This is a genomic window from Paenibacillus helianthi (genome assembly GCF_001909055.1).
Lineage (GTDB): Bacteria > Bacillota > Bacilli > Paenibacillales > Paenibacillaceae > Paenibacillus_AQ > Paenibacillus_AQ helianthi.
Window position 1 is genome coordinate 1 of the sequence record NZ_LVWI01000060.1, and the last position, 50,098, is coordinate 50,098.

At 54.1% G+C, this 50,098-nt stretch carries 46 protein-coding genes and 1 riboswitch; of the genes, 13 read left to right on the forward strand and 33 right to left on the reverse strand.

What is annotated here, in order from left to right:
- The coding region (locus tag A3844_RS22675; protein ID WP_074106910.1) for a transposase at positions 1-229 on the reverse strand (229 nt) is incomplete at its 3' end.
- Between the two features lie 477 nt (positions 230-706).
- Here A3844_RS22675 and A3844_RS22680 point away from each other — a divergent pair.
- Genes A3844_RS22680 through nagA form a run of 3 tightly spaced genes read left to right on the forward strand, consistent with a single transcriptional unit; the run spans position 707 to position 3,497 of the window.
- The gene (locus A3844_RS22680) at positions 707-1,585 is read left to right on the forward strand and encodes a MurR/RpiR family transcriptional regulator (RefSeq protein WP_074084114.1); all 879 of its coding nucleotides are present in this window, start codon (positions 707-709) and stop codon (positions 1,583-1,585) included.
- The gene (gene nagB / locus A3844_RS22685) at positions 1,585-2,313 is read left to right on the forward strand and encodes a glucosamine-6-phosphate deaminase (protein ID WP_074108563.1); all 729 of its coding nucleotides are present in this window, start codon (positions 1,585-1,587) and stop codon (positions 2,311-2,313) included. The genes A3844_RS22680 and nagB overlap by 1 nt, the downstream gene beginning before the upstream one ends.
- Positions 2,301-3,497, forward strand: a complete 1,197-nt coding sequence (nagA, locus tag A3844_RS22690) for an N-acetylglucosamine-6-phosphate deacetylase (RefSeq protein ID WP_074084112.1) — start codon at positions 2,301-2,303, stop codon at positions 3,495-3,497. The genes nagB and nagA overlap by 13 nt, the downstream gene beginning before the upstream one ends.
- Before the next feature lie 137 nt (positions 3,498-3,634).
- On the opposite strand, the gene A3844_RS22695 is transcribed toward nagA, so the two are convergent.
- On the reverse strand, positions 3,635-4,618 hold the full coding sequence (locus A3844_RS22695) for a YhcN/YlaJ family sporulation lipoprotein (protein ID WP_074108547.1): 984 nt from the start codon (positions 4,616-4,618) through the stop codon (positions 3,635-3,637).
- Between the two features lie 201 nt (positions 4,619-4,819).
- Between A3844_RS22695 and A3844_RS22700 the strand changes: the two genes are divergently transcribed.
- The gene (locus tag A3844_RS22700) at positions 4,820-5,896 is read left to right on the forward strand and encodes a glycosyltransferase family 4 protein (protein ID WP_074102986.1); all 1,077 of its coding nucleotides are present in this window, start codon (positions 4,820-4,822) and stop codon (positions 5,894-5,896) included.
- Positions 5,897-5,966: 70 nt separating this feature from the next.
- Here the strand turns inward: A3844_RS22700 and A3844_RS22705 are convergent, their stop codons facing one another.
- Genes A3844_RS22705 through wecB form a run of 8 tightly spaced genes read right to left on the reverse strand, consistent with a single transcriptional unit; the run spans position 5,967 to position 12,973 of the window.
- The gene (locus A3844_RS22705) at positions 5,967-7,004 is read right to left on the reverse strand and encodes a glycosyltransferase family 4 protein (RefSeq protein ID WP_074108548.1); all 1,038 of its coding nucleotides are present in this window, start codon (positions 7,002-7,004) and stop codon (positions 5,967-5,969) included.
- Complete coding sequence (locus tag A3844_RS22710; protein ID WP_074102988.1) at positions 7,001-7,723, reverse strand: glycosyltransferase family 2 protein; 723 nt, start codon at positions 7,721-7,723, stop codon at positions 7,001-7,003. The genes A3844_RS22705 and A3844_RS22710 overlap by 4 nt, the downstream gene beginning before the upstream one ends.
- 26 nt (positions 7,724-7,749) lie before the next feature.
- Positions 7,750-8,325, reverse strand: coding sequence for a class I SAM-dependent methyltransferase (locus tag A3844_RS22715; RefSeq protein WP_074102989.1), 576 nt, complete (start codon positions 8,323-8,325; stop codon positions 7,750-7,752).
- A gap of 33 nt (positions 8,326-8,358) precedes the next feature.
- Complete coding sequence (locus A3844_RS22720; RefSeq protein WP_074108549.1) at positions 8,359-9,075, reverse strand: glycosyltransferase; 717 nt, start codon at positions 9,073-9,075, stop codon at positions 8,359-8,361.
- Complete coding sequence (locus A3844_RS22725) at positions 9,072-10,097, reverse strand: SDR family oxidoreductase (RefSeq protein ID WP_074108550.1); 1,026 nt, start codon at positions 10,095-10,097, stop codon at positions 9,072-9,074. Before A3844_RS22725 ends, A3844_RS22720 begins: the two co-directional genes overlap by 4 nt.
- Complete coding sequence (locus tag A3844_RS22730) at positions 10,067-10,906, reverse strand: dTDP-4-dehydrorhamnose reductase family protein (protein ID WP_074108551.1); 840 nt, start codon at positions 10,904-10,906, stop codon at positions 10,067-10,069. Before A3844_RS22730 ends, A3844_RS22725 begins: the two co-directional genes overlap by 31 nt.
- Positions 10,903-11,889 carry a polysaccharide biosynthesis protein gene (locus A3844_RS22735; RefSeq protein WP_074084103.1) on the reverse strand — a complete coding sequence of 329 codons (987 nt, stop codon included), beginning with the start codon at positions 11,887-11,889 and terminating at the stop codon, positions 10,903-10,905. The genes A3844_RS22730 and A3844_RS22735 overlap by 4 nt, the downstream gene beginning before the upstream one ends.
- A complete protein-coding gene (gene wecB / locus A3844_RS22740) occupies positions 11,879-12,973 on the reverse strand; it encodes a non-hydrolyzing UDP-N-acetylglucosamine 2-epimerase (protein ID WP_074102993.1) in 1,095 nt (364 codons plus the stop codon). Before wecB ends, A3844_RS22735 begins: the two co-directional genes overlap by 11 nt.
- On the opposite strand from wecB, the gene A3844_RS32420 reads away from it, so the two are divergent.
- Positions 12,918-13,193: a hypothetical protein gene (locus A3844_RS32420; RefSeq protein WP_167374724.1), complete on the forward strand. Its 276-nt coding sequence runs from the start codon at positions 12,918-12,920 to the stop codon at positions 13,191-13,193. The two genes, wecB and A3844_RS32420, sit on opposite strands and share 56 nt — an antisense overlap.
- Positions 13,194-13,847: 654 nt before the next feature.
- On the opposite strand, the gene A3844_RS22745 is transcribed toward A3844_RS32420, so the two are convergent.
- From A3844_RS22745 to A3844_RS22755, 3 genes are all read right to left on the reverse strand, one after another.
- On the reverse strand, positions 13,848-15,371 hold the full coding sequence (locus tag A3844_RS22745; RefSeq protein WP_074108552.1) for a glycosyltransferase family 4 protein: 1,524 nt from the start codon (positions 15,369-15,371) through the stop codon (positions 13,848-13,850).
- A 400-nt stretch (positions 15,372-15,771) separates the two neighbouring features.
- Entirely contained in the window at positions 15,772-16,905 is a 1,134-nt protein-coding gene (locus A3844_RS22750) for a CgeB family protein (RefSeq protein WP_083606976.1), read from the reverse strand.
- Between the two features lie 30 nt (positions 16,906-16,935).
- Complete coding sequence (locus A3844_RS22755) at positions 16,936-18,027, reverse strand: CgeB family protein (RefSeq protein ID WP_371916020.1); 1,092 nt, start codon at positions 18,025-18,027, stop codon at positions 16,936-16,938.
- A 203-nt stretch (positions 18,028-18,230) separates the two neighbouring features.
- Between A3844_RS22755 and A3844_RS22760 the strand changes: the two genes are divergently transcribed.
- On the forward strand, positions 18,231-19,007 hold the full coding sequence (locus tag A3844_RS22760) for an AAA family ATPase (RefSeq protein WP_083606977.1): 777 nt from the start codon (positions 18,231-18,233) through the stop codon (positions 19,005-19,007).
- Between the two features lie 77 nt (positions 19,008-19,084).
- Here A3844_RS22760 and A3844_RS22765 read toward each other — a convergent pair whose 3' ends face one another.
- The 11 genes from A3844_RS22765 to A3844_RS22815 form a co-directional block, all read right to left on the reverse strand.
- Positions 19,085-19,270, reverse strand: coding sequence for an aspartyl-phosphate phosphatase Spo0E family protein (locus A3844_RS22765; protein WP_074084098.1), 186 nt, complete (start codon positions 19,268-19,270; stop codon positions 19,085-19,087).
- Positions 19,260-20,705 (reverse strand): glycan biosynthesis hexose transferase WsfD, encoded by a 1,446-nt coding sequence (wsfD, locus tag A3844_RS22770; protein WP_074108553.1) that lies wholly within the window; start codon positions 20,703-20,705, stop codon positions 19,260-19,262. Before wsfD ends, A3844_RS22765 begins: the two co-directional genes overlap by 11 nt.
- 10 nt (positions 20,706-20,715) lie before the next feature.
- The gene (locus A3844_RS22775) at positions 20,716-22,614 is read right to left on the reverse strand and encodes an LTA synthase family protein (RefSeq protein ID WP_074108554.1); all 1,899 of its coding nucleotides are present in this window, start codon (positions 22,612-22,614) and stop codon (positions 20,716-20,718) included.
- 209 nt (positions 22,615-22,823) lie between these two features.
- Entirely contained in the window at positions 22,824-24,017 is a 1,194-nt protein-coding gene (locus A3844_RS22780; RefSeq protein WP_074108555.1) for a hypothetical protein, read from the reverse strand.
- Complete coding sequence (locus A3844_RS22785) at positions 24,014-24,607, reverse strand: RNA polymerase sigma factor (protein ID WP_341864901.1); 594 nt, start codon at positions 24,605-24,607, stop codon at positions 24,014-24,016. Before A3844_RS22785 ends, A3844_RS22780 begins: the two co-directional genes overlap by 4 nt.
- A 117-nt stretch (positions 24,608-24,724) precedes the next feature.
- Positions 24,725-26,062 (reverse strand): 5'-deoxyadenosine deaminase, encoded by a 1,338-nt coding sequence (locus A3844_RS22790; RefSeq protein ID WP_074084094.1) that lies wholly within the window; start codon positions 26,060-26,062, stop codon positions 24,725-24,727.
- A 63-nt stretch (positions 26,063-26,125) separates the two neighbouring features.
- Positions 26,126-26,224: riboswitch (purine riboswitch) on the reverse strand.
- A gap of 208 nt (positions 26,225-26,432) precedes the next feature.
- Positions 26,433-26,957 (reverse strand): GNAT family N-acetyltransferase, encoded by a 525-nt coding sequence (locus A3844_RS22795; RefSeq protein WP_074108565.1) that lies wholly within the window; start codon positions 26,955-26,957, stop codon positions 26,433-26,435.
- A 168-nt stretch (positions 26,958-27,125) separates the two neighbouring features.
- Complete coding sequence (locus A3844_RS22800) at positions 27,126-27,533, reverse strand: hypothetical protein (RefSeq protein WP_074084092.1); 408 nt, start codon at positions 27,531-27,533, stop codon at positions 27,126-27,128.
- On the reverse strand, positions 27,530-27,841 hold the full coding sequence (locus A3844_RS22805; RefSeq protein ID WP_074084091.1) for a hypothetical protein: 312 nt from the start codon (positions 27,839-27,841) through the stop codon (positions 27,530-27,532). The genes A3844_RS22800 and A3844_RS22805 overlap by 4 nt, the downstream gene beginning before the upstream one ends.
- Positions 27,838-28,176 (reverse strand): alpha-helical endospore appendage domain-containing protein, encoded by a 339-nt coding sequence (locus A3844_RS22810; RefSeq protein ID WP_074084090.1) that lies wholly within the window; start codon positions 28,174-28,176, stop codon positions 27,838-27,840. Before A3844_RS22810 ends, A3844_RS22805 begins: the two co-directional genes overlap by 4 nt.
- A gap of 24 nt (positions 28,177-28,200) precedes the next feature.
- Positions 28,201-28,494, reverse strand: coding sequence for a nucleoside-diphosphate sugar epimerase (locus A3844_RS22815; protein ID WP_083606978.1), 294 nt, complete (start codon positions 28,492-28,494; stop codon positions 28,201-28,203).
- Positions 28,495-28,710: 216 nt separating this feature from the next.
- On the opposite strand from A3844_RS22815, the gene A3844_RS22820 reads away from it, so the two are divergent.
- Positions 28,711-29,247, forward strand: coding sequence for a GNAT family N-acetyltransferase (locus A3844_RS22820; protein ID WP_167374725.1), 537 nt, complete (start codon positions 28,711-28,713; stop codon positions 29,245-29,247).
- 198 nt (positions 29,248-29,445) lie between these two features.
- Here A3844_RS22820 and A3844_RS22825 read toward each other — a convergent pair whose 3' ends face one another.
- The 5 genes from A3844_RS22825 to A3844_RS22845 all read right to left on the reverse strand — a co-directional run bounded on the left by A3844_RS22825 (position 29,446) and on the right by A3844_RS22845 (position 39,804).
- Positions 29,446-30,177, reverse strand: coding sequence for a sugar phosphate nucleotidyltransferase (locus tag A3844_RS22825; RefSeq protein ID WP_074084089.1), 732 nt, complete (start codon positions 30,175-30,177; stop codon positions 29,446-29,448).
- A gap of 47 nt (positions 30,178-30,224) precedes the next feature.
- The gene (locus tag A3844_RS22830) at positions 30,225-30,962 is read right to left on the reverse strand and encodes a glycosyltransferase family 2 protein (protein WP_074108556.1); all 738 of its coding nucleotides are present in this window, start codon (positions 30,960-30,962) and stop codon (positions 30,225-30,227) included.
- A complete protein-coding gene (locus A3844_RS22835) occupies positions 30,959-32,122 on the reverse strand; it encodes a glycosyltransferase family 2 protein (protein WP_074108557.1) in 1,164 nt (387 codons plus the stop codon). The genes A3844_RS22830 and A3844_RS22835 overlap by 4 nt, the downstream gene beginning before the upstream one ends.
- A complete protein-coding gene (locus A3844_RS22840; RefSeq protein ID WP_074084086.1) occupies positions 32,119-32,967 on the reverse strand; it encodes a glycosyltransferase family 2 protein in 849 nt (282 codons plus the stop codon). The genes A3844_RS22835 and A3844_RS22840 overlap by 4 nt, the downstream gene beginning before the upstream one ends.
- 342 nt (positions 32,968-33,309) lie before the next feature.
- Positions 33,310-39,804, reverse strand: coding sequence for a WIAG-tail domain (locus tag A3844_RS22845; RefSeq protein ID WP_074108558.1), 6,495 nt, complete (start codon positions 39,802-39,804; stop codon positions 33,310-33,312).
- Between the two features lie 217 nt (positions 39,805-40,021).
- Between A3844_RS22845 and A3844_RS22850 the strand changes: the two genes are divergently transcribed.
- Both A3844_RS22850 and asd read left to right on the forward strand, forming a co-directional pair.
- A complete protein-coding gene (locus tag A3844_RS22850; protein ID WP_074108559.1) occupies positions 40,022-41,116 on the forward strand; it encodes a YheC/YheD family endospore coat-associated protein in 1,095 nt (364 codons plus the stop codon).
- 89 nt (positions 41,117-41,205) lie between these two features.
- Positions 41,206-41,997, forward strand: coding sequence for an archaetidylserine decarboxylase (gene asd / locus A3844_RS22855; protein WP_074108560.1), 792 nt, complete (start codon positions 41,206-41,208; stop codon positions 41,995-41,997).
- Between the two features lie 173 nt (positions 41,998-42,170).
- Here asd and gpmA read toward each other — a convergent pair whose 3' ends face one another.
- The 3 genes from gpmA to A3844_RS22870 form a co-directional block, all read right to left on the reverse strand.
- Positions 42,171-42,920: a 2,3-diphosphoglycerate-dependent phosphoglycerate mutase gene (gene gpmA, locus A3844_RS22860; protein ID WP_074103007.1), complete on the reverse strand. Its 750-nt coding sequence runs from the start codon at positions 42,918-42,920 to the stop codon at positions 42,171-42,173.
- A gap of 928 nt (positions 42,921-43,848) precedes the next feature.
- Complete coding sequence (locus A3844_RS22865) at positions 43,849-44,634, reverse strand: helix-turn-helix domain-containing protein (protein WP_074084081.1); 786 nt, start codon at positions 44,632-44,634, stop codon at positions 43,849-43,851.
- Positions 44,635-44,804: 170 nt separating this feature from the next.
- Positions 44,805-46,379 carry an aminotransferase-like domain-containing protein gene (locus A3844_RS22870; RefSeq protein ID WP_074108561.1) on the reverse strand — a complete coding sequence of 525 codons (1,575 nt, stop codon included), beginning with the start codon at positions 46,377-46,379 and terminating at the stop codon, positions 44,805-44,807.
- Positions 46,380-46,522: 143 nt separating this feature from the next.
- Between A3844_RS22870 and A3844_RS22875 the strand changes: the two genes are divergently transcribed.
- The 4 genes from A3844_RS22875 to A3844_RS33165 all read left to right on the forward strand — a co-directional run bounded on the left by A3844_RS22875 (position 46,523) and on the right by A3844_RS33165 (position 49,395).
- A complete protein-coding gene (locus A3844_RS22875) occupies positions 46,523-47,137 on the forward strand; it encodes a pyridoxamine 5'-phosphate oxidase family protein (RefSeq protein ID WP_074103009.1) in 615 nt (204 codons plus the stop codon).
- Positions 47,138-47,195: 58 nt separating this feature from the next.
- The gene (locus A3844_RS22880; protein ID WP_074103010.1) at positions 47,196-47,720 is read left to right on the forward strand and encodes a hypothetical protein; all 525 of its coding nucleotides are present in this window, start codon (positions 47,196-47,198) and stop codon (positions 47,718-47,720) included.
- Positions 47,721-47,827: 107 nt separating this feature from the next.
- Positions 47,828-49,129, forward strand: coding sequence for an aminotransferase class I/II-fold pyridoxal phosphate-dependent enzyme (locus A3844_RS22885; protein ID WP_074108562.1), 1,302 nt, complete (start codon positions 47,828-47,830; stop codon positions 49,127-49,129).
- A gap of 155 nt (positions 49,130-49,284) precedes the next feature.
- Complete coding sequence (locus A3844_RS33165) at positions 49,285-49,395, forward strand: YjcZ family sporulation protein (protein ID WP_208619449.1); 111 nt, start codon at positions 49,285-49,287, stop codon at positions 49,393-49,395.
- 458 nt (positions 49,396-49,853) lie between these two features.
- Here A3844_RS33165 and A3844_RS22890 read toward each other — a convergent pair.
- Positions 49,854-50,098: integrase core domain-containing protein (locus A3844_RS22890; protein WP_143192135.1), on the reverse strand; the 245-nt coding region annotated here is incomplete at its 5' end.

Sequence of the window (50,098 nt, forward strand, 5' to 3'; positions counted from 1 at the left end):
GTAATTCTTTTTCTTGTTCCAGCAGTCGCTGCTCGAGTTCACGAACCTTTTCCGCACTGTTTACAGGTTCATTGCCGAACTCCCGATACTTCGCCAGCCAGTTGTGCAGCACGCCAGGGGAGATGCCCAGCTCCTCACCAATCTCTACCACCGTCTTCGTCTGTTCCTGGATATACTTGACGGTTTCTTTCTTAAACTTTTCATTGTACCGTTGCCGTTGTTCACCCATGTGAACACCTCCTCGTTAAGTTCATTATTCATGCTCTCTTAACGGGTGTCCACTTTTTATTCTACTTGCATTTATCCACCTAATTCATAAAAAATCGGTGAAATCTACAGATTAGTTTTCCTTTTTCCACTTTCTCCAGCGATACTTGCCTTCTCCCCTGTTTTTTCAGCTTCATCCTTAGTAAGCGCTTGCCCAACCTACGCCCGCTACCGGTGAGCGTCGATATCCCCTTTTAGAGAGGGCACACTACTTTAACTTCTTTTTAAATAACTTCTCAGTAACTCCTAAGTAACCACTCTAACTAATCGCCATCGCCACCTACTGGGCACCTACTCGCCACCACCTTGGAGGCCCGATAAAACTCCCTCTTGCATCCTTACTGGTAATGCTTTATTCTATGTATGAAAATAATTTTCTTAAATAGTATTATATTATTAAAAATAATTTCATTACATCTGAAGAAAAGAAGGTGGAGGGATGTCTCCCATCCTGCATGCTCTGGAGCATGAGAAATCCAAGCTGTCACAGATGGAGCGCAAGCTGGCGGAGCGAATTCTAGCCTCTCCGGGAGAAATTGTCCATATGGGGATTACGGAGCTGGCAGAGCAATGCGGCATCAGCCCGGCTACAATTACACGATTCTGCAAGGTTCTGCATTTTAAGGGGTTTCCGGATTTCAAGGTTAAGCTGGCGGCGGAAATTGCCCACAGCGATAACTCGCCTCAGGATGGCGGGTCCTCTTATCAGGATATTGTAGCAGGCAATCCGCTTTCGGTGATTGTCGAAGCCATGCAGGCCAATCATTTGGCCTCCATCCGGGATACTACATCACTGCTTAATCTGGAGCGGCTGCAGAGTGCAATTGATCTGTTATGCCAGGCCCGGCGGGTAGATCTGTACGGGATGGCCACCTCTTCAATTGTGGCCCAGGATTTCTACCAGAAGCTGATTCGCATCGGCGTGAATTGCACTGCCTTTTCCGATTCCCATATGCAGATTACATCCGCTTCTTCGCTCAAGGAAGGCGATGTGGCATTCGCCATCTCTTATTCCGGGGAAACCCCGGAGACGATTGACGCCTTAAGCTGTGCCTCAGCCAGCGGTGCAGCCACGATCTCGCTGACCTCCTACGGCAGTAGTTCACTGGCTACTTTGGCCGATATCCCGTTGTTCTCTTCCTCACTGGAGCAAGGCATGCGGCGGGGAGATATGGCTTCGCGGATCGCACAGCTGCATATTATCGATATTTTGTTCACCGGAATGGTTAGCACACGCTTTGGAGATTTTATTCCCAAGCTGGAGCAGTCTTACCTGAATGTCCAACATTACCGTCATAAACGGGGAGGTCAATCCTAATGAATATTTTGAAATTTAAAACTGATGAAGACTTTGCACAGACCGGAGCCAACCTGATTGTCAGCCTGCTGCAGAGCAACCCCAAAGCCGTGCTGGGCCTCGCTACCGGAAGTTCACCGGTCGGAGTATACGCCAAGCTCGTTGAAATGCATACAAAAGGAATCGTCAGCTTTGCCAAAGCTTCGTCTTATAATCTGGATGAATACGTAGGTTTGCCTGGGGATCATCCGCAGAGCTACCGCAGCTTCATGAACGGACATCTGTTCAGTCATATTGATATCGACCTGGCCAAAACACATGTGCCGAATGGCAACGCCCCTGACCTGGATGCGGAATGCCTCGCTTATGATAAGCTGCTTGAGGATGGCGGTCCGGTGGACCTGCAGATTCTGGGTATCGGAAGCAATGGCCATATCGGCTTCAATGAACCGGATGCCAGTCTCACCAGCGGCACACATGTTGTTGATCTGCTGCCTGAGACCCTGGAAGCCAATGCCCGCTTCTTTGACAGCCGGGAAGATGTTCCACGGCAGGCGGTTACGATGGGTATCGGCGGCATTCTTAAGGCACGGCAAATTGTACTTTTGGTACGCGGCGAAGAGAAAGCAGAAGCTGTGAAGAATGCGCTGGAGGGTCCGATTACCACACAGTGCCCGGCTTCCCTGCTCCAGAGCCATCCCAATGTCGTTGTACTGCTGGATGAAGGTGCAGCAAAATGGCTGAAATAACATCCACCACAGGCCAGTTGCTCTTCGGAAAAGTTCTGACACCTGCAGGAATCATCCAGGAGGGTGTGATCGCTGTATCAGAGGAAGCCATTCATTATGTCGGCGAAGCGGCTTGGCTGCCGGAGGCTTATGCCGGGTGGCCCGCCGGAAACGCGGAAACCCGTGGCGGCCTGCTGATTCCCGGATTTGTAGATGTGCATGTTCACGGGGGAGCCGGCTTTGACTTCATGTATGCCGATGCTGAATCCCTGGAGACCATTACACGGTTTCACGCTTCGCAGGGAACCACCACCATGCTGGCGACAACGATGACCGCAGACAAAAAGGATATTGACCGGGCGCTCTCGGAAGTACACGCATTCCGCTCTGCCCCGATGCCCTTTGCCCAATTGGCCGGGGTCCATCTGGAAGGCCCGTTTATTAGTCCCAAGTGGTCTGGTGCGCAGAATCCGGACCACATCGTTCCCGCCAATATTGAATGGATGGAGCAGTGGGAAGCCTTATATCCGGGATTAATCCGGCAGGTGACACTCGCACCTGAAGGAGAAGGTGCACTTGCGGCAATTACATGGCTGCGCAAACATGGGATAATTGCCGCACTGGGCCATACGAATGCCTCCTATGAAGAGGTGATCGCTGCCGCCGATGCAGGACTAAATCAGGCGGTGCATATGTTCAATGCGATGACCCCGCTTCACCACCGCAAGCCGGGTGCAGCAGGCGCCATTATGTTTGACGCGCGGATTCGCGCAGAGATTATTGCCGATGGCATTCACGTGCATCCAGCAGCAATCGCTGTGCTGTCCCGTCTTAAGAATGCTGGTAATCTGCTGCTGATTACAGATTCCATGTCGGCGACCGGACTAAGCGATGGTGAATACACTATTGGGGATCTTCCCGTTCTGGTCCGTGACGGCGTTGCCAGATTGAAGGAGAATCCGGAGGCCCTAGCTGGCAGCACGTTAACAATGATCCGAGGGTTCCGCTATCTGGTGGAGGAGGTTGGTCTGACTCTGGAAGAAGCCTCCAGAGCAGCAAGTCTTACACCAGCAGAGGCCATCGGCATGCAGCGGACCATCGGTACGCTTGAGGCTGGTAAACGCGGCGATATCCTGCTGCTGGATGAAGCGCTGAACCTGCGCGGAGTCTGGATAAAGGGCCGTAAAATGAACGATATATCCTGAATTCAGAAACGCAGCCCAACCCGGAATTAAGCTGAACCGGAGGGGGCTGCGTTTTTTTTGAGCATATGGGATAACGACTGGAATAATACAACCTTCCCTAGGAATACTAAGGAAAATCCGTTTAGGCTTTGCTTAAGTTAATAACCGCTGCGCGTCGGGAAGATTCGTCCAACCATTGTACTGAATTCGTGGGCAAATCCCCTCAGCGGATGTCCTGCACGGAATTCTTGAGCGTAGAAGTTTGTCCGTTCCACAAAGTCAGGGTTTGCAGATACGTAGACGTTGTCGATATTTTTATCATAATGTCTGACCTCGGCGGCTATTTTATCCTTCAGTTCCCGGGTCATAGTATCGTTAGCAAGGGTGCCGGTGTTATGGGTTCCATTGGTGCTGTAAGGAGTAATCGTACGGGTGCCCGCTGCAGTACCCATGCTTCTGTCGATATCATTTCTTAGGACCCGGCCATCGGTCATGTTGCTCCGGGACATTACGCCGTTACCCCCATTCCCTGCATAACCCCCTGGGTTGGCTGTTCCTGTCCCCCCCACAGTTCCTGTGCCGGTAGACAGAGTTCCCGACATGCCATTGATTGAACCGCCTACCCCTGTCATTCCAGGTACACCGGTTCTAGAACCTCTCATGCCGGGGGTGCCATTCATGCCAGCGGTGCCGCTCAACCCGTTGTTACCGGTCATGCCGTTTGCACCGTTCATACCGGTGGTACCCGTAGTTGTGCGGCCTGAAGTTCTTCCGCTGCCGGCAATCATTCCCGTTGGCCCCCCGATCCCCGCAGTATTTCCGTAGCTTTTGGCATGAACGCCACCTGAGGCTTCATCCAGAGTTACTGCAACATATGCGCTTTTTCCTGCCACAACTACATTGGCGGAACGGACCTCAGGCATGGCCGCAATACGGTCTGCCAGTTCTCTGCTCATCTCCATTTTATCGAAGGCATTCACCTTCATGGAGTTGACACCCAGCCGTCCGTCATGGATTCCGCGTACACTTTTGGTTTGCACATTCTTGTCACTTGCGGTGTTATTGGTACCACAGCCTGTGATGCTTACCACGCCCAGCAGCAGCGCAGCGGAAACCGACATGCTGATCTTCGATCGCAACATGAATTCATCCTCCATCTCTTGTTATATATGCAGCGTAACAATCATTAGGATAGCCCTCATCAGGTCAGGCTATCCTGAAAGGATTTGGCATGGCGCCCTTTGATCGTCACCTGTAAGGGAAGTCCGGCGTATCTTATAAACAGCAGGCCCTGCTTTTGCGAAGGGCGCCGGTGTTTCTCCGCAAGGTAAAGTCAGGGAGGGATGAGCTTGAAGGTTTTATTTACATTTTATGTCCCCAGCGGGGGTGTCGAGACTCTGAACAGGCTGCGGTGCGAGAGTCTTCAGCGCAGCGGCATTGAGTGTCATGTGCTGTACCTGATGCCGGGGTCAAGCAGTCAGAGCACGGCTGACTTTCCTGTATTTATCGCTTCAACGGATACAGATATTAAGGGTGTGCTCGACACCCATAACTATGACGCAATTATTGTAACTTCGGATTATCTGCTGCTGGAGCGTCTGCGCCGTCTGGGGTACAGCCGTATTCTGATTTACGAATCCCAAGGCCTGGGAACTAAAACCGAAGCAAAACTCATGGTCACGGAGGCTGTTCCTTTTTTACGTAATTATTGTAATGCTGTATTGATTCCGCCCACTGACCATCTGCTGGAGCTGTTCATTTCGATCTGTCCCTGGCTGCAGCGTTACGTCATTCCCAATATTGTGGATGTCCAGTCCTTCCGGCACATTCCCGGTGAAGCGCCTTGTGATCCGGTGATTGCCTGGGTCGGGCGTCTGGAGACCAACAAGAACTGGAGTGAATACCTGAAGGTTGCCCATGTTATCCGCCGCAGCAAACCCAATCTGCATCTCTGGATGTTCCATGATCCGGACCTTGCGACCGCAGAGCAGAAGCATCTGTTCCAGACGGAACTTCATGCCCTGGAACTCAATGACCGCCTGAATGTATTCACCAATATCCCCAATCATCTGATGCCAGTATATTACTCCTCCATAGCCGCTTCCGGCGGGTTTCTGTTATCCTCTTCCATCACTGAGGGCTTTGGATACGCTGTTGCCGAGGCCGTCTGCTGTACCTGTCCGGTGCTAAGCACGGATTCTGACGGGGTGCGGTCCTTTATCATCCATAATGTAACGGGGAAATTTTATCCGCTTGGCAATGTGGAAGCTGCCGTTAACGAAGGACTGGAGCTCATGGATAATCTGCCCCTTCGCAGCTTCATCCGCGAGCAGGGACGCCTCCATATGATCTCCCGTTTCGGTTCCGAGAAATACGCCCAGTCCTTTCGCGAGATGATGAATTCCTTCGCCATTTTTTAGCACATAAAGAACCCTCAATCCCACATAACCACGTGGAGTTGAAGGTTCTTTGTATATATATAAACCCGGTTCACCCATGCCTGGATAAAAGTTCAAATAGCTCTGACTGGAAAATTTGCATGCTTCTCTCCCAGGTGAACCGCAATGAACCTGTCTCTCCTTTTTTGGCCAGACGTTCACGCTGTTCCTTATCCCGGATGAGTGTGACAACATCTTCAGCCAGCCGGTTCTCATACCGGTAGGACATCATACAGTTGGATCTATGAACGCAGTATTCAAGGTTGCCTCCGGAATACACTGTCACGAGTGCCGCCCCGCAGCGCATAGCTTCAAGACCAGGAAGTGAGCCGCTGTCATAGGTGCTGGAGCTGACGAAAATATTACTTTCATTATAGTGGTAACGCAGCTCTTCATCATTCGAAGGCGTACGCAGACGGTAGTGACCATCTGCAAACAGAGACTGCAGCCATGAAGATTCCGCATATTCACCAGGTGGTGTGATCAGATCGATCTCAACCTCCGGATGCTGCCCTTTGATCAAATCCAGCTGCTGCAGCAGATAACCCTGGTCCCGGTGCCCCGAGAAGCCTCCCTCCGGCTTGCGTACAATGGCAGTCACCACAAGCTTGCTGCTCGCTTCACGGATATGCATATTATAAAAGTCGGAGCTGAGGCCAATCGGTACAATCCGCCCTTTAATCCCATGATTCATATGGACAATCCCCTGTTGCCAGCGTGAGAGCACCAGCAGATTCGGAGAAAGGTGATACGAGGCAAAGGATTCGTTGTTATCCGGAAGAAACGTCGGCTCATAGCAGAGCGCCAAACGGATGTGCACCCCTTTTCCCAGTTCACTCGCCCGCTGTGCAACGGATACCGTCTTGTAGTAATTGGAGACAATCACATCGCCTGCGGGAAAATCATCCTCTGAAATCAAGTCGGCTCCCGCAAAGAGAATCGGACATTTCATCTGATACTCCACAATCCCGCTGGACGGCATCACAATAGTCACTTCATGTCCTATTTCAGCAAGACGGTTGGCCAGCTCCACGAGCATCCGCTGTGCGCCTCCCCTGGACAGCGTCAGAATGGGGAAGGTAATTCTCATCTCCTTCTCTCCTTTCTGAGCAGCCTTGACAGATTACTGTAGTGCATTTCCTGTACCTGCTTAATCTCCCGATTCTGCGCCTCGCTGTGGATGACGGAGCCCATTTCCTGGTGCACCCGGTAATCCAGCAGAGGTTCTGTGATATAAGACCATTCATAATGGGGCAGAATCCGGAGCCAGAGATCATAGTCCTGGGTATACAGCAGCTTCTCATTAAAAAGCCCAACCTTTTTGAAAATGTTCATATTCATCATGACGGAGCTGCCATTAACCGGACAGCCCTTCATTAGGGTTGTGACAAGCTCGGCCCTGCTATAAAAAGGTACACTTATAATACCGGAAAAGCGCTCTCCGAGTTCATTGATGTAATAATAAGCCGTATGGTTAAAGGAGGTGTGTGAATTACGCATAACCTCCATCTGCCGGCTGATTTTATCGGGATGAAAGCAGTCATCAGCACTTAACCAGGCAAAATATGCCCCGCTGGCAGCCCGGATCCCCAAATTAAGAGCTGAAGCCGTGCCGCCGTTAGGTTTATGGAGCACCTTCATCCGGTCTCCGTAAGGAATTAGCTTCTCCGTATGGAGGGTTGACCCGTCATCCACAACGATCAGCTCAATATCCGGATAGCTCTGGGCAAGCACGCTTTCTATGGCAATATGGATATATGGACAATTGTAAAATGGGATAACCACTGAAACCTTGGTTCCATGATTCATGCGCTCACCCCCTTTCCGGACGATATTTATACGGTTTTGCAGGCCAGCAGAGCGTCCAGTGGCGTATGATTCTGTCCGAAAGCTTCCCGGAATGAAGGATTCTCTGCATGATGGTAGCCTTTAAGCACTGTCACATCATATCCCCGTTCCAGGAAATCCTCCGGTTCCCAGCCACTCCGGTGTTTTTGAAACTGCTCCCCCTGCAAGTGGTAATGATCTGTTCCTTCCTGGGGAAAGAAACCGCGTGGGGTAAATACGACCACGCGGTTTGCGGCAATGATCTCTGCCTTTCGCAAAAGTTCTTTGCCCTCGCTCATGGTGAAATGCTCCAGGGAGTCGATGAGCGTCACCGCCGTGAAGGTGCATGGAAGAAACAGTTGATCGATATGTCCGGCATCGGCGTGCACCGGTATGATATGGGGCGCTGTATATTTGCGGTGCAACAGGTAAGGCCTGTGAATATCAAGGCCGACTACCACCGTAGCCTGGTAGCGTTCAAGGAGTGTACCGGTCCCGCTCCCCACATCCAGGATACTCTCCGCAAATTTCAGATGCTCCAGAAGAACCGGAAGAAAATCCTTCACTTCTATTTCCCGGTACATAGATCACACCTCCTATAGCGATCGGATCGCTGTTCAGCCGCCCATCGAGGCAATTAATCCGCGGAGCAGAGGGCTATAACGGGCATTGGTAGCAGCAGCCTCAGCCATGATGACATCATAATGCTTAATCGTCCCCATCCCATCATGCCGCCGGTAGGCGGTCAAGGACTGATTCAGCATCACAGGCGGATATCCGTTCAGAATCGAGCGGAACCACAGGTCATAGTCATGGGTGTAGGGCAGCGACTCATCGAACAGCCCGATGGCACCGAACAGCTCGCGTTTGAACATCACCGTGCAGCCGTTAATCGGGTTACCCTGCAAAAAACAACGTAAATAGTCGAGGTGGCTCGGGAATACCGCAGCCGCGTTAAGCCCAGTCAATTGTGAGTGTTCGTTGATATAATTAAAGTTGGTGTAGGTAATTAGCAGGCGGTTCTGGTCCATGAACAGCACCTGGTTGTTGATTTTGTCGCGGTAGAACATATCATCTGAGCTAAGCCAGACCACATAGTCGCCCGAGGCATGACGGATTCCGTGATTCAGGGCAGACGCAGTCCCCCCGTTGGCCTTGCCCAAATAGTGAATGTGCGGGAGGTAAGGCGTAATCCGGTCTGCGTGCATGGTAGAGCCATCGTCGACAACGATGATCTCATAGGGCTGCCAGGATTGGTTCAAAGCGCTTTGCAGCGCCTGTTCGATATAAGGGCAATTGAAAAAGGGAATCACCACGGATACCTTCGGTTTCATGAAGCGCCTCCTTCTCTGCTTGCCCGGTGATAGTCCACAATATCCGCAAGTGAGCGGGACAACTCAATCTGCGGACTCCAGCCGAGACTTACAGCATCGTCTCCGGAAGATGAGGATAATCCTTCTTGAATAGCTAATGTTTCGGATCCTGAAGATGGAACGGCAGCTGCCGCAGGAGCAGCAGCCTGTTCCGTTCCGGTGTTCTCCGGCCCCCAATCCATGCCTACCGGAACCCTCGCATGAGCCAGCAGCTGCTCTGCAACCGCTCCAAGCTCCCGCTGAATGCCGGAGTCAATCTTATAGATCTTTCCCGGCTCTCCGCTGCGCAAGATCCAGTCATAGGCTTTGACCGCATCCCGTACATCCAGGAAGTCACGGAGAGCATACCGTGAGGATAGCTTGAACGGCGGGGGTATTTCAGAAGTGCTTTCAGCAGCCTCACTCCGTACCATATGCTGCGCCAGCAAGGAACAAAATCCAGTTGATGGGCCAGGACCGATCAGGTTACAGGGCTCCGCAAGCAGCACAGGCTGCTGGAACAGGGTACACCAGGCAAGAGACACCAGCTCCTCCAGGGTTTTGCTCAGACTGTAGGGGTGTGGCGGACCTTCCGCATTGCCCGGTTTGAACTTAAGCCGGGAGCCGGCCACCAGAATACGGCGGGCCGGCCGGGTACGCAATCCCTCAAGCAAATACAGTGTAGACATCACGTTCATTTCCATATAGAGCAGCGGGTCCCGCCAGGACTCCGGCACCGAGTTTTTGCCGGCGAGGTGCAGCACTTCATCCGGCTGGACCTCATCAATCATCGTCTTGACAGCCCTGCGGTCGCTTAAATCGCAGACCTGCTGCTTCACACCCGCCGGGAAGATACCGGCAGCTGCGGAGCTCCGTACCACAGCTGTCACTTCAGCACCCGCTGCATGAAAGTAAGCCACCGCATGCCTTCCGGTAAATCCGGATGCTCCGGTAATCAGCAGCCTCCGCTCCTTCATGTCATCATCGCCGGCTGCTTCATCCATGCCGCCAGCTCTGCCAGCATTTCAGGATACGAAGGCAGCTTCACCTGAACATCCGCTCTCGTGCTGATTAAGGTCCGGTCCTGAATATGTGCAGACTCGGGGATAATCTCGGCATCCTCCTTGCTGAATGCTGCCTGCATATGCCGCAGCAGCTCATATTTGCTGACCGGCTGCGGGTGGGCCAGATGGATCAGGCCTGAAACCTCAGAGTCCAGCAATGAATCTACAGCTTTAGCCAGCTCCAGGGTGGTGACCCCATTCCACATTACCCGCTGGTAGCCGGATACGGGACCCTTCTGGGCCAGGAACCATTCCATCAGTCCGATGCCCGAAGAGCGGATTTCCGGACCAATGATGGAGGTTCGGATGGTCAGGTGTCCGGGCTCCCGCACTTCTCCAAGACTTTTGGTGATCGCATATACGGATGTGCCGTCAGGCTTATCGTCCTCTGTGTAACCGCCGCGTGTTCCTTCGAACACGCAGTCGGTACTGATATGAATGAGCCGGGCATGAATGCTGTCCGCAGCACGGCGCAGCCGGTGGGGCAGAAACCCGTTCACATGGTAGGCGCCGATGGGATCCCGTTCGGCAAATTGATTGAGCACGCCCAGCGCATTGATTATGCAATGGGGAGAGACAATTTCGACCAGCTTTTCAACTCCGGCGATATCATCTGCATCTATATACAGCCCGCCAAGATCACTCTTGTCCCGGGTTGTATGGAAGACGTGATGCTTGCCCTGGCGGCGGAAATAATCCGCCAGCATATGACCCGCCATACCGTTTCCGCCGAGAATAAGCAGCTTCACTCTAGGAACCCTCCCCGGATCAGGATTTCCTTGATCTCCTCCTGATTCATAAGGTTGTTCTCGGAACTGAAGCTGTTGAAGGAAACATGCGGATATTTGCTGTAATAAGCCTTCAGTTCAGGCATATCCAGTGTAGGCAGAATGACCAGATACTGCTCATCGTAGACAACTGTTGTCTGGCTCTCGAAATCGCTCATCAGAATTTCGTGGATCTTCTCTCCCGGCCGGATACCCGCTTCGATAATGCTCACATCCGGTTTGCCGGATGCTTCAATCAGTACTTCGGCCAGATCTACGATCCGGCAGGTCGGCATGGTCATGACAAAGATTTCCCCGCCGAGGCTAACCTCGGAGGCCTTAAACAGCAAGGTGATGGCGTCGCGCAGGGTGAAGAAGAAGCGGGTCATTTTCATATCGGTAATCCGTACCTGCCCCTTATCCTTGATCTGCTTCATGAACAGATGGACCACACTGCCGTTGGTACCCAGCACATTGCCGCCGCGCACCGTTACGAACCGGGTATTTGAGCCCAGCAGGTTGGCATAGACAAACAGCTTCTCTCCAATGGCTTTGGTCATACCGTAGAAGTTGGAGGGATTGGCAGCCTTGTCGGTAGAGATGTAAATGGCTTTTTCCACATTGCATGCAACAGCCGCTTCAATCACATTCTGGGTGCCGACCACATTGGTCTTGAGCGCTTCATACGGCTGGTCTTCGCAGACTGGAACATGCTTGAGCGCCGCCAGATGAAAGACATAATCCACACCGCGGCAAGCCGCTATCAAAGCCTCCTTGTCACGGATATCCCCGATAATGAAGCTGAGGCGGGGATCTTCATATTCGCGGCTCATTGCCACTTGCGCAGACTCGCTGCGGGAGAAAATAACGATCTCTTTCGGGTTCTGCGGCAAAAGCTGCCGGATGAGTTCATGCCCCCAGGAACCGGTTCCGCCTGTCACCAAAATCCTTTTATTATTGAACATGCAGGTTCCCTCCAAGCAAAAATTTGACTACCTTAACCGAGACATCCGGGGTCAAATAACCTTCCGGCGCCTCCCATTCAGGGCTCAGTGACGTCATCAGCCGGGTACAGCGCAATATACTGTCCTGCTCCACTCCTGACACAACGTTGCTGCCGCAATCCACCGTCTCAGGACGTTCGGTGGTCCGGCGGATGGTTACGGTTGGCACTCCCATCAGGCAGCATTCCTCCTGTACGGTTCCGCTGTCGGTGATCGCACACAAGGCGTACCGTTCCAGATGGACAAAATCAAAAAATCCGAAAGGCTCGTGGAATTCCACCAGCGGGTTCATCTCAAGCTTGAACTGCTCCGTAAGCTTGGAGCGGGTACGGGGGTGGATACTGCAGATCAGGCGGATGCCAAAATGCTCTGCCACCAGGTTCAGTCCGGACATGATCTGCAGGAGGGATTCGGGATCATCCACATTTTCTGCCCGGTGCGCAGTAACCAGAAAGTAATGGCCTGCTGTCAGGTTCAGCCGGGCTAGAATATCGCTGGCCCCGATCTGCTGCTCATAACGGGTAATCACTTCGTGAATCGGATTTCCGGTTAATACAATGCGCTGGCCGGGGAAGCCTTCGCTGAGTAGATGCCGCTTGCTCTGCTGGGTATAGGGCATGTTTATGGTAGAAACAGCATCTATGAGACGGCGGTTTTTCTCCTCCGGCACTTTCAGGTCGTAGCAGCGGTTGCCCGCTTCCATATGCACTACAGGAATCCCCATCCGCTCGGCAAGGATGGCGCACAGCGCGCTGTTCGTGTCCCCCAGGAGCAGAATCCGGTCCGGCTGCTCCTGCAGCAGGATGCTTTCCAGGCTCCCGAACATGGCGGCAAGCTGCCCGCCAAGTCCCGCCTGTTTATCCTGCAGCACATAATCCGGTGCCCGCAGCCCCAGCTCAGCAAAGAAAATGCCGCTGAGGCTCGCAGTGAAGTTCTGTCCTGTATGCACCAGCACATGCTGCTCCGCATGCTCATCAAGCAGCGGAATAATGACACTTAGGCGGATGATCTCGGGCCGTGTGCCCAAAATCGTCATGATCTTCATGGGTTCACTCCCCTTTGAGGTTAGCCTGCCGCAGGAACGCGGCGGACTGGTGTTGAGTGGCGGCGCTTATGGCGTCAGGGTGGCTGAGAATAATGATGTTTTTGCCGTTGTTAGGCGCATTTGGTGCACCGGTGGCGAATGTACCGTTATTGGATGCGTGTCGCGTGCGGGCGGTAGTAACGGCATTGTTGCTGTTGGTGCAGCGCGCGGGCGGCGGTAGTAACAGCATTGTTGCTGTTGGTGCAGCGCGCGGGCGGCGGTAGTAACAGCATTGTTGCTGTTGTTGGTGCGTGTGGCGCGCGGGTGGCGATAGTAACGGCATTGTTGCTCTTGGTGGGTGCGTGTGGCGCGCAGGTGCGGTAGTAAGAAGTTTGTGTAAACCGTTACGTATCTCCTTGGAGCACCGGCGAATGATTAAGTGGAAAAAGTATAACTAAGTTGCTCGAATGTCATGCGCTCCGCAATCAAAGTGGAAAAAGTATAACTAATTCAATCCTTTTGTTTATTTTCTAGGTCATACCACCAAATTAAGTTTAATTTTTCCACTTAAATCCTATAATTGGTGGTTTCAGCGAGAAATAAGTTCACTTTTTCCACTTATTTACCTGTGGGCGCCGAATTAACGGCATTTTTGCCGTTGTTGGGTAAGTGTGGCGCGTGAGCGGCGGTAGTAACCGCATTTTTGCTGTTGTGGGTGTGTATAGCGCCCGATTGGTGGAAATAACGGCATTTCTGCCGTTGTTGGGTAAGTGTGGCGCGCGGTGGCGGATGTAACGGCATTTTTGCCGTTACTGCGTGCACGGGCGCGGCTGCAGGCTGCTGCGCACATGCGGCGCGCAGCGGCTTCAGGCGCACGCCTTCTTCGGCGGCGTGCCTAGGCCGCTTTGCGCCGCCGCTTCGCCCGGCGGCGTGCATGGCCCGCGCGGCGGTGCTTGCCGCCGCTGCCCCGCCGGCGCGCGCTTGCAGCCGTGCGCCGCTTCCGGCCCGGGCGCTTGCGGCTGCGCGCCCGGGTTTTGGCGCGGCGGAGCCTGCCGCGCCGGAGCTTGCCGCGCCGCAGCCGTGCAGCGCGGCTCCCGGGGCCCCGCCGCCGCGGTTCCGGCTGCGGCGGTTCCGGCGGCGGCTGCGGCTGCGGCGGCGGCGGGGCGGGTTCGCCGCTGTCCGAAGCTTCGGCAGCGGGGGGCTCCGGTGCGCTAGCAGGATCTGGCAGCGCGGAGCAGTAGCGGAGGTGCCACCTCTCCGCGAGGCCCAGCAGCCGGGCGCGGTACGCCGCCGGTCCGTAGACCGCGTCAACACGCTCCCGGGCCTGGCTGCCGATCACAGCAGCCAGACCTGGCTCCGCCAGCAGGAGGTTCACCCGCTGTGCGAGTACGTCAATGTCCCCCACCGGCGCCAGCAGTCCTTCACATCCGGCAGCATGGAGAATTTCATACAAGCCGCCGGAGGCATAGGCCACCACCGGTTTGCCGAAGGCCATTCCTTCCAGGGCAGTCATCCCGAAACCCTCGCGGATCAGGCTGGGGACGACCAGTATATCCATAGCACAATAGATGTCGGGAAGACTCTCTTCGTAACCGATGAATTTGAATTTGGAAGTGAGGCCTTCCAGCTTGACTTTGCGTACACAACGCTCATAGTAGCTTTTATCTCCGGGTGTGCCGACCACGATGAATTTCGCTTCAGGATGCTGTCCCGATACAAGAACAGCCATTTTGATGAAATGCTCCAGTCCCTTTTCTTTATTAATGAAGGAAGAAATATAGCCGAGCAGCGGCTCCGCTGGCGCAATTCGCAGTTCACGGCGGCGCTCGCCCCGCAGCTTGCTCCAGGCTTCAAACATCATTTCTGCTTCATTCCAGGACGGAGGAAGCTGTGTCACCTTCCCCTCGCGGATATCCTCAGGAAAACAGGCCACAGCCGTGTGAGAGATGGCCAGAATTTCATCACTATTCATGTGAATCAACCCCGTGCTGATGGGAGTAAACTCATTGTCCGTGATCGTCTCTGTAATCTTCCACACCACCGGAATACCCAGTGATTTCGCCGCCATCGCCGGCAAAGCATGAACACAGGTGCTGGAAATAATCAAAGCCGGACGCAGCCCGGTAAGCCAGTCTAGCAGCTCGCCGTATTCACGACTTTCCTGAAATTTACGGATATCTGCCTCCAGGCCGGCATAAGGAGTGTATATCCCGTAGACCAGCGGAATCGGCAGCAGCTGCACATTCAGTCCATTCTTACGCGCCTGCCGGGTCAGCTTACCCTCCTGGGGTGCCACAAGAATGCAGTTGAAATACGGTAACAGCTCCCGGCTGAAGAACAGCAGCAGCTTCTCCGCGCCGGTAATGCTGCGTGTATTGGATACATGGGAAAAAAGCACGATTGTCGCTTTGTCGGCCATGGTGTGTCGGCGCTCCTTGCAAGGCTGTAGAGCCGCCATTCACCTCCTAAAAGTTTTACGGAGCATTACTTACAGTTCATACCTCCGCAGTAAAACTCGCTTCGGAAGCATCCGCTTAGTTTTACGGAGCATTACTTACAGTTCATACCTTCGCAGGAAAACTCGCCTCGGAAGCATCCGCTTAGTTTTACGGAGCCAATGCTACATGGTACTTCTTCGCAGGTAAACTCGCTTCGGAGCATCCGCTTCATCGTATGCGGAAGGGCCCGCTTCGCCTGCCGCAGAGTACTGCGAAAGAGCGCCAAAGCCCGGTACTCCAGTAGTATATTGAGGAGGAACAAATGCCGGCACGACACCTGTCCCCGGTTATACGCACATTTCCTCCTGTACTCTGTACAGCCTATCCGTAAATCACAGTCAACAGCTGATTCAGCCGTTTGGTATACGTGTGATCCTTAAGCGTCCGTTCAAACGCGCGCAGAGCCATGGCGCGGCGCTCCTCTTCATGAGTCAGGTAAAAGCGGATTTTCTCCATCATTTCCTGCGGGCTTGAGAACGTGTCGATCTCTTCCCCTACTTTATAAAAAGAGCCCATATCATCTCTCGCATCACTGAGCTGCAGCGTTCCGCTGGCTGCAATTTCAAAGGTGCGCGGGTTAGGTGAAGCGGCAGTGATCGATAATGTGTTGTTATTCACAGCTTCATCGATATGGGAACGGTGGAGGTTAATGACGATTTTGGAGCCGCTGTAGGTGACCGCCGTCTCCTGCGGTGTCATCCATTTGCCGATCTCAATGCGTTCCCCATACAGGGGTGCCTCCGGCAGACGGTCCCACCAAATACCGTTGATAATGGTGTTGTAGCTCATCAGCTCCGGCATAATCTCACGGAAGAAATGAACTCTGTTCCAGTACGCCGAGCCAATGAAGCTGATATCCCGGCTGACCGATGACCGGCCTGTCGTTGGACGGTAATGTTCCCGGTGGGCGGCAAAGGGCAGATAATGCACCTCAGCGCATCCCAGACCGCGGTAGAATTCCACACAATTCTGCTCCAAGGTGAACACATAATCGTAGTGGGCTACGATTTTTATAGTGAAATCTGTATAATACGGATCATCTGTAAGCCAGATCGCTGTCTTGATGCCTTTGCTGCGCAGAATTGCAACCTGATCAAGCGGCAGATCCATTCCATCCAGAACAAGCACAAGATCGGGGCGTTCCGTATCCGCAAGCTCCACCAGATTCTGACGCACATCGCTAATCGTGACCTTAGCCGTCAATTTTTGCAGGGCATAGAGTACTGCATCGTCAAGCGGCGAATAAGGATATCCTTTTCCCGAAGCCACGTACATTACATGGATGTTACGGACCGGAAGCGGCTCCTCCGGGCGTCCATCCAGGATCGTAAGTCTCCCCCGCAGATAGCCTTCATCAAATCCAACCTTGAAGCCGGTCAGACGGCCACGCAGCTTCTCTTCTTCCGCTGGCGTCCGTGGCAGCGGCGGTGCCGGCATGATAAAATTATTGTTCATGGTATTCGCTCCTTATATTGGATTTCAGACTTATGAGGTAAGGACATTCAGCAGATAGGGCAGACGCGCAAGGAAAGTATGATGGCGAAGCGTGGTCTGCAGCCCCTGCAGAGCGAACTGCCGGCGCTCCTTCTCGTGCTCCAGATAGTATTCGATTTTGTGCTTCAGTTCGTCGGCACCTGCAAAGGTCTCCAGATCCTTGCCCGGACGGTAATGACTGCCCAGATCCTCTCGGACATCGGTTAGCTGCATCGTCCCGCAGGCATTAATCTCATAGGTCCGGGGATTTATTGAACGGGAGGATAGCTGGAAGGTGTTCCGGTTATCCTGCCCGCCTTCCCATGGGCGGTGAATATTAATGACCAGCTTCGCACCACTGTAATAATTGGCTGTTTCCTCCGGAGGGATAAAACCGTCTTTAATAAAAGGCGACAACTCCTCAAAGGTATTCAGGCGCTCCCAGAAGCCTCCCGCAATCAGCACTTTCTTGCCCCGGAGAAACGGAGCCAGCTCGTCGAACAGCTCCGTCCGGTTGCGGAAGGCATTGCCGATGAACACAATATCGTACTGATACTGCGGACCTGTGCGGCGGGGATAGAACATCTGCGGATTGACGCAGAGCGGCAGATAATGTACAGAGCCTACCCCCAGATCATGGTAGAACTCCACACATCCCAGTTCATGTGTAAAAACATGGTCATAATGCTGGCAAATGACCGATGTATCCTGCGTAAAATAAGGATCATCCACAAACCAGATTGCCGTAGGAATACCCAGTTTACGTATCTCCGTGATCTGTTCCAGATGATTCTCAGGAAACACATGCAGACCATTCATGACCAGCACGGCTCCGGGCGACTCGCGGGCGGCTATCTCCAGCATCGTTTCCGGTGAGCTGATGATCAGTTCACTAACGAGCTGTCCCAGTGCTTCCGTTACCCCCGTATCAATCGCTTGAAATCCCTGGGGAACATACATCAGCTTGAACGGCCGGCACGCTCCTGCCTCTGGAGAATTCAGGCGCTTCACGGCTTCACACAGGCCGAGACGGTAGCCTTCCTGATAACCGTCGCGGTAATCCCGTGGAGGCACTCTTCTCTTTTTTGATTTCACGGCTTTCACCCTGCCCCGTCATATTCTCAAGACAGTATAACTATATGCGGAGTCAGCATCCGCCTCATGGACATCTGTCTGTATCCGGCCGAAATTGGCATATGCCCCCTGTCTTTCGCCCGGGATGCCCGAACCTTTGCAGAATGGTTCCACTCGGGCTACAATTATGGAAGCAAGTGAGAGACTGATAATAAGGTTGGGAGAGTGGGACAATGGTTGCGATGGATAATGCCATGCTCTATATCCGCCATGCGGAGCTGCTGCGTGAACGGGTCCCTTCCTTTCAGGCCTACCCGTTTGATCTGCCGGTGATCCGCAGCTTCAGCAAACTTGCCTTTCAGAAACAGGTTACTTTTCTTGTCGGGGAGAACGGAACGGGGAAATCCACGCTGCTGGAGGGTATTGCTGCAGCCTGGGGGTTTAATCCGGAAGGGGGAACTCTCAATTTCTCGTTCAACACCCGCTCCTCGCACTCCAGCCTGTACGAGTACCTGCGGCTTGCCAAAGGGGGGAGACGCCCGCGGGACGGCTTCTTTCTGCGCGCGGAGAGCTACTACAATGTAGCCTCCTATATTGACGACTTGGACGGTGGTCCTGAGGTGCCGGGGGTACGAAGCAACAAGATCTCCAATTCCTACGGCGGTAAGTCGCTGCATGAGCAGTCGCATGGAGAATCATTTTTTGCGGCTTTTGTCCACCGCTTTGGGGGACAAGGCCTCTATATTCTCGATGAGCCGGAAGCGGCTCTCTCGCCGCTGCGGCAAATGTCGCTGCTGGTGCGCATGCACGAGCTAGTGGGACGGCATTCGCAGTTTATCATCGCAACCCACTCTCCTATTCTGATGTCCTATCCCGGTTCCGAGATTTATCTGCTGGAGGGAGAGGGTATCCGTCAGGTAGCCCTGGAAGACACAGAGCACTATACCGTAACCAAGGCGTTCATGAACGACCGCGGGAAGATGCTGCGCGAACTGCTGGCAGACGACTGAGTTGGAGAACACAAAAAGACACCTGCACAGATAGAACATACCTGTACAAGTGTCTTTCCTATTTTCCGTATTGTAATCTATGAATCTCTCTCCAGGAGTCTCTCGTCATCAGCAGTCCGACAATCAATATATTCATTGATCAGGGCATCCAGCTTCACCGATTGGCTTAGCACCCGGGGGTGCCGGATCCCATGCTCCAAGGCCAAGGTGTGCATTTCTTTTCTCGCTTGTTCAATCCGTGCCTGATGTTGTTTATCGCCCATAGCGGCGGTCTTTCCCGAGCATGGATTGCACCAGTTGAACAAGCTTGTGGACCAGCCAGCCGAACATCGCCACAGCCATCATATCGAAGCAGACGTTGAACAGAAACAAGTGCTTCCCGATATCGGCCCGGCCATCACCCAGAATCGGAACCAGGAACGAAAATAGTCCAATCAGACCCAGCAGCATCAGCAGTTCACCCGCGATCCGTCCACGCAACTCCCGGCTGCGGAAATACTCAAAGAGAACTCCGGCGTAATAGAGCAGATAGAATATAGCCAAAAAGCCTAACGAATGCGGCAGAACCTCTCTTTTGAACTGGCTCCAGGTGCTGTAAGTATAGGATAGGGCCTTCTCTGGCAGACCCTCCGACTTCTCATAGTTTCCCAGATAATAAGGTCGCAGATCCATACTGTTCCGGGCAGCAAATTTCATACCGTCCACCAGCCGTGAGGGATGTTCAATATAGAAGAAAAGCACATCCTTATGGGACACCCGGTCATAGAAATCCGCCTGCAGCGAAGGATCATCCTGCTTGATAGCCGTACCAGCCTCAAAATAATTGGTTCCCGCCAGCACTTCCAGCTTCTCTGGTAAGCCCAGCTCACGCAAATCCCCCTTCACATCCGGGGACTGGTTCAAAATCCCGAAAAATACAGTCTGATAGAGGTTGATATGCTTCAGCTCTTTGGGTGCGGCCACATATATCATCACAGAGACAAGACACACCGCCACCGCGAACCGTCTAGCCAGCTTCCGCCAGTTCCCCGTCCCGTTCAGTGTCATAAACCGCAGAAAGATCAGGGAGAAGGCGATGCCGACCGGCGCATTCTGGATTTTGGAGCAGATCAGAAACAGGACAGCGATGAAAAACAGCGTCAGGCCTTTGGTTGTCGGCCGCTCCTGCAGGGCCAGCCTGAGTCCCAGTGCAAAGGTAAGCAGCATGAATACCATCGACACCGGCTCACCAAACAATGAATTGAAGTAGGCCAGATACCCGATATCGTAAAATACAACAAGCATTCCTGCACCGAGCAGCAGACCTGTAATATAAGAGCTGCGCGCCCCTAACTTCACGGTCAGCCAGGTGGCTGCCAGCAGCAATAGTGCATACACCGCCGCCAGCAGGCGGATATCAAAATAACTGCCGTGCACAAGCCCGGCCAGCAGCCTTGGCACCAGCACCAGCACAATCTGCGAGGAAGGATAGAAGCCCTGGAACAAATTTTCATAGGAAAATCTGGAATGGCTGAAGCTGAAAAAGCGGTCGGCATAGCTTTCCGCAGCATGATAATAATCCAGTCCTATGGTATTCATCATCCGCTTGAAATCGCCATTGTCGGCAACCCCCACGAACGGCTGCACAAACAGCAAATAAATAATCAGACCACAACCCGCCAGGACAATGAGATGTTCTGCTTTGAATAATCGTTTCATCTTTTCTCCCTTACCGCTGCGGAAGCAGCTTCACATATTCGTCCGATAAGCCCATCAGCTTCAGAATATAATCATAATCACTCTGGTATTTACTGTAATCCGCCACAGGCTGAAGCGTATCCAGCGATACTGCCTCGCCATCTTCGAAGCCCTTGCCCGGCACGAACATAATCTTATCATTGAAAAAAGTTCCTGTCGGCGAATAATAGCGCATCCCCACCACGTTGCGGTCAATATTAAGCAGGTCATGCCCGAAGGCCGTGAATCCCTCCTGCTTCAGCGATACTCCCAGCAGATTCGCAAGGGTAGGCAAAATATCCAGCTGCCCTCCGGTGCGCTCTACAACCTTCCCCTCTGACATTCCCGGCGCATGGATAATGAGCGGGATATTGAAGCGGCTGATCCGCGAATCGTAAGGAATTCCGAGGGCCTCCTCCACCTGCTCCGGAGGAACATCCTGCGGCTGCAGCCCAAAATGGTCACCGTACAGCACCAGCACGGTGTTGTCCCAGAGCCCATTTTGCTTCAGTCCTTCGATAAATGTTCCTACAGCAAAATCCGTATAGTTGATGGCGGTCAGATAGTCACCCAGCATAGTATTTTGCAATTTGTCCGGCAGGGTGATTTTTTTGAAGGCATCCGGGATTTTGAAGGGATGATGACTGGAAGCCGTCACAAGCTGGGCATAGAATGGCGTTCCCTTGGACTGCAATGCTGCCAGCTTCTCAACGGCCGTTATATAGAGCTGCTCGTCGGAAGCGCCGAAGGCATTGAAATGGTCATTTTTGAAGGCTCTCTTGTCATAATAGCCATTGAAGCCCAGCGCCGGATACAGCTCGTTGCGGTTCCAGAAGCCGACCTTGTTCACATGAAACGTATACGCCTCATAACCTTTATCCCGCAAAAGACGCGGCAGGCTCGGCAGCACCCGGTCTCCGAAGCCTGTGGACATTGCCAGCGAAGCAATCGGATAAATAGAGGTATTGCTCATAAACTCGGCATCCGAGGTGTTGCCCGCCCCAATCTGCTGGTAGACATGCGGAAAATAAAAGCCTTCCCCGGCCAAACCGTTCAGCACCGGCGTCAGCTCCTGACCGTTCAGCGACTGATGCAGCGGAAAATTCTGAAAGGCTTCCATCTGAATAACAATTACATTCTTCCCTTTTTGCGAACCGAAATCATCGGGAACCGTTCCCGCAGGTTTGCTGCTGTAGGGATAAGAAGCCTCGAGTGCGTCCACCTTGGCAATGGTTTCGTGGATATCCCCAGTACCGATGAGGCCGTTGTCCTCCTGGGATTTTATTGCTGCGAACACCTCATAATTCAGGAAGCCCGCGCTCTCCGCCTGCACCAGCTCGTTGGTAATTCCGCGAGCTGCGTGAATGGAGTAGGCTGACAACGATCCGCCGCCGATAATCGCAACCAGTATCACGATCCACTGTGCTCTCCGTGCGCCAGGCGAGACATAGCGGCGCCGCGAAAAGGCCGACCCTCTTTTCCATCTGCGGAATAGCCTATAGACCACTACGACCACAAGATCCGCAAAAAACAGATAATCCACAACCTGGATCGTAGACTCTACACTCTCTTTTACCTGAAAGACCTGATTCAGCTCATACAGGGCCAGGTACGTTGGAACCGAGCCAAAATGATTGAAATAGACACTGGCCGCAAACAGCAGCAGCGATAACAGGCCGTTGATTACCCAGTAGGCACCCGTCTTCAGCCGGGCCGGAAGGACCAGGGTCAGGAGCCCCATCAACAGCAGCACCGGTGCCACATCCGCGGCAATCCATTCCCAGGCAATCCGGTCAAAAAACAGCCACCGCAGCAGCAGCAGCTTCAGCCAGATCAGCCCCGCCACGATATAGAAATGTGCCCCTACCCTCACAGGCTTACTCTCGTTCATAACTTCCCCTCTTAGCTTCTAGATGTTTTGTAAACCCAATTCTCTTTTTCTGTAAAATATCACATTTCTCTAGTATAGCAAATCAATCCTGAATCACAAGTTGGAACAGCTTTATATAGGGGAATATCTTAATCCCCGTATTAACAAAAAAAGATGCAGGCCCGTAAAGGCTCGCATCCTCATATAACTATCTCTTATACGCATTTCGATTAGCTTGCCTCGGCTTCTTGTACATTATAGACCGCCCCGTCAAGATTATAAGAAACCTTAATTGCATGTTTTTTGCCTACGCTTCTGAACATAACAATCCCCGGCGTCTTCATGTTTTTCTCAAGCTTGTATTCCTGAAGACGAATACCAAAGACCCCATTAACGACAGCTGCCGCCGTATCCTGCAGCTTAGCATCATCCATATTCAGCAGCTTCTGATCCTGCTCAGCAAGCTGTCCGGAATCCTGTGACTTAGGAATGAACAACGACATATCAGACATTCCTTTTACCGCATGTGTGTAGTAATCCATAGTAACGCTACCCATAGTAAAGAAAGAGGAGGACAGGTCCCCCTGTCTATAATCTAGTACGAGCTCATCCTTGCCTCCGCCAATGTTCCGGCTCACTCTAATCAGTCTATCAGTTCCTTTGGTTCTTAGATGCTGAAGTGCCTTAAGGCCGATCTGATTCACTTCTTCAGTGAATAGATCCAGGCTTACATTAAAGACAGCACGGTCGAACTTTCTATTCAAAAAATCAATCTGCCCCTCATTGCCGATAAAACTGTCCTGTACTTGTACCTGAATCCCAGATTCAACCTTTAATCCAGACTGTATGAAGCGCTGTACCCTACTAATCTTAAATTCCCTCGGATAGCCTATTTCCTGTATAGTCTTTTTGGCTGTCCGTAAGAGATTTGCATCCGCTTCTCCGGGGAGAAACGAAGCATTCATGTACATCCGCAGCACCTGCCCCGTTTCCGAGCTGATCCATACCGTAGCCGCATCCTCACCTGCCCTGAAAATAATAGCGGCTTGCTTCGCTTCATCCATCCGCTCCAGCCCCACAAAAGACAGCTTCTTCCCAAGCTGCTCCTGCATTACACGCTCGGCTGTCTTGCGGAATCCGGCATCGGTGAGGTCGGGGGTCTTCACCTCCTGGTAGAACAAGCCTGCCTGTCTGCCTTCCCCCAGTAGTCCTTTCTGCTGCAGGATCGCTCCGGCTACGGCCAGCAGCAGAATGACCGCAGCCGCTATGAAGCTTCGCCGCAGCTTTTGGCCTGCCCGTTCCGGTCCCGGCACACCGCTTCGCACACGCATAATGACCTTATCGGCTGCCGCATCCGTGAACCTTGATTCCCGGAATGGACCGTTCCGCGCTTCTTCATACCACTTCGGCTCCCGCTCCTTCATGATTCCATCCCCCTTAATTTCTCCTGGACTTTATGCCTCGCGCGGTGCAGCCTGGATTTGACGGTTCCCGTTGAGAGCCCGGTCAATCCGGCGATTTCCTGAATGGTCAGCTCCGCTTTCAGATCCAGCACCAGCACCTCACGGAACTTGTCGGGAAGCTGCAGGATCACACTCCAGATCTCATCCATCCGGCTGTTGCCGAGGTACTCCATCTCCGCAGAACGGACCGTTCCCAGCAGTTCATCAGGGAAGCTGTTCTTGGCGGGTTCCGCTTTTGTGATGGTCTGTACACCGCCCCAGAGCCCCGAACGGAAGAACCGCGATTTGCGGTGGGAGAATACGGTGTTCCTTGCGATGGTGAACAACCACGCCTTCAAGGAAGAGGACCCCCGGTAGGTTCCGATCCGGTAATAACATTTAATAAATACCTCCTGTGCCAGATCGTCCGCCATATCGGCGCTTTTGGTGAGGTAATAAATATAATTCCATATATCATCGCCGTAAAAACCCATAATCCTCCTCAGCTGCTCTTCGCTCATGACTGCTATATGCGCCAGCTGCTGCTGTTCCAATTCCCATCCCAGTTCCAACGTCTTCACCTCTCTTGATATGACCTCAATTCTAATGGAAAGGTTCCCGAAATCACTAAAAAAGTCAAAAAAAAGCAGAGGGCCTCTCCCCCTGCTTCTTATATTGTTGGCGAATCGCTAGACCAGTGATGTGTGCGCCAGCAGTCTTTTAATGGAACGGTTGGCTTCATGCAGCACCGTGTCCTTGTCTACAGTTTTCAGCAGACCTTTATCCATAAGGATTTCACCGTCGATGATCGTTGTTTCCACATCGGCCCGGGTTGCGGAGTAGACAATACGGGAGATCGGATCTACATCGAAGGAAGGGAAGGTGTGGAAGTTATAGAGGTTCAGGATCGCCAGATCCGCTTTTTTGCCGACTTCAATGCTGCCGATCTGATCCTCCATACCCACGGCCCGGGCTCCGCCAATCGTAGCCATCCGGAAAACACTTCTCGCATCCATCGTCGTCGGCCCATGCTGCGGCTTCTGGATCATGGCCGCCAGCCGCATTTCATTGAACATGTCCAGGTTGTTGTTGCATGGAGCACCATCTGCGCCAAGGCTGAGATGAATGTGATCATGCAGCATGCCCGGTGTATCAGCGATGCCCGAAGCCAGCTTCAGGTTGGAGCCGGGACAATGGCTGACATGAACGCCTCTGTCGCGCAAGATTCGCCGCTCCTCCTCATCCACCCAGACGCAGTGCGCCAGAATCAGCCGTTCATTGGCCAGCCCCAGATGATCCAGATAAACGATATTGCGCATCCCGGTCATGGCCTGAACGATCTCGATTTCCCCCAAATTCTCGGAGGCATGTGTATGCACCTTAACCCCATATCGCTGAGATAGGTCACGCACCTCCCGCAGCAGCGGCTCGGTACAGGAGATCACAAAACGCGGCGAGAATGCATACTGAATCCGTCCATTCCCGTACCCGTTCCATTTTTCCAGCAGATCCACACTCTCTTGCAGCGAAGCCGCCGTCTCCTCTTGCAGCGCTGCGGGCGCATCCGCATTCTTCTGATCCATCATCACCTTGCCCGACAAGGCCCGGATACCGCTCTTCGCAATGGCCTGAAAGGCAAAATCCGTATGATTCACCGTCTCCATATCCACAATGGTCGTCGTACCGCTGGAGATTAGCTCCCCAATCCCCAGCATGGCGGAATAGTAGAGCGATTCCTCATCATGCGCCGCTTCGAGTGGCCAGATCCGCTTGCGCAGCCAGTCCATCAGCTCCAGATCATCCCCTTTGCCCCGGAACAGCGTCTGGCAGAGATGAATATGGGTCTGTACGAAACCCGGAATGACCGTGCGGTTCGTGGCATCAATCACCCGTTCATCCCCCTGTACTGCAAGCCCGCTACCGATCTCTGTAATCAGGTTATTCTGGATGCGGAGATCTCCGTAAATGATTGCTTCCTGTTTGTTCATGGTGATCATCTCTGCGTTTTTGATCAGGATGTTTGCCATCTTCGCCGTCCCCCTTGTCTTCTGCAATCCTTAGCCGCCGCTAACACAAAAAGGCCACAAAAATATGCCAAGGCATATTTTCGTAGCCAGAAATTTACGGTTCCCGGTAGAGACCCTTAAACCAATTATTAAGGATATACGAAAAAAAGGATTATTCAATTGCTTGCTGAATAACCCTATCATAAGTTAGAGACATGTTTGTTGTCAACATGAGTTAGATAAAATAACACAAGATGATTTCTATGCTCAAAAAGGCACGTATTTGATTTCAACACTGTATTTGCGTTATGTTTCCTCCCATTAAATATCTAACCAATGCTTTTTGGTTATCTCTGAAATGCCCCCCGGTCGCCCTCTACAGGCTTGTCCATTATTCCACACCGGATGTCAGCACCTTCTCGAACACAGGAAAGTTCGCTGTACGCCCGGGAAAATCCACTTCCCCTCTGCGTTCATAGCCTAGAGAAGGATACAGTACCAGAGTCTTATTATTCATAGCATAGGTATCCAGCCGTATACTGGTGTAACCGCTGCTGCGGGCATACTCCTCGGCGTAAGCAATCAGCTTGCGGGCAATCCCTTTGCCCTGAACCTCAGGATGAACGGCCAGCCGGTGCATAATCAGATTCGGCCCCTTCACCTCTAACCAGTCAATCGCTTCATACTGCTCCGCCTGGTTGTTGTCCAGCACAATGATGCCGGCGATGGCAGCCTGATCCACACAGACATATAAGGTGCCGTCCGCAATGTCCTTCCCAATAACCTCACGGTTCGGGTAAGTATCATTCCATTGGTCACTTCCGCCGTCCTGCATGACCTGTACACATTTGGAAATCAGTTCCATGATCTCTCCGAGCTCATCTTTTCGTGCAATACGTATCTCATTCCCACTCATGTACATCCCTGCTTTCCTATCGACTTTTGAACCTGGTAGAGATTCTGTTAAGAAGTCTATCATATCCGTGAACGCGATCGATAGTGCAGAGAAATCCGCAAAGCTCTATAGAGGCGGCATGCATCCTCCGGCCTCTACAGAGCAGCTCATTCTGTGACTCCACGCGGTTTAGCCAAGCTCCAGCTTATGCCCGTCCTCGAAGCCCTTGGCGAAACCCGCATCGAACCCCACGTTGTATGCTTCGGTGTAGCCCTGCTGAAAGGCGTCTCCCGGGGGCGTTTCCGGCGGGACGCCCAAATCCGGGGGGAGCGGCACCACCTGCGGCACGGGCGGAACCTCAATAGCGGCTACTACCTGTACCGGCGGCTGAATGACTTGGACTTTCCGGACGATCCGGCGGCGGAGTCTTCTTTTTTTGCGCTGCAAGAGACTTCTCTTGGTCTTGCCTGTCCGGCGGATCAGTCCTCTCCGCGCTTTGCGTAAAGGCCCCTTGCGGACTCTGGCTTTGCGCGACAGCAGTATGCGTCTGCGGGTTCTGCCGCCCGAACGCAGCTTTCCAAGTTTCTTTATCTTCATCCTTCTACTCCTCCTGTACTCCATGTACTTCTAGAGGTACCGCCTGCGCAAGCCGTACTCAGCCATGGCGCAGCAGGAATTCCCCGTTTGGGCCGGTGCAGCGAAATACCGGACATCATCCGGCACATCGCGCTTTGATATTGGCTTAGTATCCGGATATTGTCGCTCAGCTTGCGGGCTGTCAGCTCCGATTGCCCTGTAACCTCGGCTATACTCTCCAGAATGGCCGCAAGTGCAGCCTGACTGCGGGCAATGGAGCGGATCATCTCGAGCTTGACGGCATGTTCAGAGTGCAGCCCGCCGCTCATTTGCTATCTTCTCCGAATTCAATGCCGTCACCGGTCATGCCGCCGAATCCCTCGCCGCCTTCTTCACCGCTGCCCAGCACCGCTTTTAGATTGCTGTACAATCCGTTTTCCAGCTTGGTCAGCCCCTCTACCATTTCCACAATCACCTCGTGAATGGAGATGGATTCCTTCAACTGTTCTTCATGGGAGTCGAACGCTCTAGCGTGGATATGATGCTGTGTCCACTGCTTCACTTTTTCCGCTTCCACCGCTTTGGCCTCAAGGATCATTGCGATGTTCCACTGGATAGTAGCGGACGACTCCAGCATTTGCAGAAAAGCCTTTTCTCTGCTCATCTTCCACCTCCTGCTCCTTAAGCGCTACTCTTCTTCCTGGCCGCCCAGCTCCTTGATGACCCTTCCTACTCCTTCAGCCATCGCCTCTTCCAGATCAGCAATCGCATTCAGGTAAGCAATAATATTTTTGTTGACCTGACCCGTGCTCTCCACCAGTCCGCTGAATCCGCCAAAGTCAGGTTCTACATCCGGCAGATCATGGACTATTTGCGACATACGGACGGCGACGTGGCGTTCGGCGTCGAGAATCCGCGCCATCTGTTCGTGCGTATGGGCCATGTGCTGCAGGACCTTCGTTATTTTACTCTGCACCTTCATGTCTCCTTTGCTCAAACGCCCTGCTACAGCATATGCGGCAGAAGCCCGTGCGGTGCGTGGCTTTACTGTAAGTTAATGGGGAGTAGCGGGTGAAGTGAAGTTTGCGGGAATGGTAAGTATTGACAAATGTTAAACGGCGAGATTATGCTGGGGGTGGATTTGAACTTTTTACATAAGAATCTCAGGAAAGGCAACACCGGAACGGAGGTATTTCTATTGAAAATTGCAAGCGGCCGCGTGGATATACGGCCTTTAACACTGGCTGAGCTATCCCTGGCGGGAGCTCATTATGCCGGACTGGAGCAGGCGCTGGGCCTGAACCCCAGCGGAACTGAACTGGATGATGAAATGCTGTATGCCATGCAGATCAGACACTCCAAGGTAATGCAGGACCCGCTCAACTATCCATGGCTGACGAACTGGGCGGTGATTCAGCGGGAAGAGCAGCGCCTGATCGGCTTCATTATCCTCAAAGGGTGTCCAAATGATCAGGGTGAAGTCATTGTGGGTTATGTCATTCATGAGAGCCACCGCAGACAAGGCTACGCAACAGAGGCAGTGCAGTGTATCTGCGACTGGATCTTCAGCGATCCCCGGGCGCTCTGGGTCATCGCTGATACCGAAAAAGACAATGCCGCCTCGCACAAAGTGCTTCAGCACCTGGGCGCGCAAAAGCACCGGGAGGCTGATGAGCTGATCTGGTGGCGGATCGCACGGCCTGCCGCCCAGACTCCGGCAGGGAGCCTGGCCTGACGAGGACACTGTCGCTGGTTGTGATGCTGCGGGAGAAGTGAAGGCGGCTTGCAAACCGTGCGCCGGTACCGCTGGCCGGGTCCGGCGGCAACAACGGCATTTCTGCTGCTTTGCGTACCGCTGGCCGGCTTCGGCGGCAACAACGGCATTTCTGCCGCTGTTGGCGTGCCACTGGCCCGACGCAAAAAAACACGCGCCTCACGGCAGCGTGTTTTTCAGCTTTTCTCCGGCTTCGTACAGAGACTGGAATGTTCCAGCGTCACTCCACCATTCCTTGAGCACATCGTAACTGAGCCTGCGGTCTGCGGCGTAAATATTGTTCACGTCGGTGATCTCAAGCTCCCCTCTTTGGGAAGGTGACACGCGCCGGATAATATCAAATACAGCCTCATCGTACATGTAAATGCCGGTTACGCAATACTTTGTCTTCGGATGCTCCGGCTTCTCTTCGATGTAAGCAATTAAGCCGGTATTCTGACTGTCGAACACCGGGACGCCGTATCTCCGTGCATCCTCCACCGGTTTCAGCAAGACCTTGGCCGTCCCCTGAGGCTGCTGCAGATACTGCTTCAGATAAGGTGTCAGATCATCCATGAACAGATTGTCACCAAGCAGCACAACAAACCGCTCACCTGGGAGAATGAATCCTTTTGCCAGCTCCAGTGCCTCCGCAATGCCTCCGGCAGCCTCCTGAATTTTGTAAGTCAGAGAGACGCCAAACTCTGCGCCGCTGCCTAAAAAATCCGTATATTGCCCCGCGGACTGCTTGCTGATGACCAGGAGAATATCGGTTATGCCCCCCTGGCGCAATCGGTCTATACCGTAACACACCATGGGATATTTGCCGACCGGAAGCAAATGTTTGTTCATAAGCCGGGTCAGCGGATATAGCCTTGATCCTGTTCCGCCCGCCAGTATGACTCCTTTCACTTACTTTCCTCCTTTTTATCTGTGGCTTTAGCCTTTGGGTCAACCTTTTAGATGAACTGCGCAGGATCTATATTCCATTTGTCCATGAACATCCTGCGGCCCCGTTCGACCAGCTCCTGGAGCCCGGAGGAGTAGACCTCCTTGAAGCTGGCGCTTCCCTCATGATGCACAAGGCAATTCCCGGCTATCAACAGCCTGTAGCCCCGCAGCCGGGCACGGTAGCAGTAATCATCGTCCTCATAATGTCCGGGAGAGTACCGCTCATCCAGGAGTCCAATGGTTTCCATCAGCTCTCTTTTCAATAAAAAGCATAAACCGATCAGCCGTCGTGTTTCACTCCACCCGTGGGACCCTTGAAGACTCACCCGCTCAGCCTCGGCGTGGAATTCAGCAATATCCATATATGTTGTACTTACCTGCTGCCGCCCGCTGGCGTAATTCGTTACTGGCCCCACGATGCCAATGTCCGGAGCACTGTACAAGGCATGTTTTAAGCGCTCAAGCCAGCCCCTCGGCACAATAACGTCATTATTCAGCAGCAGCAGTTCATCGCCTGAGGCCAGCTGCAGTCCCAGGTTACAGGCCACCGGAAACCCCTGGTTTGCCGGAAGTGAAATAAAGGTCAGTTTATTCTCGCGGCAGTATGCGTCTGTGCCATCCGTTGAAGCGTTGTCGACCACGATTATTTCATAAGCGGATTCAGTATGAGCCTTAATGGATTCGACACAGGAGCGCAGCAGGCCGACCCTATTGTACGTAGGAATAATAATACTGGTCATCGTCATATGCTGTTCCTCCAGGCTGCCATTTGCCGCCGCTGCTCCAGCAGGCTTTCACCGGTGAGCCCCCCGTTTTTGTCGCGGTGGATTAGCACCCGGAGCAGTGCTTCGGCATGGTCACCGGCGATCAGCTGCTCCATGGCATTGCCGGCTCCTATGTTTCCCTGGCGGAGACGGTTATGCTTAATGACGTTTACCGTCCCGGCTTTTTCTACCCGCAGCTGCTCTATAATCGAGAGCGCCTGCGCTTTGGGCGGGACCATCAGCTCACGGTAGCCGATCCGCTCCAAGGCCCGCCGTGACAGGGCATGCGGTACGGCGGTCATCGAGCTGACGCCCAGATCGCTCCGCCCCAGAACACTGTTCAGATACAGCTTGCAGCGGGTGACATCATCGCATAAATCAAATGAGGGCAGCAGCGAATCCAGATCATTCAGTGCCACATCCACCCCACCGTCCACTGCCGCTGCAAAAACGGCCAGCTGCGGCGCAGAGATGACCATATCCCCATCGAGGAACAGCAGGATGTCGCCCCGGCTGAGCTTAGCCCCAAGTGCCCGGCCTACGTCATGCCCGGCAGATTCCGGGCAGTGCACCACTGTAGCCTGCTTACATAGCCGGGTGTACTTATAACTATCATCCGTGCATCCATTCAGCACTACGATGATTTCAGCCGGATGCAGCTGCTGCACCTGCTTCAACAGCCCTGGCAGGGTTCGCATTTCATTGCGGGCCGATATAATCACCGATAGTGACCCGCCCAATTGCGGCAGCTGGGGCTTTGCTCCCCGGTAGACGTCGGAGCCCCGGGCATTACCTCCCGCCGCAATGTCGTGAAGGGGGCTGCCTGCCCCCTGACGGATGGAGGCAGGACTGCCTGCGGTGCTCCGGCGGACTGCGGCTCCACCGGCAGCAGCAGATCTGGCCTTCTTGCGCCGGGCGGCGGAACGGCCTGCCCCCTTTCGGCGGGAAGGTGAAGGTCCCGCTGCTTGGACAAGGGCTGCTGCAGAACTGCCATGGCCAGATGCACCAGGTGCGCCAGCCCGTGTCTTCCGCACAGCCGGAGCCTGCCGCGCTTTTGCCCTAGAGCTGCGGGAGGAAAGTGCCGCAGATACAGTCGCCTTTTGCCGGGAGCTGGATATAGCGTCAGGCATCTCGGCTATCATCTCACCATCTCCCTTCGCCGGTTCCCGTCACTGAAGCCTGCTCTTTCGCCTCTGCGCTGAATTACCAAGCCTGCCGCATCAAGATGATCCCTGAGGATGACCTCGCGCAACGGATCAGCCCCCGCCCGCTTAGGGCGGATTGCATTCAGCTTACCGACAGGGATCTTATGCACTGCCTTCACAACCAGGCCGTCAAGCACAGCCTGTGCATGTGCCAGGGGCGGCCGTGACAAGAGGCTGCTTCCCAGATCGGCATACGCTTTGCGGCTGAGTGCATGGGGCACTGCCGTCATTGAGCAGCCTTTCAGGTCCGGACGGCCCAGGATAATGTTGAGCGCATGCTTGGAGAGCACTACCGGATGCGGGAATTTACCGCGGACCGGACCGGAATAATCATTTAGAGCCACATCTGTACCTTGACTGACTGCGGCCACAAAGGGACGCAGCTGTGAGGCAGGAATGACCAGATCACCGTCCGTGAAAAGCAGCACTTCTCCCTTCGCTGCCTCTGCTCCGATACTTCGGCCCACATCATGTCCGAGCGGCTGCTCGAAGAGAATGACCTGAGCACCCAGTGATAACGCAATGTCTGCCGTATGATCAGCAGAGCCATTAACAATAACAATAACCTCACAACGGGGATGGACTCCCCTCGCTCCGGCAATCACCTTGGCAATCGTTCCTGCTTCATTCATGGCCGGAATGATTACCGACACATAAGGTTCCGGGTGGTTGGCCGCAGCGCGCAGCATGGCAGAACGCACTGGCCGGGGAATCCTCCGCGTTGGTCGCAAAGCCCGCCGACCCGTGCGGCGGGCAGATGTACGTGTATGCTTCAAGCTCATCCACCTTCCTTGCAGGACATGGTCTCCGGGCTGAGGGTTACATCACAGTCTATGTATTATGCTGTCCCGGGTAACGGCAAGTGTCTCCCTCCAGACAGAAATTTGGACAAATGCCCGCTCGCTGCTAAGTCCGGCTAAGGTATCGTTTGAAGGGAACCCGGGCAGCGGACTTGGACAGCGGCTGCAGCAACCCGAACCAAATTTTCACATAACATCGCGAGTGCCAATCCCTGGTTCTTCGCCGCGCAAAAGGCGCAGCCATTGGCTGCGCCCCCTTTTACAATAACTTCATCATACTCTGAGATGACCCTGCATTTCCTTAAAGTTCAGCCCGTCAGCCGATTAATCAAATACCCGATGATCGGCCACCGGCTTCACCAAGGGAGTGCCGAGGGCAATCCAGGATAACACTCCATAGAAATGGGAGGTTTCACGCAGCCGCACCACTTCAATAACAGCTTCCCCGCCTCCTCTGTTCTTCAATGAAGCGTGAAAGAACGGTTGATTGGTCATGGCAACAAGGACATAACCGGTATGACCGAAGCTTTCATCAAAAGCTACAGTCACCTCTACACTCTCCGCATCACCATTGAACATGAAGGCTGTCATGCCAAACTGCTGCAGCACTTCCCGGTTGCCGGCACTCTGTACCGGACTGAACGACAGGTGTTCGGCATTTACCGAGCCGGGAGTCAGGTGATCGCTCGTGATGGAACCAGGAGCAATATGATATCCCTGTACACTATCCTCTTCCAAATGGCGGGACTGGATTGCGAATGAGGTGATTTTGGAGGCATCCACCGCTTCGTCCTGAAGCTCAGAATTCCCCACTGCACCTTCAGCCAGATGCTCCGTTCCGATGCTGGCAAATGCGAGCTTCTCTCCGGTAATGCTGCCAGTCGGCAGCAGTTCCGCGCTGCGGGTTTCCTCCGCGAGATGTTCCAGCTTAACGATGCCGGGGCTTAAATGCCGCTCCTCCAGCGTTTCATCGGCGAGATGCCCGCCCTGTATACTCTGGAGTTGCAGATGCTGTGATCCTACCGCACCTGCTGCCAGCTTGCTTCCGTCAATGCTCCCGTCCGGCAGGAGTTCAGAGCTCAGCGCACTCTCGGCCAAATGTTCAAAATGGATACTGCCAGGACGAATATGGCGGCTGTCCACTGAACCCGGGGATAAATGGCCTCCGTATACACTGGCCGGAGCCAGATGGTAAGGTCCTACCGCACCTGCCGTCAGCTTGCTTCCTCCAATACTGCCGTCCGGCAGCAGCTCCGCACTGCGGACTTCTTCCGCCAGATGCTCAAGCTTGATGATGCCGCTGCTCAAATGACGCTCCTCCAGCGTTCCATCAGAGAGGTGCCCGCCCTGGATGCTCTGAGGCTGCAGATGCTGCGTACCTACCGCACCTGCCGCCAGCTTATTGCCGCCAATACTGCCGTCCGGCAGCAGCTCCGCACTGCGGACTTCCTCCGCCAGATGCTCAAGCTTGATAATGCCGCTGCCCAAATGGCGCTCCTCCAGCGTTCCATCTGCCAGATGCCCGCCCTGGATGCTCTGAGGCTGCAGATGCTGCGTACCCACCGCACCTGCCGTCAGCTTGCTTCCTCCAATACTGCCGTCTGGCAGTAGCTCCGCGCTGCGGACTTCTTCCGCCAGATGCTCAAGCTTGATGATGCTGCTGCCTAAATGGCGCTCCTCCAGCGTTCCATCCGCCAGATGCCCGCCCTGGATGCTCTGAAGTTGCAGATGCTGTGATCCTACCGCACCTGCTGCCAGCTTGCTTCCGTCAATGCTCCCGTCCGGCAGGAGTTCAGAGCTCAGCGCACTCTCGGCCAAATGTTCAAAATGGATACTGCCAGGACGAATATGGCGGCTGTCCACTGAACCCGGGGATAAATGGCCTCCGTATACACTGGCCGGAGCCAGATGGTAAGGTCCTACCGCACCTGCCGTCAGCTTGCTTCCTCCAATACTGCCGTCCGGCAGTAGCTCAGCGCTGCGGACTTCTTCCGCCAGATGCTCAAGCTTGATGATGCCGCTGCTCAAATGGCGCTCCTCCAGCGTTCCATCTGTCAGATGCCCGCCATAGATGCTCTTCGGTTGCAGATGCTGCGTACCCACCGCACCTGCCGCCAGCTTATTGCCGCCAATACTGCCGTCCGGCAGCAGTTCTGTGCTGCGGACTTCTTCCGCCAGATGCTCAAGCTTGATGATGCCGCTGCTCAAATGGCGCTCTTCCAGCGTTCCATCAGAGAGATGCCCGCCATAGATGCTCTGAGGCTGCAGATGCTGCGTACCCACCGCACCTGCCGCCAGCTTATTGCCACCAATACTGCCGTCCGGCAGCAGCTCCGCGCTGCGGACTTCTTCCGCCAGATGCTCAAGCTTGATGATGCCGCTGCCTAAATGGCGCTCCTCCAGCGTTCCATCCGCCAGATGCCCGCCCTGGATGCTCTGAGGCTGCAGATGCTGCGTACCCACCGCACCTGCCGCCAGCTTGCTTCCGCCAATACTGCCGTCCGGCAGTATTTCCGCGCTGCGGACTTCTTCCGCCAGATGCTCAAGCTTGATGATGCCGCTGCCTAAATGGCGCTCCTCCAGCGTTCCATCCGCCAGATGCCCGCCCTGGATGCTCTGAGGCTGCAGATGCTGCGTACCCACCGCACCTGCAGCCAGCTTGCTTCCTCCAATACTGCCGTCCGGCAGTAGCTCCGCGCTGCGGACTTCTTCCGCCAGATGCTCAAGCTTGATGATGCCGCTGACCAAATGGCGCTCCTCCAGCGTTCCATCCGCCAGGTGCCCGCCGTAGATGCTCTTCGGCTGCAGATGCTGCGTACCCACCGCGCCAGCCGTCAGCTTGCTTCCGTCAATGCTCCCGTCCGGCAGTAGCTCCGCGCTGCGGACTTCCTCCGCCAGATGCTCAAGCTTGACGATGCCGCTGACCAAATGGCGATCCTCCAGCGTTCCATCCGCCAGATGCCCGCCATGGATGCTCTGCGGCTGCAGATGCTGCGTACCCACCGCACCTGCCGCCAGCTTATTGCCGCCAATACTGCCGTCCGACAGTATTTCCGCGCTGCGGACTTCCTCCGCCAGATGCGCTAGCTTGATGATGCCGCTGACCAAATGGCGCTCCTCCAGCGTTCCATCCGCCAGATGCCCGCCCTGGATGCTCTGCGGCTGCAGATGCTGCGCACCTACCGCACCTGTCGCCAGCTTATTGCCGCCAATGCTGCCGTCCGGCAGTATTTCCGCGCTGCGGACTTCCTCCGCCAGATGCGCAAGCTTGATGATGCCACTGCCCAGATGGCGCTCTTCCAGCGTTCCATCCGCCAGATGCCTGCCGTAGATGCTCTGCGGCTGCAAGTGATGCGATCCCACTGCCCCTGCCGCAAGCTTGCTTCTTCCAATACTGCCATCCGGCAACAGCTCCGCACTGTGGACTTCATCCGCCAGATGCGCAAGCTTAATGATGCCGCTGACCAAATGACGCTCCTCCAACGTTCCATCGGCCAGATGCCCGCCCTGGATGCTCTGCGGCTGCAGATGCTGCGTACCCACCGCACCTGCCGCCAGCTTACTCCCTCCAATGCTGCCGTCCGGCAGCAGCTCGGCACTGTGGACTTCCTCCGATAGATGCTCAAGCTTGATGATGCCGCTGCCCAAATGGCGCTCTTCCAGCGTTCCATCTGCCAGATGTTCACCTTGGATACTCTGGGCTTGCAGATGCTGCGAACCCACCGCACCTGCCGCCAATTTGCTTCCGCCTACGCTGCCGTCCGGCAGCAGCTCCGCGCTCAGCGTCTCGGCAGCCAGATGAGCCAACTGGATGCTGCCGGCACGGATATGGCGGCTGTCCACCGCGTCCGCTGCCAAATGCCCTCCCAATACGCTGCCGGAAGCCAGCTGAGACGAACCTACTGCGCCTGCCGCCAGCTTGCTTCCGCCCACGCTGCCGTCCGGCAGCAGCGCTGCACTACGGGACTCATCTGCAAGATGTTCAAGCTTGATCAGACCTGGACGCAAATGCCGTTCCTGCAGTATTCCGTCTACAAGATGCTCACCATAAATGCTTTCCTGCTGGAGATTCAGCGAACTCACCGCACCAGCAGCCAGCTTCCCGTTTCCAATACTGCCATCCGGCAGCAATTCAGAGGTCAGTGTTTCCTTGGCCAGATGTTCAAGCCGGATGCTGCCGGAGCGGATATGGCGACTGTCTATCGCGTCCGTTGTCAAATGATCTGCATACACACTGCCTGTAGCCAGATGGAATGCCGCTACCGAGCCCTCGGCCAGTTTGGAACCGCTGATGCTTCCATCCGGCAGGATGTCTGCACTGCGTGTCTCTTCCGCCAGATGCGCCAGGGTGATCTCTCCGTCTCGAATATGCTGTCCTTGTACCGCTCCCGGCGCCAGATGTCCAGCCCCTATACTTTCAGAGGCCAGATGGTAGGATCCCACAGCACCCGCTGCCAGCTTCTCACCGCCAATACTGCCGTCCGGCAAAATCTGGCCGCTGCGGACTTCTTCAGCAAGATGCGCTAAGGTGATGCCGCCTTGCCCGATATGCTTTCCTTCCACTGAAGCTTCCGCCAAATGGCTGCCTGCCACACTACCGGGTGCGAGGTGGCGGGATGAGACTGCACCTTCTATCAGCTTAGCTCCGCTGATGCTGCCATCCTGGATCTGAATGGACGAGATGGAGCTCGGGCCGATATGTCCATTACCGATGGACATCGGCCGAATATGTGCCCCGCTAACACTCCCCGGCGCAAGATGTCTTCCCTGCACAGCGGCGTCACTGACTGCACCAGAGCCAACCGCCCCCGCACTCAAGTGCTCTGCCTGAACTGCTGATGCCGCCAGCTTCGCGGCTTCCACACTGCCATCCGCCAGCTTCATTGCTGTAACTGCCAGATCGCCCAGCTTATCGGTTGAGACACTTTCCGGCGACAGCTTCAATGACGTGACGGCATGATCAGCTAAATGATGCGGCTGAACGATACCGGCAGAGAGATGGACCTCCTTCACCGCGCCGGTTGCCAGCTTCTCACCCACTACCGAACCTGGCTGCAGGGCAGAGGAGGTTACACTGTTGTCCCCAAGATGCCTGCGCTCTACAGCCCCCGGTGCCAAGTGCTCGGCATCCACAACGGCCCGCTGCAATACACGACCGCTGACACTGGCATCCGCCAGATTTTTTTCCTCTACCGTACAAAAAGCAATATGTTCCCCGCTGACAGCTTCCCGCGCTATTGCATTGCCGATAACCGCACCCGGAGCCAGCTTGGCGGCAATGACACTCCCATCCGCCAATTTGTCCGGGGTGATACTATGTGGACGCAGATGCTCACCTTCAACCGATCCAGAAGCCAGCTGTTCCCCCGTAACAGCCCCATCTGCCAGATGGCTCGTGAGTACCGATTGTTCCTGCAGCTGCATAGACCCGACGGATTCCGCCGCCAGATGGGAGTGCTCCACAGACTCACGCTGCAGATGGACTGAAGCAACTGCCTGCATGGCAAGCTGCGGCCCCCGTACCGCAGATTTGGCGATGTGCCGTGTCGTTACAGCCTCATCAGCCAACTTATGGGCAAGGATGCTCTGATCCGCTATTTTGGAAGAGGTAACTGCCTGCTCCACAAGCTGAACTGTTCCAACCGCCCCTTCCGCCAGCTTCACAAAAGAAATGCTGCGGTCCGCCAAATGCCGGCTGGCAATCTCCCCGTCGGCGATATGGCTACCATTCACACTTTCCGGGCTTAAGTGCTGTCCCCGTACGGCCTCCTTGCCAATCTGGCGTGGACCTACCGATCCATCGGCAAGGTGACCGCTGTCGATGATCCCGGACTGGAGCTGCTCTTTGCCGATCAAACGGCTGGCAAGCTGTTCCGGCCCTATGGCTCCCGGAGCCAGATGCTTCGCTGTAATGGCGCCGCCGCTGATATGGCGGCTCTCAATAACGGCGTCTCCCAGCTTATCACCGCTAATCTCTCCGTCGGCTATTTTGTCCCCCGTTACCACTTCGTCCGCCAGCTTGGAACGGTCAACGCTCCCGTTCGCCAGATGCCGGCTGACGATGGTGCTGCTCAGAATTTTCTCGCCGGTCACCGCTCCATCTTCAAGCAGGTCAGCCGTAATGATGCAGTCGCTAAGATGGCGGCTCGTAATGGCCTGATCGGCAATTTGACCTCCGCCAATGATCCGGTCAGCCAGCTTTTCCGGGCCAATGCTGCCATCCTTAAGTTTTTCGCCGCCGATGGAATGATCCAGCAGCTTACCGCCGCTGATGCTTCCTTCTGCCAAATGCTCACCTGTTACGGATTCGGGGGCCAGCTTAGAGGAAGTAACTGCCTTGTCCGCGATATTGATGCTCTGCACCGCATAATCCTGCAGCCAGGGCGTTCCGATGATACCGAATTTCAGCTTGGACCCGTCAATGGTCCGGGGGGCAATTTTGCTTCCGGTAACGGCAGCGTCGGACAAATCATCCGTATATACAGGCTGCAGGCGTTCTTTTTCCACCACTGGCAGCACGACTTCAGGTGTCAACGGCAAAGGCTCAGCAGCCGAAACCGAAGGTTCCCCCACCTGTTCCTGAGGCGCTTGCTGATCAAGTACGGCAGATTCCAAGGAATCCGCCGCTTCAAGCGTATCCACCCCGCTAACCTTCAAAGTTGTACTCCCGGTATCCGGCACTTCGCTTCCGGAGGTGTCTATAACCTCCTGTATCTTGGGACTGCTTCCCAGCATGCTGAGTTCCTTCATATTCGGATTATCCACAAAATAGAGCGGTTTTTTGGAACTGCGGTGCTGATTTTTCCTGGAGCTCTTCACAAGCAGTCTCCTCCTTCCATCTATTGTTTCTCCTAGGCATCATATGCAGCGCACTAGGCGAATGACACCCGTTTACACCAAGCCTGTAAATTCTGCACCTTCCCAAAAAAGGGCATCTGCCACCGCACATTCGTCCACCCTAAAGGGCGAGTACACACATACAATGACTCAGGAAGAGAAACAGCCGGAACTATAGAAGATAACGGGAGGAACGAACATGGGGCAAAAGCTCGTGGGAATACTGCTAAATGCCGCTATGCACCGGGGCGTTCCCCGGCAAAAAACGGGACAGGAGTCGCTGAAAAGCTACGAGGAAGCCGCCGCTGTATACGGATTGACCCCCTGCTTCCTGAAACTGTCCGACATCGATACGAAAACCGGCTGCAGCATCGCCTACATGAAGCAAACCCGGGGCTACAGGAGAGTGGTTGTTCCGACGCCTGACGTCATTCACAATCGGGCTATCTACGACCCAGGCAGCCACGGGATCGACAGACTGCTGGGCAGCGGCGTACTGGTATATAATACATGCAACCGCTATGGCAAAGATCAGATCCATGGACTGCTGGAGCAGAATGCCAGACTTCGCGGGCTTCTGCCCGCCACCTCAGCCGGTCTATCCGGACTGAAGGAGATGATGGCCAGCTATTCCGATCTTATTCTCAAGCCTTGCCGCGGAAGTATCGGCCAAGGCGTAATGCGCCTGACGCGGAGTAGTCCAGAACTGTGGAACTGGAGTTATCTGCCCTTCGGCTCCCGCAGCTGGGTCAGCACCCAGGTTAATCAGGATGTACTGCCCAGAGCCCTGCGGATGCGTCTGGCCTCCACCCCTTACCTGGTTCAGGAACGCATCCCGCTGGCAGAGATTGGGGGCCGTCCGTTTGATCTGCGTGTCACGGTGCAGCGTGGGTGGGGCGGGGAATGGCAGGTCACCGGACTATTCGCCAAACGGGCGGCGCCGGGGGGCTTCGTCTCCAATATTGCCCGGGGAGGAGAAGCACTTGACTCTTCATATGCACTAGAGCAGGCATTCTCCGGGCAAGCGGCGGCAGGTATCCGCATGTCCGTTCTGGCTTACAGCCTCAGCATTGCACACGAGCTGGCGCGGAACCTGCCCGGACTGGCAGACATCGGGCTGGACATGGGCGTAACGGAAAAAGGCCGGGTCTATTTCATCGAATGTAACGGCCGTGATCAGCGCTACGGCTTCCGCAAAGCCGGACTGACCGGGGCATGGAAGGAGAGCTACCGGAAGCCGATAGCCTATGCGCGATATCTGCTTGACCATCCTTCACAGTACATCAGTTATTGATTTGTCTCTTATTCTATGTCAATATAATGCAGAGCGGAAACGGTCCTGGACACGGGGCCGTGCTGCTGCATGATGGAAGGGAGATACTCATGGTAAAACAATTGCTGCGGCTGATGACCGAGTTGTCCTCGCACAGATGGCTTTCCCGGTTGATGGGGGCTTTTTCCCATAGCAGACTCAGCCGTTTTTTGATCCCGGCATTTATTCGGACTTATCATATTCCCGCTTCTGAAGCAGAGAAGCCTTCCGGGGAATACCTTACACTTAATGAATTTTTCAGCCGTCATCTCAAATCCGGCATGCGTCCGGTCGCCGGCGGCGAGAATGCGGTCGCCAGTCCGGTAGATGCGATGATTACCGCCATGGGCGAGATTCATTCCGGAACCATAATGAATGTAAAAGGTCAGGATTATGAACTGGAGGAGCTTTTGAACCACTCCCCGCACCTGGAGCTGTACAAAAAAGGCTTTTTCTTCGTGCTGTACTTAAGTCCAACGGATTATCACCGGATTCACGCCCCCCTTACCGGGCGCAAGGTCGAGAGTGAACATATCCGCGGGAGAGCATACCCTGTCAATGAATTTGGCATGAGACATATGAAGGGTGTACTGAGCCGCAACGAACGGCTGATTACTTATATCGCCGGAGCAAACGGTGAAGCCGCAGTAGTGAAGGTCGGCGCGATGAATGTCAGCAGCATCCACTATGCGGATGAAGCGGCTGATGCCTGGGAGATCGGCGACGACCTGGCCTATTTCGAATTCGGCTCTACCGTGGTATTGCTCCTCGAGAACGGCAGCTTCACCCCCCGATCTGGACTTGCCAGCGGGACCAAGGTGAAGATGGGTGAACTGCTGGGCGAGCTGCAGCGCCCGGTGTAGCAGAACATAAGTAGAAACGGCTACGCCTCATAATAGACCGGCATCCGTTTCAGCGGGAAATAGAAGGATCATTTATAGTGTGAATAAATTCTTATATTTTAACCAAAGGCAGCAGGCCTCCGGGACTATCGGGGACCTGCTGCCTTTTTAGTTGTACATCTATATCAGGCCGATTATTCCGTCACCTTGCTCTGATTCGCCACCTCGCGGGCTTTCTGCTGAACTTCCTCCGGCTCCCCGAGATAGAAGCGGCTAATCGGTTTCACGTCATCATCCAGCTTGTAGACCAGAGGGACTCCTGTCGGAACGTTCAGATCCAGCAATGCTTTCTCGTCAATATCCTCCATGAATTTGATCAAGGCCCGCAGCGTATTGCCATGCGCCGAGATCAGCACCCGTTCCTTCTTGCGGATCAGCGGCACAATACGGTTGCCCCAGAAATCGCCGACGCGGTGCACGGTATCCTCCAGGCTCTCGCCGCGAGGAATATCGCCGGGGCGGACATCCTTGTAGCGGATATCGTTCCGGGCATAACGCGGATCATCCGGCTCCAGCATCGGAGGACGGACAGACAGGCTGCGCCGCCAGATATGCAGCTGCTCTTCGCCGTATTTTACCGCAGTCTCGCTCTTGCTCAGCCCTTGCAGCGCGCCGTAATGACGCTCATTCAGCTTCCAGGACTTCTGCACGGGAATCCACAACAGGTCCATCTCATCCAGAACATAGTTGAGTGTCTTGATCGAACGTTTCAGTACAGAAGCAAAGGCCAGATCAAAAGTATAGCCTGCCTCCTTCAGCAGCTTGCCGGCTGCTTTGGCCTCTTCTACCCCCTTCTCTGTCAGATCGGGGTCGCTCCAGCCTGTGAACAGATTCTGGCGGTTATACTCGCTCTCGCCATGGCGTATCAACACGATTTCATACATATTCTCTCTCCTCCGGCCTGAAGTTTCTTCTTCATCCTATCTATACTCATCATAGGCCTCCTGAACGGGTTGTTCAAGACTTACGCTCTTTATCCTTATACCCCGGCCCAGACGCCCTAATACACGCAAACCTTCAAGCCTCCTGAAAGAAAATCACCCTAACGGGTAAATCAAGCATCTCATTGCCGCAGGTAACGGCATTGCTCCCAAATCAGAGGTATTTCTACCTCTCATTCTGCCCGCTAGCCCGTTCACGGTGAGATCAGAGGTATTTCTACCTCCTATTCTGCCCGCTAGCCCGTTCACGGTGAGATCAGAGGTATTTCTACCTCTCATTCTGTCCGCTAGCCCGTATACAGAGATCAGAGGTATTTCTACCTCTCATTCTGCCCGCTAGCCCGTTTACAGTGAGATCAGAGGTATTTCTACCTCTCATTCTGCCCGCTAGCCCGTTTACGGCAAGATCAGAGGTATTTCTACCTCTCATTCTGCCCGCTAGCCCGTTTACGGCGAGATCAGAGGTATTTCTACCTCTCATTCTGCCCGCTAGCCCGTTTACGGCGAGATCAGAGGTATTTCTACCTCTCATTCTGCCCGCTAGCCCGTTCACGGTGAGATCAGAGGTATCTCCTCTTAGGCCCGTTTAGTTTATTTTGTTTCCTCCGATCTGTTTCTTCACGTTTATCCCTCTCACTTTTCAATCGGAGTGATCCACCGTCTTTTTCACAGTATAATTTCCTATACAATCAAAAAGACCGGAAGCCTTGTTCGGCCCCGGTTCCCTTCGTTTATCTGGATAAGCTATCATTTTAGGACAAATGGTCAAAATCAATGATCCGTAGCTGCCACGCTGCTGTTCTTCAACCGTCTCCAGCGGTTGCGGACAATTCTGCTTCCCCCGGCCGAAAAAACTGAAACAAAAGAAGGGTCAGCGGATCTCGGACGGACTTTTGCCGGTGTGCTGCTTGAACTGGCGGCTGAAAAAGAAAATATCACGGTAGCCCAGCGCATCCGCCACCTCGGTTACGTTCATTCCGGCATACAGCAGAAGATGCTGTGCACGCTCAATCCGGGTGCGGATCACGTAGGACTGGACAGAAGAGCCGGTAATCTCCTTGAATTTGATCGAAAAATAACGCGGGGACAGCCCGGCACGCGCCGCCAGATCCTCCACCCGGTGCACCGCTCCGGGATGCTGGCTGACATAGTTGGCTACCTCATGAATGACTTCCGCCAATTGGTTGCTTACATGACGTTCCACAGGCATCACCTGATCCTCACGGAGCAGATGGATCATCAGCTGCTTCAGAATCAGTTGGCCTTCCTCTTCTGCCGCAAAGGTCTTTACGAGAAACAGGCGGACATACCGTGCCAGCAAATGCTCGAACTCCACCGTCTCCGACAGTTCACGGTAAGGCTCGGGAATATCTGCCACATTCTCAGTGACATCAAAATGAATGTATGTAAGCACAAGCGGCTTCTGCGGATTATGGGTTGCGCTGGTATGATCCCCCGGACGGAACAGGAAGCAGCTCCCTTTCCCCACCTGATAAGGGACGCCTCTGCGCACAACCGTGCCTTCCCCGCTCCAGACATAGAACAAATCATAATTTTGCAACGGCTTCTCTCTTTTTTGCCATTTCCAGCCCGGTTCGCAGACAATCTTCGCCAGGGCCGGCAGGATCACAAAAGAGGACGGCGATGCATGCAGCATAATGTTCCCTCCTAAAAGTTTGTGAGCTTTACTTCCTGAATATGCTTCGTACAAACTCGCTTCGGAAGCATTATCTTAAGTTTTGCGGAATTCTACTTCTTCGAGATCACTTTGCAGCAAAACTCGCTTCGGAAGCATCCTAACCGTTCCATACTCCTCATAATACCTTGTCACATTCGATTTTGCACATCCTCCCAGGCCAGCAGCAGACGGTTGACCCCATTTTCGAGCTGAGCACTATCCAGATGGGCAAAAGAAAAGCAGGCCGCCGGAACGCCCGGTGCAGCCTGGTACAACGCTGCGTCCCGGAAGTCCGTGCCGCGCCTAAGCGCAGCCGCCCGGAAGGCGGCGAATTCCGCTCTGCTGCGCCGCCAGCGCGCGTAGATATGCAGCCCCGCATCACCGGGCAGCAGTTCAAACAGCTGACCGAGCCGCTCGGACAGCAGCGAGCGGAGGAGCCGGGCACGCTCGCCATAGAGGCGCGTCATCCGCCGCAGATGGCGGCTGTAGCCGCCGGTCTGCATGAAGCGCGCCAAGGCACGCTGCTCTAATTGGCCGCCCGGAAGCGGCTCATACAGCGCCTTGGCGGCGGTCACCGGTCCGATCAGCAAGGGCGGGAGCACGGCATAGCCCAGCCGCAGGCTGGAGAACATGCTGTTTGAGAATGAGCCCAGGTAGACGACCCGCTCTTCACGGTCGAGTGCCTTCAGCGGTTCTATGGGCCGCCCGCCCCAGCGGAATTCACTGTCGTAATCGTCTTCCACAATCAGCGCTTCCTGCCGCCGCGCCCATTCCAGCAGACGGCGCCGCCGGTCGAGCGGCAGCACAGCGCCGGTGGGGAACTGGCGGCTAGGCGTAACGAACAGCAGCCGGGCCGCCCAATCCTGCGGCACCAGCCCGCTCCCGTCCACCTTACCCAGCAGCAGCTTCCCGCCTGAGATTTCCACAGCTCTGCGGATGCCGTGAAATCCAGGGTCCTCGGCAACGGCGGGGCTTCCCGGCTCCAGCAAGAGCTGCGTCAGAAGGACGATACCCTGCATCGATCCGTTGAACAGGACAATTTGCTCCGCTTCTGCCCGGATGCCCCGCGTCACCCGGAGATGGGCGGCAATTGCCAGCCGCAGGCTTTCTTCGCCCTGGGGAGGGCAGTAGCCTTCCATCCTCCCGCCGCTTTTGCCGCCAGCATATTTCAGTGCGCTCCGCCACTCCTCATAAGGAAAGTACTCCATGAGCATCCCCCGGCTGCGAAAGCTGACGAAGTTCCCTTCCTCCTGTTCATAGATGAGAACATTCCTCTCCATAAGGCGTTGTCCCCAGCCGGATAGCGGTATTCCGGTTCTATTACAAGCTGCTCCGACATCTGCATATTCACCCGTAACCGCATTCGTAACCGCATCCTTTGAACCTTCTGTCCCAGCAAAAGCCGATGTCGCAGCTACAGCACCTTCAATTTCCTGATCCGCCTCCACCCGTTCCTGCTCCACGGGTTCAAAGCTGTCATTGGCGACATAGGTGCCCCGGCCGGTCTCCGTCCGGATGTAGCCGTCAGCCAGCAGCATGTCGTACACCTGCGATGCCGAGCCGCGTGAGATCTGGTATAGCTCCGCCAGCTTCCGGGTAGAGGGCAGCCGGGTTCCGCCGGGCAGAGTGCCGCCAAGAATAGCCGCGCGGAGCGCATGGTATAAGGCCAGATATTTGTAGCGGTGCACCGCCAGATACTGGTCATAAGGCAACGTAAAATTCATGTCCCCACCCTCTCCACATCAAAGTGGACTAATAAAATTAATGTAAACCGGTCCTTTTTTATTGTCAATTCTTCTTCTATTGTAAGATAACTGTTTACTCGGAGCATAGGGCTCCGCCATTATTGAGAAAAGGATGTGCCGATATGCGCAGAAAAGAATTTCAGGTAGAGCAGGAAGAGGAGCTGGCCGGTTTTTTAAACGGAATGAGCTTTGGTTTTCTGGGGACCAGCGATGAGATGGGGCTGCCGCGTGTAACGCCGCTCAACTTTGTCTATCTGGAGGGTAACTTCTATTTCCATGGCAGTCACGCCGGAGGCAAAATGAAGAGCATCCGCCACAATCAGCGGGTATGCTTCACTGTTGCCGATGAATATGCCATCATTCCTTCCTATTTCAGCGATCCCGAGCTTGCCTGCCCTGCCACCGCCTATTTCAAAAGCGTAACCGCTTATGGACAAGCGGAACTTGTAGAAGACCTCGCCGAAAAAGCAGCCGTACTCGCTCTTTTTATGCAAAAGCTCCAGCCGGAAGGAGGCTATGCCCCGATTGATGCCGAAGATCCCAGATACCGCTCAGCTCTGAAGGGTGTTGCCGTTGTGCGGATCGTTCCCGAAGAAGTAACCGCCAAATTCAAATTTGGCCAGAATCTGAAGGAAGATGCGCGAAATGCCGTTACTCAGGGGCTTCAGGACAGAAACGGGGCACGTGATGCCGAAACCATCGCCATGATGGAAAAATACTGCCCCTACCACTCCTGAGTGGTAGAATATAGCTGTATCTATTTGTATATTTCACGGTAGATTGGCGGGATGGAATTTGGAGTATCTGTACCACTACTATGATAAATCTGCCGGACCGTTTCGGAATTTATCCGACCTGGCACCGGAGGAAGCGGAGCATGTTCTTGCGGACATACGCCAGAAGAACAAGGGATTTGCCAGCAACCGCTCAGCGGATTATCTCGATATCCGGCGCAGCCTGGAGCACAAGGCACGGGAGGCTTTTATTGCCAAAGGAGGCCGCCCCGTCCGCCAGCAGCCCCACTATATGACCTTTGGAAGCTGTCCGTGGCTGCTGGAATGGTATCCTAGCGGTATGGAGCTAAGGATTCCATTGGACTGCTTTTCTCCTGGCTGTATCAGCTTCACGTATGGCGATTTGTTTCCCACAATGAGAGTTCTGGACGGTAAGCCTTACCGGGGACAGGTATACCTGCTTACGGAGATCCGGGAAGTCATTTCGCAATTCGGCTGGCCTCAGGAATGGAATGCCGGGGGAACCCATGGGCCAGAGCGCTATATCGAGGTTCAGGTCTGGGAGGATCCGCCACAAATATTTTAAAAGTAATGGGAATTGCCTCTTTCATCAGTGACGGCGGTGAATCACGGTGATATAATGTTAGGCAATGTTAACGTATATCCCAGAAGAATACCGGAAGGATGAAACCGATGAATCCACTGGCTGGACAATTGAATGACAACATCAAGGCAGGCAATGAACATGTATACGATATGCTCTCCAATCTTGGCAAAGCGCTGTATTATCCCAAAGAGGGGATTCTGAGCCAATCCGCTGAAGCGGCTGCTCATGCCAAGAAATACAATGCAACCATTGGTATTGCCACTGAAAAAGGTGTACCTATGCACCTCGGTGTTATTCAGGATAAGCTCTCAGCTTACAGCCCCAAGGACTTGTATGGTTATGCTCCGCCAGCAGGCAAACCGGAGCTGCGTACCGTATGGCGGGAGAAAATGCTTCGCGAAACGCCGTCGCTTGAAGGCAAGTCCTTCGGTAACCCTATCGTTACCAATGCCCTGACTCACGGGCTCAGCATCGTTGCCGACCTGTTCGCCGATCAAGGCGATGCGATCATCTATCCGGACAAAAACTGGGAGAATTACGAGCTGACCTTCGGCGTGCGCCGTCTCAGCGATACCGTCACCTATCCGCTTTTCACTGAAGATATGAGCTTCAACAGCGAGGGACTGCTGGATGCACTGCTGGCCCAGAAGGACCGCGGCAAAGCCATTGTGCTGCTCAACTTCCCGAATAACCCTACAGGCTATACTCCGGGCATCAAGGAAGGCGAAGCGATCGTGGCTTCTATTCTGCGCGCTGCAGAAGAAGGCATCAATGTCGTAGTGGTCAGTGACGACGCTTATTTCGGGCTCTTTTTCGAAGATTCACTGAAGGAATCCCTCTTCGGCCGTCTGGCTAATCTGCATCCGCGTGTACTCGCTGTGAAGATTGACGGAGCGACCAAAGAAGAGTTTGTCTGGGGCTTCCGCGTCGGTTTCATCACTTTTGCTTCAGACAGCAAGGAAGTGCTCGCTTCCCTGGAACAAAAGACGATGGGGATTATCCGCGCCACCATTTCCAGCGGACCGCATCCTTCGCAGACCTTTGTACTGGATGCGCTCAAGTCGCCTAAATTTGCGGAGCAGAAGGAAGAGAAGTTCCAGATCATGAAGGGCCGTGCCAACAAAGTGAAGGCACTGCTGGACAGCGGCAAATACGGCGATGAGGTCTGGACCTACTATCCTTTCAACTCCGGATACTTCATGTGCCTGAAGCTGCATACTGTTCACGCTGATGCCCTGCGTCTGCACCTGATCCATAACTACGGCCTGGGCACGATTGCCCTGGGTGAGACCGATCTGCGCGTGGCCTTCTCCTGTATTGAAGAAGATCAGCTTGAGGATCTGTTCGATATGGTCTATTCCGGAATCCGCGATCTGGAAAAAGCCTGATTGAACAAGTTTTGACCATAGAAGTCAGCCCCGGTGTACCGGGGCTGACTTTTTTTTGCAGGCGGTTATGGCATTGGCCTATACACGTTGTTCCCTCCACACATACAATACGGTGTACTCAAGTACAACAACTCACACGCGAAAGGGGAATGAACATGAGCGAAGAAGTTAGAGGCGGATATGGACACCCTATGTTTACAAGCACTGGTGCAATTCTGGTTCTCTTTATCCTGCTGGTCATCATCAGCCGTTCACTCTTTGTCTAACCGGGAATAACCATCCCGGGAGGGAGCCCCGGCTCTCTCCCGTCCTACCTGCGTTGTATACCATTCCCTGCTCCATGCGGAAGTAAAGATGGAATCCTCAATTCCAGATGTACCTCTAGATTGTCTCCACATAATTTTAGAAAAGGACGCCTTGAGCGGAGCTAATGCTCCTGCCAAGGCGTCTTTTTCAGATATAGGATGAATACGGCTTGAACTGTAGACTTGAAAGCCATGACGGAGACAATGAAGCTCCTTAGGAATTAAAGCTAGAACTGAAGTTAGAACTGAAGTTAGAACTGAAGTTAGAGCTGAAAGCTAGAGCTGAAAGCTAGAACTGAAGTTACGTGGAATAAGTAGACCTAAATCGGCTGTAACCCTGGGTTCAGAAGGTTTAATGGGATTTTGCGGTTCAACCCCATAAAGTTGGACACTACCACGTTCATTCTTGCAAAATCGCACTAAAGTGCAATGGTCTTGGGAGATAGTAATTTTGCCTGTACCATTCGCAGATATTCCTGTGGCGGCCAGTCGTTTAGACTGCCGTGGATCCGGACGGTATTGTAATACCGAATGAAACGGTCTACTTCGGTAAAGGCTTCTTCCGTACTTTCAAAACAATGACGTTGGTAGCATTCCCGTTCCAAAATACTGTGAAACGACTCAATAAAGGCATTTTTGTTCGGCGTTCGTGGCGGGATGCGCT

Coding starts and splice junctions, on each gene's coding strand:
- A3844_RS22885 (WP_074108562.1), top strand. CDS start 47,828: ATGAATCCACTGGCTGGACAATTGAATGACAACATCAAGGCAGGCAAT.
- A3844_RS22710 (WP_074102988.1), bottom strand. CDS start 7,723: ATGAATCATGGAACCAAGGTTTCAGTGGTTATCCCATTTTACAATTGT.
- A3844_RS22775 (WP_074108554.1), bottom strand. CDS start 22,614: ATGAACGAGAGTAAGCCTGTGAGGGTAGGGGCACATTTCTATATCGTG.
- A3844_RS22695 (WP_074108547.1), bottom strand. CDS start 4,618: ATGTTGCGATCGAAGATCAGCATGTCGGTTTCCGCTGCGCTGCTGCTG.
- A3844_RS22700 (WP_074102986.1), top strand. CDS start 4,820: ATGAGCTTGAAGGTTTTATTTACATTTTATGTCCCCAGCGGGGGTGTC.
- A3844_RS22715 (WP_074102989.1), bottom strand. CDS start 8,325: ATGTACCGGGAAATAGAAGTGAAGGATTTTCTTCCGGTTCTTCTGGAG.
- A3844_RS22835 (WP_074108557.1), bottom strand. CDS start 32,122: ATGATAGCCGAGATGCCTGACGCTATATCCAGCTCCCGGCAAAAGGCG.
- asd (WP_074108560.1), top strand. CDS start 41,206: ATGGTAAAACAATTGCTGCGGCTGATGACCGAGTTGTCCTCGCACAGA.
- A3844_RS22805 (WP_074084091.1), bottom strand. CDS start 27,841: ATGAGCGGCGGGCTGCACTCTGAACATGCCGTCAAGCTCGAGATGATC.
- A3844_RS22810 (WP_074084090.1), bottom strand. CDS start 28,176: ATGAGCAGAGAAAAGGCTTTTCTGCAAATGCTGGAGTCGTCCGCTACT.
- A3844_RS33165 (WP_208619449.1), top strand. CDS start 49,285: ATGAGCGAAGAAGTTAGAGGCGGATATGGACACCCTATGTTTACAAGC.
- A3844_RS22765 (WP_074084098.1), bottom strand. CDS start 19,270: ATGGGCGATAAACAACATCAGGCACGGATTGAACAAGCGAGAAAAGAA.
- nagB (WP_074108563.1), top strand. CDS start 1,585: ATGAATATTTTGAAATTTAAAACTGATGAAGACTTTGCACAGACCGGA.
- A3844_RS22735 (WP_074084103.1), bottom strand. CDS start 11,889: ATGTTCAATAATAAAAGGATTTTGGTGACAGGCGGAACCGGTTCCTGG.
- A3844_RS22725 (WP_074108550.1), bottom strand. CDS start 10,097: ATGGATGAAGCAGCCGGCGATGATGACATGAAGGAGCGGAGGCTGCTG.
- A3844_RS22840 (WP_074084086.1), bottom strand. CDS start 32,967: ATGAGCTTGAAGCATACACGTACATCTGCCCGCCGCACGGGTCGGCGG.
- A3844_RS22865 (WP_074084081.1), bottom strand. CDS start 44,634: ATGCTGCATGCATCGCCGTCCTCTTTTGTGATCCTGCCGGCCCTGGCG.
- A3844_RS22850 (WP_074108559.1), top strand. CDS start 40,022: ATGGGGCAAAAGCTCGTGGGAATACTGCTAAATGCCGCTATGCACCGG.
- A3844_RS22760 (WP_083606977.1), top strand. CDS start 18,231: ATGGTTGCGATGGATAATGCCATGCTCTATATCCGCCATGCGGAGCTG.
- A3844_RS22830 (WP_074108556.1), bottom strand. CDS start 30,962: ATGACGATGACCAGTATTATTATTCCTACGTACAATAGGGTCGGCCTG.
- nagA (WP_074084112.1), top strand. CDS start 2,301: ATGGCTGAAATAACATCCACCACAGGCCAGTTGCTCTTCGGAAAAGTT.
- A3844_RS22745 (WP_074108552.1), bottom strand. CDS start 15,371: ATGGCCGACAAAGCGACAATCGTGCTTTTTTCCCATGTATCCAATACA.
- A3844_RS22815 (WP_083606978.1), bottom strand. CDS start 28,494: ATGAAGGTGCAGAGTAAAATAACGAAGGTCCTGCAGCACATGGCCCAT.
- A3844_RS22800 (WP_074084092.1), bottom strand. CDS start 27,533: ATGAAGATAAAGAAACTTGGAAAGCTGCGTTCGGGCGGCAGAACCCGC.
- A3844_RS22795 (WP_074108565.1), bottom strand. CDS start 26,957: ATGAGTGGGAATGAGATACGTATTGCACGAAAAGATGAGCTCGGAGAG.
- A3844_RS22790 (WP_074084094.1), bottom strand. CDS start 26,062: ATGGCAAACATCCTGATCAAAAACGCAGAGATGATCACCATGAACAAA.
- A3844_RS22870 (WP_074108561.1), bottom strand. CDS start 46,379: ATGAATTTTACGTTGCCTTATGACCAGTATCTGGCGGTGCACCGCTAC.
- A3844_RS32420 (WP_167374724.1), top strand. CDS start 12,918: ATGACACTTAGGCGGATGATCTCGGGCCGTGTGCCCAAAATCGTCATG.
- A3844_RS22720 (WP_074108549.1), bottom strand. CDS start 9,075: ATGAAACCGAAGGTATCCGTGGTGATTCCCTTTTTCAATTGCCCTTAT.
- A3844_RS22705 (WP_074108548.1), bottom strand. CDS start 7,004: ATGAGAATTACCTTCCCCATTCTGACGCTGTCCAGGGGAGGCGCACAG.
- A3844_RS22750 (WP_083606976.1), bottom strand. CDS start 16,905: ATGAACAATAATTTTATCATGCCGGCACCGCCGCTGCCACGGACGCCA.
- wecB (WP_074102993.1), bottom strand. CDS start 12,973: ATGAAGATCATGACGATTTTGGGCACACGGCCCGAGATCATCCGCCTA.
- A3844_RS22875 (WP_074103009.1), top strand. CDS start 46,523: ATGCGCAGAAAAGAATTTCAGGTAGAGCAGGAAGAGGAGCTGGCCGGT.
- A3844_RS22780 (WP_074108555.1), bottom strand. CDS start 24,017: ATGAAGGAGCGGGAGCCGAAGTGGTATGAAGAAGCGCGGAACGGTCCA.
- gpmA (WP_074103007.1), bottom strand. CDS start 42,920: ATGTATGAAATCGTGTTGATACGCCATGGCGAGAGCGAGTATAACCGC.
- A3844_RS22680 (WP_074084114.1), top strand. CDS start 707: ATGTCTCCCATCCTGCATGCTCTGGAGCATGAGAAATCCAAGCTGTCA.
- wsfD (WP_074108553.1), bottom strand. CDS start 20,705: ATGAAACGATTATTCAAAGCAGAACATCTCATTGTCCTGGCGGGTTGT.